This is a genomic window from Nonomuraea sp. NPDC050786 (assembly GCF_040654115.1).
In the GTDB taxonomy this organism is placed as follows: domain Bacteria; phylum Actinomycetota; class Actinomycetes; order Streptosporangiales; family Streptosporangiaceae; genus Nonomuraea.
In genome coordinates, this window is the sequence record NZ_JBFAHJ010000037.1 from 1 (window position 1) to 44,029 (window position 44,029).

General features: G+C 71.4%; 44 protein-coding genes, 1 tRNA gene and 1 pseudogene. 23 read left to right on the top strand and 23 right to left on the bottom strand.

What is annotated here, in order from left to right; translation table 11 throughout:
• The 3 genes from AB0H84_RS44555 to AB0H84_RS44565 form a co-directional block, all read right to left on the bottom strand.
• Positions 1–770: PEP/pyruvate-binding domain-containing protein (locus AB0H84_RS44555; protein ID WP_357618631.1), on the bottom strand; the 770-nt coding region annotated here is incomplete at its 3' end.
• The gene (locus tag AB0H84_RS44560) at positions 767–1,489 is read right to left on the bottom strand and encodes a TetR/AcrR family transcriptional regulator (RefSeq protein WP_357618634.1); all 723 of its coding nucleotides are present in this window, start codon (positions 1,487–1,489) and stop codon (positions 767–769) included. The genes AB0H84_RS44555 and AB0H84_RS44560, both read right to left, overlap by 4 nt.
• 69 nt (positions 1,490–1,558) lie before the next feature.
• Positions 1,559–6,511: a tetratricopeptide repeat protein gene (locus AB0H84_RS44565; RefSeq protein WP_357618637.1), complete on the bottom strand. Its 4,953-nt coding sequence runs from the start codon at positions 6,509–6,511 to the stop codon at positions 1,559–1,561.
• A 128-nt stretch (positions 6,512–6,639) separates the two neighbouring features.
• Between AB0H84_RS44565 and AB0H84_RS44570 the strand changes: the two genes are divergently transcribed.
• The 3 genes from AB0H84_RS44570 to AB0H84_RS44580 all read left to right on the top strand — a co-directional run bounded on the left by AB0H84_RS44570 (position 6,640) and on the right by AB0H84_RS44580 (position 8,356).
• Positions 6,640–7,188, top strand: a complete 549-nt coding sequence (locus AB0H84_RS44570; RefSeq protein ID WP_357618640.1) for a hypothetical protein — start codon at positions 6,640–6,642, stop codon at positions 7,186–7,188.
• Between the two features lie 33 nt (positions 7,189–7,221).
• The gene (locus tag AB0H84_RS44575; protein ID WP_357618643.1) at positions 7,222–7,605 is read left to right on the top strand and encodes a hypothetical protein; all 384 of its coding nucleotides are present in this window, start codon (positions 7,222–7,224) and stop codon (positions 7,603–7,605) included.
• Positions 7,606–7,723: 118 nt separating this feature from the next.
• Positions 7,724–8,356 (top strand): DUF6766 family protein, encoded by a 633-nt coding sequence (locus tag AB0H84_RS44580; RefSeq protein ID WP_357618646.1) that lies wholly within the window; start codon positions 7,724–7,726, stop codon positions 8,354–8,356.
• Here the strand turns inward: AB0H84_RS44580 and AB0H84_RS44585 are convergent.
• Complete coding sequence (locus AB0H84_RS44585) at positions 8,329–9,129, bottom strand: pyridoxal-phosphate dependent enzyme (protein ID WP_357618649.1); 801 nt, start codon at positions 9,127–9,129, stop codon at positions 8,329–8,331. The two genes, AB0H84_RS44580 and AB0H84_RS44585, sit on opposite strands and share 28 nt — an antisense overlap.
• A 43-nt stretch (positions 9,130–9,172) precedes the next feature.
• Here AB0H84_RS44585 and galK point away from each other — a divergent pair, with 43 nt between their 5' ends.
• The 3 genes from galK (at position 9,173) to AB0H84_RS44600 (ending at position 12,429) form a co-directional block, all read left to right on the top strand.
• Positions 9,173–10,285, top strand: coding sequence for a galactokinase (gene galK, locus AB0H84_RS44590; protein ID WP_357618652.1), 1,113 nt, complete (start codon positions 9,173–9,175; stop codon positions 10,283–10,285).
• A gap of 193 nt (positions 10,286–10,478) precedes the next feature.
• Positions 10,479–11,612, top strand: coding sequence for a nitric oxide synthase oxygenase (locus AB0H84_RS44595; RefSeq protein WP_357618655.1), 1,134 nt, complete (start codon positions 10,479–10,481; stop codon positions 11,610–11,612).
• A gap of 43 nt (positions 11,613–11,655) precedes the next feature.
• A complete protein-coding gene (locus AB0H84_RS44600; RefSeq protein ID WP_357618658.1) occupies positions 11,656–12,429 on the top strand; it encodes an enoyl-CoA hydratase-related protein in 774 nt (257 codons plus the stop codon).
• Positions 12,430–12,468: 39 nt separating this feature from the next.
• Here the strand turns inward: AB0H84_RS44600 and AB0H84_RS44605 are convergent, their stop codons facing one another.
• From AB0H84_RS44605 to AB0H84_RS44615, 3 genes are all read right to left on the bottom strand, one after another.
• Positions 12,469–12,906, bottom strand: coding sequence for a hypothetical protein (locus tag AB0H84_RS44605; RefSeq protein WP_357618661.1), 438 nt, complete (start codon positions 12,904–12,906; stop codon positions 12,469–12,471).
• 95 nt (positions 12,907–13,001) lie between these two features.
• Entirely contained in the window at positions 13,002–13,622 is a 621-nt protein-coding gene (locus AB0H84_RS44610; protein WP_357618664.1) for a response regulator transcription factor, read from the bottom strand.
• Positions 13,610–14,752, bottom strand: coding sequence for a sensor histidine kinase (locus AB0H84_RS44615; protein ID WP_357618667.1), 1,143 nt, complete (start codon positions 14,750–14,752; stop codon positions 13,610–13,612). Before AB0H84_RS44615 ends, AB0H84_RS44610 begins: the two co-directional genes overlap by 13 nt.
• Before the next feature lie 77 nt (positions 14,753–14,829).
• Here AB0H84_RS44615 and AB0H84_RS44620 point away from each other — a divergent pair, with 77 nt between their 5' ends.
• Positions 14,830–15,012 (top strand): hypothetical protein, encoded by a 183-nt coding sequence (locus AB0H84_RS44620; protein WP_357618669.1) that lies wholly within the window; start codon positions 14,830–14,832, stop codon positions 15,010–15,012.
• Between the two features lie 2 nt (positions 15,013–15,014).
• Here AB0H84_RS44620 and AB0H84_RS44625 read toward each other — a convergent pair whose 3' ends face one another.
• The 3 genes from AB0H84_RS44625 to AB0H84_RS44635 all read right to left on the bottom strand — a co-directional run bounded on the left by AB0H84_RS44625 (position 15,015) and on the right by AB0H84_RS44635 (position 16,303).
• Complete coding sequence (locus AB0H84_RS44625; RefSeq protein ID WP_357618672.1) at positions 15,015–15,347, bottom strand: hypothetical protein; 333 nt, start codon at positions 15,345–15,347, stop codon at positions 15,015–15,017.
• Positions 15,348–15,392: 45 nt separating this feature from the next.
• A complete protein-coding gene (locus tag AB0H84_RS44630) occupies positions 15,393–16,094 on the bottom strand; it encodes a M48 family metallopeptidase (protein WP_357618675.1) in 702 nt (233 codons plus the stop codon).
• Positions 16,095–16,231: 137 nt separating this feature from the next.
• Positions 16,232–16,303: transfer RNA gene (locus AB0H84_RS44635), tRNA-Asn, on the bottom strand.
• 126 nt (positions 16,304–16,429) lie between these two features.
• Here AB0H84_RS44635 and AB0H84_RS44640 point away from each other — a divergent pair.
• Positions 16,430–16,747: a YtxH domain-containing protein gene (locus AB0H84_RS44640; RefSeq protein ID WP_357618679.1), complete on the top strand. Its 318-nt coding sequence runs from the start codon at positions 16,430–16,432 to the stop codon at positions 16,745–16,747.
• 22 nt (positions 16,748–16,769) lie between these two features.
• Here the strand turns inward: AB0H84_RS44640 and AB0H84_RS44645 are convergent, their stop codons facing one another.
• The 3 genes from AB0H84_RS44645 to AB0H84_RS44655 are packed head-to-tail and all read right to left on the bottom strand — an operon-like array spanning position 16,770 to position 18,708.
• Positions 16,770–17,246: a hypothetical protein gene (locus AB0H84_RS44645; protein ID WP_357618682.1), complete on the bottom strand. Its 477-nt coding sequence runs from the start codon at positions 17,244–17,246 to the stop codon at positions 16,770–16,772.
• Complete coding sequence (locus AB0H84_RS44650; RefSeq protein WP_357618685.1) at positions 17,243–18,517, bottom strand: hypothetical protein; 1,275 nt, start codon at positions 18,515–18,517, stop codon at positions 17,243–17,245. Before AB0H84_RS44650 ends, AB0H84_RS44645 begins: the two co-directional genes overlap by 4 nt.
• 32 nt (positions 18,518–18,549) lie before the next feature.
• The gene (locus tag AB0H84_RS44655) at positions 18,550–18,708 is read right to left on the bottom strand and encodes a hypothetical protein (protein ID WP_357618688.1); all 159 of its coding nucleotides are present in this window, start codon (positions 18,706–18,708) and stop codon (positions 18,550–18,552) included.
• A 180-nt stretch (positions 18,709–18,888) separates the two neighbouring features.
• On the opposite strand from AB0H84_RS44655, the gene AB0H84_RS44660 reads away from it, so the two are divergent.
• The 7 genes from AB0H84_RS44660 to AB0H84_RS44690 are packed head-to-tail and all read left to right on the top strand — an operon-like array spanning position 18,889 to position 27,110.
• Positions 18,889–20,055, top strand: coding sequence for a hypothetical protein (locus tag AB0H84_RS44660; RefSeq protein WP_357618691.1), 1,167 nt, complete (start codon positions 18,889–18,891; stop codon positions 20,053–20,055).
• Complete coding sequence (locus tag AB0H84_RS44665; protein WP_357618694.1) at positions 20,052–22,169, top strand: tetratricopeptide repeat protein; 2,118 nt, start codon at positions 20,052–20,054, stop codon at positions 22,167–22,169. Before AB0H84_RS44660 ends, AB0H84_RS44665 begins: the two co-directional genes overlap by 4 nt.
• 17 nt (positions 22,170–22,186) lie before the next feature.
• Positions 22,187–23,008 (top strand): protein phosphatase 2C domain-containing protein, encoded by an 822-nt coding sequence (locus AB0H84_RS44670; protein ID WP_357618697.1) that lies wholly within the window; start codon positions 22,187–22,189, stop codon positions 23,006–23,008.
• The gene (locus AB0H84_RS44675) at positions 23,001–24,296 is read left to right on the top strand and encodes a VWA domain-containing protein (protein WP_357618700.1); all 1,296 of its coding nucleotides are present in this window, start codon (positions 23,001–23,003) and stop codon (positions 24,294–24,296) included. The genes AB0H84_RS44670 and AB0H84_RS44675 overlap by 8 nt, the downstream gene beginning before the upstream one ends.
• Positions 24,296–24,928, top strand: a complete 633-nt coding sequence (locus AB0H84_RS44680; protein ID WP_357618703.1) for an FHA domain-containing protein — start codon at positions 24,296–24,298, stop codon at positions 24,926–24,928. The genes AB0H84_RS44675 and AB0H84_RS44680 overlap by 1 nt, the downstream gene beginning before the upstream one ends.
• Entirely contained in the window at positions 24,925–26,307 is a 1,383-nt protein-coding gene (locus AB0H84_RS44685) for a hypothetical protein (protein ID WP_357618706.1), read from the top strand. The genes AB0H84_RS44680 and AB0H84_RS44685 overlap by 4 nt, the downstream gene beginning before the upstream one ends.
• Positions 26,304–27,110 (top strand): transporter substrate-binding domain-containing protein, encoded by an 807-nt coding sequence (locus AB0H84_RS44690; RefSeq protein ID WP_357618709.1) that lies wholly within the window; start codon positions 26,304–26,306, stop codon positions 27,108–27,110. The genes AB0H84_RS44685 and AB0H84_RS44690 overlap by 4 nt, the downstream gene beginning before the upstream one ends.
• A 66-nt stretch (positions 27,111–27,176) precedes the next feature.
• On the opposite strand, the gene rpoD is transcribed toward AB0H84_RS44690, so the two are convergent.
• From rpoD to dnaG, 3 genes are all read right to left on the bottom strand, one after another.
• Positions 27,177–28,280, bottom strand: coding sequence for an RNA polymerase sigma factor RpoD (gene rpoD / locus AB0H84_RS44695; protein ID WP_357618712.1), 1,104 nt, complete (start codon positions 28,278–28,280; stop codon positions 27,177–27,179).
• 339 nt (positions 28,281–28,619) lie between these two features.
• Positions 28,620–28,814 (bottom strand): hypothetical protein, encoded by a 195-nt coding sequence (locus AB0H84_RS44700; RefSeq protein ID WP_357618715.1) that lies wholly within the window; start codon positions 28,812–28,814, stop codon positions 28,620–28,622.
• A 300-nt stretch (positions 28,815–29,114) separates the two neighbouring features.
• Positions 29,115–30,956, bottom strand: coding sequence for a DNA primase (gene dnaG / locus AB0H84_RS44705; RefSeq protein ID WP_357618719.1), 1,842 nt, complete (start codon positions 30,954–30,956; stop codon positions 29,115–29,117).
• A 170-nt stretch (positions 30,957–31,126) separates the two neighbouring features.
• Here dnaG and AB0H84_RS44710 point away from each other — a divergent pair, with 170 nt between their 5' ends.
• A complete protein-coding gene (locus AB0H84_RS44710) occupies positions 31,127–32,029 on the top strand; it encodes a peptidoglycan DD-metalloendopeptidase family protein (protein WP_357618722.1) in 903 nt (300 codons plus the stop codon).
• Here the strand turns inward: AB0H84_RS44710 and AB0H84_RS44715 are convergent.
• Entirely contained in the window at positions 31,989–33,152 is a 1,164-nt protein-coding gene (locus tag AB0H84_RS44715) for an FAD-dependent oxidoreductase (RefSeq protein WP_357618725.1), read from the bottom strand. The two genes, AB0H84_RS44710 and AB0H84_RS44715, sit on opposite strands and share 41 nt — an antisense overlap.
• Before the next feature lie 67 nt (positions 33,153–33,219).
• Positions 33,220–34,443 carry a deoxyguanosinetriphosphate triphosphohydrolase gene (locus AB0H84_RS44720; protein ID WP_357618728.1) on the bottom strand — a complete coding sequence of 408 codons (1,224 nt, stop codon included), beginning with the start codon at positions 34,441–34,443 and terminating at the stop codon, positions 33,220–33,222.
• An 80-nt stretch (positions 34,444–34,523) separates the two neighbouring features.
• Here AB0H84_RS44720 and AB0H84_RS44725 point away from each other — a divergent pair, with 80 nt between their 5' ends.
• Complete coding sequence (locus AB0H84_RS44725) at positions 34,524–36,068, top strand: M48 family metallopeptidase (RefSeq protein WP_357618731.1); 1,545 nt, start codon at positions 34,524–34,526, stop codon at positions 36,066–36,068.
• On the opposite strand, the gene AB0H84_RS44730 is transcribed toward AB0H84_RS44725, so the two are convergent.
• Entirely contained in the window at positions 36,069–36,800 is a 732-nt protein-coding gene (locus AB0H84_RS44730) for a phosphotransferase (protein WP_357618734.1), read from the bottom strand.
• Between the two features lie 87 nt (positions 36,801–36,887).
• Between AB0H84_RS44730 and AB0H84_RS44735 the strand changes: the two genes are divergently transcribed.
• The gene (locus tag AB0H84_RS44735) at positions 36,888–37,355 is read left to right on the top strand and encodes a DUF6194 family protein (protein WP_357618738.1); all 468 of its coding nucleotides are present in this window, start codon (positions 36,888–36,890) and stop codon (positions 37,353–37,355) included.
• A gap of 2 nt (positions 37,356–37,357) precedes the next feature.
• Here AB0H84_RS44735 and AB0H84_RS44740 read toward each other — a convergent pair whose 3' ends face one another.
• Positions 37,358–37,888, bottom strand: a complete 531-nt coding sequence (locus AB0H84_RS44740) for a GNAT family protein (RefSeq protein WP_357618741.1) — start codon at positions 37,886–37,888, stop codon at positions 37,358–37,360.
• A gap of 40 nt (positions 37,889–37,928) precedes the next feature.
• On the bottom strand, positions 37,929–38,786 hold the full coding sequence (locus AB0H84_RS44745) for a methyltransferase domain-containing protein (protein WP_357618744.1): 858 nt from the start codon (positions 38,784–38,786) through the stop codon (positions 37,929–37,931).
• Between the two features lie 230 nt (positions 38,787–39,016).
• Here AB0H84_RS44745 and AB0H84_RS44750 point away from each other — a divergent pair, with 230 nt between their 5' ends.
• The 4 genes from AB0H84_RS44750 (at position 39,017) to AB0H84_RS44765 (ending at position 41,768) form a co-directional block, all read left to right on the top strand.
• A complete protein-coding gene (locus AB0H84_RS44750; RefSeq protein ID WP_357618747.1) occupies positions 39,017–39,190 on the top strand; it encodes a hypothetical protein in 174 nt (57 codons plus the stop codon).
• Between the two features lie 17 nt (positions 39,191–39,207).
• Positions 39,208–40,335, top strand: a complete 1,128-nt coding sequence (locus tag AB0H84_RS44755; RefSeq protein ID WP_357618750.1) for a histidine kinase — start codon at positions 39,208–39,210, stop codon at positions 40,333–40,335.
• On the top strand, positions 40,332–40,967 hold the full coding sequence (locus AB0H84_RS44760; protein WP_357618753.1) for a response regulator transcription factor: 636 nt from the start codon (positions 40,332–40,334) through the stop codon (positions 40,965–40,967). Before AB0H84_RS44755 ends, AB0H84_RS44760 begins: the two co-directional genes overlap by 4 nt.
• Before the next feature lie 261 nt (positions 40,968–41,228).
• Complete coding sequence (locus tag AB0H84_RS44765) at positions 41,229–41,768, top strand: DUF1062 domain-containing protein (protein ID WP_357618756.1); 540 nt, start codon at positions 41,229–41,231, stop codon at positions 41,766–41,768.
• Positions 41,769–41,853: 85 nt separating this feature from the next.
• On the opposite strand, the gene AB0H84_RS44770 is transcribed toward AB0H84_RS44765, so the two are convergent.
• Positions 41,854–42,228 (bottom strand): VOC family protein, encoded by a 375-nt coding sequence (locus AB0H84_RS44770; RefSeq protein WP_357618759.1) that lies wholly within the window; start codon positions 42,226–42,228, stop codon positions 41,854–41,856.
• Between the two features lie 72 nt (positions 42,229–42,300).
• On the opposite strand from AB0H84_RS44770, the gene AB0H84_RS44775 reads away from it, so the two are divergent.
• On the top strand, positions 42,301–43,170 hold the full coding sequence (locus tag AB0H84_RS44775) for a GNAT family N-acetyltransferase (protein WP_357618762.1): 870 nt from the start codon (positions 42,301–42,303) through the stop codon (positions 43,168–43,170).
• A gap of 63 nt (positions 43,171–43,233) precedes the next feature.
• Here AB0H84_RS44775 and AB0H84_RS44780 read toward each other — a convergent pair.
• Positions 43,234–44,029 (bottom strand): annotated as a pseudogene (locus tag AB0H84_RS44780) (hypothetical protein); the annotation flags it as partial.

Consider the following 44,029-nt stretch of genomic DNA (forward strand, 5'->3'; position numbering starts at 1 on the left):
GCGGCCAGCTCCACCGCCCGCGCCCCCTCCAGCACCGGCCTGCCACGCAGCTCCTCCGGCACAGGCTCCTCGCGCGTGCCGTCAGGGGTGCGCACCGTCATGACCGTCTTGTCGCCGACCTGCGACCGGACAACCGCGCCACCCGACACCACGACCGTGTCGGGAGTCACCTGACCGCCGACCACCGCCTCACCCAGCCCCCAGGAGGCGTTGACCACGATCTCGTCACGGTTGCCGGTGACCGGATCGGCGGTGAACATGACACCCGCTGACTCCGCCTCCACCAGCTCCTGGACCACCACCGCCAGCGCCACGCCGTCGTGCGGGACGCCGTTCTGCTCGCGGTAGGCGATGGCACGCGGGTTCCACAGCGAGGCCCAGCAGCGCTTCACCGCATCCAGCAGCGCCTCGCCCCTGACGTTCAGAAAGGTGTCCTGCTGGCCGGCGAACGACATGTCCGGCAGATCCTCGGCGGTGGCCGACGAACGCACCGCCACCGCCACGTCGTCGCCGAGCGCCTCGTACGCCCGGCGGATCTCCGCGGCGATCTCGGCCGGCATGTCATGCTCGGCGAACAGCCCCCGCGCCTCCTCCGCATGCGCGATCTCCTCACCGAACGCCGACACGAACGCCCGGTAGGCCCCCGTCGTGATGTGGAACCCACCGGGAACCGGCAGCCCCGCCCTGGCCAGCCTGGCCAGCGAGGCGCCCTTGCCGCCCACGGTCGCGAGATCGGCCGCGGCGTCGTCGAGAGGCAGCACCGTCTTCACAGCGCACGCTCCTTGAGGCCCATGGAGGCCGCCAGCTTCAGCTGGGCGACCTCCTCCGTGGCGTCGAGGAAGTCGAGGGTGGCGCGGGCGACGGCGCTCGCGTCGTCGCCGGACAGGGGGCGGCCCGTGCTCATGGTCCGCTCGATGGTATCCGCGACCATGTCCGCGATCCGGTCGTCGGACGGCCCGGGCTCGTCGGGCCGCCGGTCCGGCAGGAACAGGAACCCGTACAGGACGGCGTTGGCCACCAGGATGTGGTCCTCCACCTCCTCGCGCACCGCGCCGCGCTTGACCAGCTCCGCCACGTACGCGTCCAGGGGGCCGCCCATCTCCGGCGCCCTGCCGGCCTGCTGCTTCTGGCGGGCGAACTTGCCGAGTATCTCGGAGTCGCCCCGCATGAACGCGCTGAGCAGCGGCCGGCCGAGCAGGGCGCGGGCGAACTCGCCGTACAGCTCGCTCAGCGTGGCGGGGCCGCGGCCGCGGACGTCGGCCAGCATGCGCACCCGCTCGCGGCGCAGCAGCGCGGCGAAGAGGTCGTCACGCGTCTTCCAGTGCAGGTAGATGGTGCCCTTGGCGACACCTGCCCGCTTGGACACGTCGTCGATCGTGGTCTTGTCGTAGCCCCAGCGCAGGACCAGCTCGGCCGCGGCGTCGAGGATCCGGTGCGCCCGCTCCAGCTGGCGCGCCGGATCCTGTGGCGGCCGTCCTGTTCTGGCCATCCCGTCTCACCTCATTTGTTTGACCAAATGAGGTTAGCTGGTCATTAAATTAAAGACAATGGCCGGGGCTCAGCCGAACTTGGCCAGCAGCGACTCCGCCGACGGCGCGAACGAGGAGTCGCCGGTGGACACGGCGGTCATCAGCAGCTGCCGGGCCAGCTCCAGATCGCCCCGCTCGTACCGGATCTCGCCCAGGCGGCAGGCGGCCTCGGCCACCAGGTCGGCCTGCTCGGTCAGCCCCAGCGTCAGCTCGTAGTACCGCAGGGCACCGTCGCGGTCACCGAGCCAGTAGCAGAGCTCGCCGAGGTGCGCCGCGGCCAGCCCCGACTCCTCGTCCCCCGCGTCGATGACCCGCTGGTACCAGGTGAGCGCCTCCGGGAAGTCGCGGTTCCGCTTGGCCAGCGCGCCCAGGTACATCGCGGCGAGCGCGCTGACGTGCCCCCCACCCTCCTGGACGCCCTTCAGGTACCACTCCCGGGCCCGCTCCTCGTCCGAGTCGTGGTACGTCTGGCCGAGCGCGATCATGGCACGGGCGGCCAGGCCGGCGTCGCCCGCGTCGAGCACCCGCAGGTACGCCTCCCGCCCCTCGTCCACCCTCCCGGCCTTGACCAGCGTCTGCGCGAGCGTGGACAGCGCGATGGGCTCGCCGCCGGCGGCCGCCTCCCGGAGCGTGTCGAGGGACGCCTCCGTGTCACCGCGGTTGCCCTGCAGCATGCCGAGCAGGCTCCCGAACACCCCTCGGACGGGGCTGTCGGCGTCGGCCGCCGCCCGCTGCGCCACGTCGAAGAACGCGTCGTCGTCCCCCTCGTCGTCGAGCAGCTCCAGCAGCCTGCCGCCGGCGACGAACCGTACGTCCGGGTCGTCATGCGCGCTGAGCCGCTCGTAGATCGCCCGGGCCTCGGCCGTCTCACCCAGCGCGGCCAGCCGGTCGGCGACGTCCACCTCGGTGAACGGCCCCCGCCCCGTCAACTCGTGGTACGCCCGCACGGCCGCCGGGTCCTCGCACTGCCCGGCCAGCTCCCGTGCCACATCGCCGGCCTCGTCGCCCATCAGCCGCAGTATCTGGACGGCCAGGGCGTGCTCGCCACGGCCGGCCGCCTGGTGGGCGAGCACGCGGAGGTTCGCCGTCGCCACCTCGGACCCGGCGCCCGCGGCGGCGGCGAACGCCTGCGCCGCCCCGAGCTGGTCATCCTCCTCGTGCAGCCAGATGCCGAGCTGGACTCCGGCCCTGTCCACGGCGTCCGGCACGCCGGACTCGAGGGCCAGCCGCATCTCCCGCTCGGCCCCGGCCGCGTCGCCCAGCTCTCGCATGGCCTTGGCCAGGTCCACCCGGATGCTCGGCTCGGTCTCGGGGAAGCCGGTGTCCACGCCGCGCCCGAACATGAGGGCCGCGTTCTCCAGGTCGCCCCGGGCCTTGTACGCGTCGCCCCACGCCCAGTAGCCCATGGACACGGTCTCGGGGTCGCCGGTCCCGACGGCCCGCTCGGCCTCCTCCGCCACGGCGTCGTGGTCCTGCTCGACGAGGAGGCGGGCGAGCAGGTGGCGCAGGCTCTCGAGGTCGCCGGCCGCCGCCCCGGCGGTCAGCGCCTCGCGTACGCCCGCGCTGTCGCCCCGCGTGTCGAGCAGGTCCGCCAGCACGACGGCGGTGGCGGGCATCGCGGCACGTGCCGCCTCGATCGCCCCGTCGAGGTCGCCGCGGCGGTGGCGGACGACGGCGATGTTGCGCCAGGCGTTCGCGGCCGTCTCCGGGTGTCCGGTGGCGGGGAGGGTGGCCAGTTCGGCCTGGCAGTGGTCGTCGCGCTGCGCGTGGATCACGCCGAGATCCACCGCGGCCCGCGCGGCCAGGTCGGGCTCGCCCAGCTCGACGACCACCCGGCAGAGCGCCGCGGCAGCATGGTGGTCGTCCAGCCCGCGGGCCCGATCGAGGGTCTCGGCGAGGGCCTCCCGCCGGGCCTCCGGATCCACGGCGGCCACCAGGCGGCGTACGGCGCGGGCGTCGTCGTCGCTGAGCGCGAGGAGCACCTGCGCCATCAGCTCCGACCCGGCGAACTCGGTCAGCGCCGCGACCGCGCCCTCCCGGTCGCCGTCGTCGGCCAGCACCCATCCGCGCTCCTTGGCCGAGGCCGTGCCGAGCCGGACCCGGGCGACGGCCGTGAGCCACTCGTCGTCGTCCAGGGCGACCACCCGCTCATGAGCGGAGCGGGCGTACTCGCCGTCCCCGGCCTCCGCCAGCAGCCTGGCCGCCGTGACCAGCGTGCCGGACGCGGACGCCGGGTCGGCGGCCACGGCCCGTTCGAACGCCTCGCGCGCCCCCGCCACATCGCCGGTCCTGGCGAGCAGCTCGCCGAGCAGCTGGGCCTCCCACGCGTCCTCGGACTCCCGTGTCAGGAGGGAGAGGGCGCCCGTCAGGTCGCCGTGGTCGCGCAGCACGCGGACCAGCTGGAGCCGTCCCTCCGCGCCGAACTCCCCGACCAGCAGCTCCCCCGCCTCCTCCGCCGCCCCGCGCGCCACGAGCACCTCGGCGAGCCGCACGGTCGCGTCCTGCCTCCGCCTGCCGTCGAGCTCTTCGAGCGCCGCCCGGTAGGCCGCGGCCGCCTCGTCCAGCAGGCCGAGCTCCTGCCGCACCCGCCCGATGTCCCACCGCGTCATGGCGGCCAGGCGCTCGTCGTCGCCGTCCGCGACCTGTTCCCACGCCTCCAGCGCCCCGCGCTTGTCGCCCGCCTCGTTACGCAGCGCCCCGAGGTAGCACCCCGCTTCCTGCCGGTAGCCGGGGTACCCGGCGGCGAGCACCAGCGAGAGCGCCCCGTCGGCGGCGGCGAGCTCGCCGCGCCGCTGCCAGGCGTGCGCGCTCTCCATGGCGAGCATGCTCGCCAGGAAGGCGCTGCCCTCGTCGCCGATCTCCTCGAACGCCGCCGCCGCGGCCTCGAAGTCGCGGTCGAGCAGGGCACGGGCGAAGCGCCCCATCTCCTCGGGCTCCCCCGTGGCCCGCTCGAACGCCGCCCGCGCGGCGGAGAGGTCGTCGAGCCTGACCCGGTTCAGACCGAGCAGCCAGGCGCTGCGCGCACGGTCGTCCTCGGAGGTCTCCTCCTCGGTGCTCCTCTCATGCATCCGGCAGACGGCCAGCAGATCGCCCTGCCGCTCGTACACCGTCAGCAGCGCGCCGGCCGCCAGGGTCCGCAGCCCGCGGTTGCCGCTCGCCAGGGCCATTGTGTACGCGGCCCGCGCCTCGACCAGGTCGTGCTCCTCGACGAGCCCGCCCAGCGCGTACCCCACCCAGGGCGCCAGCACCGGATGGCCCTCCGCCCTGGCCCGGCGCAGCAGCGCGACCGCCTCGTCCGCGTCGGACAGCACCTCTTTGCAGATCACGGCCGTGTACGACAGCGCCAGCGGGTCCCCGGCGTCGGCCGCCGACTGGAAGAGCTTGGCCGCCTCCGACAGGTCGTACCCGATCGAGGCCAGCACCTGGGCGAACACGGCGGTGCCGATCGCGGCGACGGCCGGATCCGGGTGCTCCGTGGTCGCGTGGTAGCGGACCAGCCCCTCCTCCCTGCCCAGCCGCTGGTGGTCGAGGATCGCCTGCAGCACGGGATGCGACCGCTCGCCCGACTCGCGCAGCAGGTGCAGCAGGAAGGCGGTGTTGAAGCCCTGGAGCGCGTCGTCCTCCTCGGCCACGTACGCCAGCAGCTCGTCGGCCTGCTCCCGGTCGCCCTCGCCGATCTCCAGCTCGGCCAGCGTCACCATGGCCCTGAGCGACTGCGTCGGCGCGCCGGAGTCGGCGGCCTTGCGCAGCAGCCGCCTGGCCTCGGCCACGTCGCCGGCCTGCAGGCGGGCCAGCCCCGCGTCGGTGTCCTGGAGTGCCTGCTCCTCGACGGGGTCGGCCAGCGGCTGCTGCCTGGCGGCGTGCTCCAGCAGCAGCCCCGCCTTGAACGCGGTGTCCGGATCATCGTGCCCGAACGCGAACCGCGCCAGCTCCATGGCCTCGTCGTACGCCTCCGGATGCTGGTCCAGCAGCATGCCGAGCAGCGTGACGCAGATCGGGCCCCACTCGCTCTCCCCCGCCTCCAGCACGGCACGCAGCGCGGCCAGCGCCTCGGCCGGCTCTCCCGCCTCGGTGTGCATCTGGGCCAGGCACGCCTGGGCCTGCACGGCGTACTCGGGGTGGCCGCTGGCGATCACCCGGCGGAAGATGGCCTTCGTCTCCTCCTCGTCGCCGAGCGACGCCGTCACCTTGGCCAGCTCGATCAGCGACGGCAGCCGGATGTCCGGCCTGGGGTCCTCGGCGGCCACGCGGTAGGCGGCCGCGGACTCGGCGTACTCGCCCAGATCCACCAGCACCGCGGCGAGCAGCTTGTGCGCCATGGCCAGGTGGTCGGAGTGCCCGACGGCGATGGCGTGCTCGCACACCTCCCTGGCCTGCTCGAAGTCCTCCTCCTCCGCGTAGATCTGATACAGCCGGAACGCCGCCAGCGACACCACGTCCGGGTCGCCGCACGTCAGCAGCGCCCGGTAGTCGTCCTCGTCCTCCGCCTCCTCATAGAGGTCGCGGGCCGAGGCCGGGTCCTGGTGGAACTCGGGCAGCTCCAGCCGGTCGGCCAGCTCGGCCACGGCGGCGCTGTCGCACCTGCGCGCCCGCTCCAGCGCCGCCTGCGCGCCCTCCGCGTCGCCCAACTGCGTGAGCGTCAGCACCAGCGCCGTGTCGGCGAGCGCGGCCACCTCGAAGTCGGCGCCGTCCGACGCGATCGTCAGCACCCGGTGCGCCGCGGCCCACTCCTTGGCGGTGACCAGCATCATCCCCATGGCGATGGCCGAGCGCTGCCCGAACACCGGATCGCCCGACTGGATCACTGATCTGTGCGCCGCCTCGGCGCCGTCCAGGTCCCCCTGCTCGTGCAGCAGCCCGGCCAGCAGGTGAGACGCTTCCGGATCTCCCGTGGCCGCGATCTGCCTGAACAGCGCGGCGGCCGCGTCGAGATCTCCCGTTTGCCAGTAGCTCATGGCCGCGTCGAGCTGTTCTGACGCCATCGCTCACTCCAAAGTCAGCCAACAATGTGAAAAAGCTACACATGTGCCCCTTCCGTCACAGGCCATTCCCAGATCTCCGGGTCACAGCCTCCCCTGCACGGAGCGGGGGGAGGCCGTAGCGTAGTCCCATGGGCAGAGCGTTCTGGATCGATCAAGAGTTCGACAGAGACCGTGACGGGCGCTATGCCGTACACGTCCGGAAGAACCTCGAAGAGTTCGAGTGGGGCGACATCGCGCCCGTCAGGTTCGCGTGCGCGGCGTGGCGGCTGGCCACGCCGCCGTCGCTGACCCCCGGCTACGTGCGGTGGGACCGGCGCGTGCTGGACGCGACCTGCCACCGCAACACCTGGGACGGCTCGCTCTACGCGCGCGTCAGGGTGGTCTCGCCGCTGCCCGAGGAGCTGACCCGGTCGCGGGCCTGGTGGCGCGACCGCGGCTGGCTGGGCTGGCAGGAGACCTTCGGCCAGTACGTCGACCCGACCCAGCAGGACCTGGCCAGGCATCCGTTCCTGCGGGCCAGCCTGCTGCTGGAGGTGCCCGTGCCCCTGGACGACCTGCCGGCCGAGCCGGAAGGGCCGCACGACGAGGTCGAGCAGCGCGCGCACCGGGCGGTGGTGGTGCTCGTACGCGAGCTGAACGCCCTGGTGTCACCGGTGCTCGACCAGCTCGGCGGCTAGCATGCGGGGATGATCCGCGGGTAGCAGGGATCCATGAGGACCCTGTTCATCCTGGTGCCGGTGATCGCGCTGGCCGCCACCGGCTGCGCCCCGGACACGGCCGCCCCGGCTCAGGCGGCCGAGCGCTTCCACGCGGCCGTCTCCGCGCACCGTGAGGAGGCCGCGTGCGCGATGCTCACCCGCAAGACCGCCGAGAATCTCCCCAACCCCGGCCAGACCTGCGCCGAGGCGCTGCGCGAGGTGAAGCTCGGCCCGGGCGGCCGGGTCACCGCCGTCAGCGTGTGGGGCGAGGACGCACAGGTGCGGCTGGCCGGTGACACGCTGTTCCTGCATGAGTTCTCCGACGGCTGGCGGGTCAAGGCCGCCGGGTGCGAGCCCGTACCCGACCTCCCCTACAAATGCGAGGTGGAGGACTGATGCGGGTGATGTTCACGCTGACCATGTTGATCATCGTGGTCGGCCTGGCGTACTTCTTCGCGGTGGGGTGGTCGCGGCTGTGAGGTGGCTCAAGGAGAACTCTCTCACCCTCGCCTTCATGATCATGTTCTTCCTGGCGCTGGGCGGGCAGGCGCTGTCCGGGATGCTGCAGTACAACGACCGGCAGCTGGCCGAGGGCGCCGAGCCGGTCTCGTTCCTGCAGTACGTGACGTCGTCCTCGTTCGCGGTGGACGTGGCGGAGAACTGGCAGTCGGAGTACCTGCAGTTCTTCCTGTTCATCATGCTGACCGTCTGGCTCGTGCAGAAGGGGTCCCCCGAGTCCAAGGAGGTGGACGAGGCGGGGGCGGAGTCCGACGAGAAGCAGCGGATCGGGCCGTACGCAGGCCCCGACTCTCCCCCGTGGGCCAAGGTCGGCGGGCTGCGGCTCTGGCTGTTCAGCAACTCGCTGGGGATGGTGATGGGGGTCGTCTTCGTGCTGTCGTGGCTGGCGCAGTCGGTGGCGGGGCAGGCGGCGTACAACTCCGAGCGGCTCGGCGACCTGCGCGATCCGGTGGACTGGTGGTCGTACGTGACCTCGCCGGAGTTCTGGAACCGGACCCTGCAGAACTGGCAGTCCGAGCTGCTGGCCGTGCTGTCGATGGTGGCACTGGCGATCTATCTGCGGCAGCGGGGGTCACCCGAGTCGAAGCCGGTCGGGGCGCCTCACTCGGCCACGGGGGTGGAGGGCTGACCGGTGATCACGGCGACGATGCGGGCGCCTTGGGGGAAGGCGCCCTGCCGGGCGAGGTCCAGGATCCCGTAGAGCATCTTGGCCACGTAGACGCCTTCGACACGATATTTCGCGATAAAGGCGTCTAAAGCGGGCGTGGACTTGGCGTAGCCGCCGAAGTGGTAGTCCAGGTTGATCTCCCAGTTCGACCACGTGCGCCCGTACGCCTCACGCTGGAGCCTGGCCACCTCGCCGGCGAGGAACCCCGCCCCCTTCAGCACCGCGAACCCGATCGCCCGCTTCCCCTCCGGCAGCCCGGCCGAGATCCCGGCCAGCGTCCCGCCGGTGCCGACCGGGCAGCAGATGACGTCGTACTCCTCGCCGATCTCCCCTGGCAGCTCGGCACACCCCCGCACGGCCGCCGCGTTGCTCCCGCCCTCCGGCAGGATCACCACGTCGTCCCCCCACCGCGCCCGCAGCCCGGCCAGCACGGGCTCGGTGTGCTTGAGCCGGTAGGTGGCCCTGTCCAGATAGGTCAGGGTCATCCCGCAGGCCCTCGCGTGGGCGAGTGACGGGTTCAGCGGCAGATGCTCCTCACCCCGGATGACCCCGATGGTCTCGATCCCGTGCCGCCGCCCCGCCTCGGCCACGGCCCTGATGTGGTTGGAGTACGCGCCGCCGAAAGTCAGCAGCCGGGAGTGGCCCAGGTTGTACTTGAGTTTGCGCGGTTTGTTGTCGTCGCGCATCAGGAACACCCGGACCTGGCCGAGCCCTGCATCCAGGAGTTCCTTCATGGCGCTAGTCTACGGTCGGGCCTTTGTTGAGGAGTGTTCGGTTATGCGCGTTGTTGAAGCTTTTCGTGCCGCCTACGGTACGTCCCCCCAGACCGTCTGGCATGCGCCCGGCCGGGTCAACCTGATCGGCGAGCACACCGACTACAACGACGGCTTCGTCCTCCCCTTCGCCGTGCCGTGGGGCGTCACGGCCGCGATCACCCCGCGCCAGGACCGCACCATCCGGCTCCTGTCGCTCCAGGCCCCCGGCGAGCCCGTCACCCTGGCGAGCCACGACGCGTCCAAGGGCTGGACCCGCTACGTCGTCGGCGTCTTCGCCATGCTGGGCGACCGCGTGGCGGGCGCGGACATCGCCATCGACGGCGACATCCCGGCGGGGGCCGGCCTCAGCTCCAGCGCCGCCCTCGAGGTGGCCGTCGCCTCCGCACTCAACGACCTGCACGACCTGGGCATGACGCCCATGGAGATCGCCCTGCTCAGCCAGAAGGCCGAGAACGACTTCGTCGGCATGCCCTGCGGCATCATGGACCAGGCCGCCTCGGCGCTCTGCAAGGAGGGCCACGCGCTGTTCCTCGACTGCCGTTCGCTCGGCTCCAGGAACATCGCGCTCGACCTGGCCTCCCACGGGCTGAGCATGCTCATCATCGACACGCAGGCACACCACGAGCACGCGAGCGGGGAGTACGCCAAGCGCCGCGCGGAGTGCGAGTCGGCGGCCCGCAAGCTCGGCGTCCCGGCCCTGCGCGACGTCACGGACCTGGCGGCGGCCCTCGATCAGCTCCAGGGGGACGAGCGCAAGCGCACGATGCACGTGGTCACGGAGAACCACCGCGTGGAGGCCCTCATCGGCCTCCTGCGCGCCGGCGCCGTGGCCGAGATCGGCGCCATCCTGAACGCCTCGCACCTGTCGCTGCGGGACCAGTACGAGGTGTCGTCGCCGGAGCTGGACGTGGCGGTGGAGGCCGCCCTCCGGGGCGGGGCGCGCGGCGCCCGGATGACGGGCGGCGGCTTCGGCGGCTCCGCCATCGCCCTGGTGCCGGTGGACCGCTTGGCGAGTGTCGAGGAGTCGGTGTCGAACGCGTTCGCCGAGCACGGCTTCCAGGCCCCCCGTTTCCTCCACGCCACCCTCGCCCCGGGCGCCCACCGCGTGGCGTGAGACGCCGCGTGCATTTCGTGGTTTGGCGGGACAAAGGCGCGTCGGCGAGTAAAGATGAAGCTACCGGTCACACAGGGACCGATAGCCGCGGACAAGTCGTGACGGTGGCGAGGAGAGGGCGCCGCCACCAGGAACGTGTCGCCGACCCGGAATCGGCGGGGCGCTCCGATGACGGAGAAGTGTTGATTGCCGCGTGCGTACCTGGATCACGAACCTGCGTCCTTTCGATGCCCTCGCCGTACAGGCGGTGCTCGAGCGAACCACCGACCTCCGCGAGGCGGAGCGCTTCATCAGGCTCTTCCACGCCGAGAACCCCAAAGCCGGAGGCATGAACGCCCGCCTGCGCGACATCGCCAGGGAGGTGGGCCGCCACGGGACCTACACGCACACCTACGAGGAGCTGGAGTTCGGCGCCCGGGTCGCCTGGCGCAACAGCAACCGGTGCATCGGGCGGCTCTACTGGCGCTCGCTGAAGGTACGTGACCGCCGGCAGGTGACCACGGCCGAGGGGGTGGCCCTCGAGTGCGTCGCCCACCTGCGCGAGGCCACCGGGAGCGGCAAGATCAGGCCCACCGTCACCGTCCTGCCCCCTGACACGCCCGCCCGGCGGGGGCCGCGCATACTGAACGACCAGCTCATCCGGTACGCGGGCTACCGCGGCCGCGACGGGAGCGTCGTCGGCGACCCGCGCAACGTGGAGCTCACCGAGACGGCCAAGGCGCTGGGGTGGCAGGGCAGGTCGGGCCGGTTCGACGTACTGCCGCTGATCATCCAGCCGGGCCTGGGCGATCCGCTCCTGTGCAACCTGCCGGGTGACGCGGTGCTGGAGGTGCCGCTGGTTCATCCCGAATACCCGTGGTTCGAGGAGCTCGGCCTGCGCTGGCACGCCGTACCAGCTATTTCGGATATGTGCTTGGAGATCGGCGGGATCTGCTACCCGTGCGCGCCCTTCAACGGCTGGTACATGGGCACCGAGATCGGCGCCCGCAACTTCGCCGACACCGACCGGTACGACCAGCTGCAGGTGGTCGCCGACCGGCTGGGCCTGGACACCTCCACCGAGCGGACGCTCTGGCGCGACCACGCGCTGGTCGAGCTGAACGTGGCGGTGCTGTACTCGTTCGAGCAGGCGGGGGTCACGATGACCGATCACCACACCGAGTCGCGGCGCTTCCTCACCCACCTGTCCCGCGAGGAGCAGGCCGGGCGCGTCTGCCCCGCCGACTGGTCGTGGATCGTGCCACCGCTGTCGGGCGGCGTCACCCCGGTCTTCCACCGCTACTACGACACCAGCGTCCTCGCCCCCGCCTTCGTCCACCACCGTTGACCGCTCCTTGCCTTCTCCGCCTAGAACATGGTTCGGTTAGGACATGGCAGAACTCGTGCTCTCATCCGTCGACCAGGGCGTGCTCACGCTCACCTTCAACCGTCCCGACACGCTGAACGCGTGGACGGTCGCCATGGGGCGGCGCTACTTCGACCTGCTGGCGGAGGCGGAGAAGGACCCGGAGGTGCGGGCCGTGGTGGTCACGGGGGCTGGCAAGGGGTTCTGCTCGGGGGCGGACTTCAAGGCGCTGTCCGCGATCCGGAGCGGCTCCTACGACGAGGAGCCCGACCCCCGGCCGAACACGTTCCCGACGACCATCGGCAAGCCGATCATCGCCGCCGTCAACGGGGCCTGCGCGGGGCTGGGCATGGTGCACGCGCTGGTCTGCGACCTCGTCTTCACGGCCGCGGACGCCAAGTGGACCACCGCTTTCCCGCGCCGGGGGCTGATCGCGGAGTACGGGCTGTCCTGGGTGCTGCCCAGGATCATGGGGCAGCAGCGGGCCATGGACATCCTGCTGTCCGGGCGGGTGTTCACCGGGGCCGAGGCGTACGAGCTGGGGCTGGTGAACCGGGTGGTGCCGGGCGAGTCGGTCGTTCCCGAGGCTCAGGCGTACGCGCGGGAGCTCGCGGCGTACAGCTCCCCCGCGTCGATGGCGGTGATCAAGCGGCAGGTGTGGCACGACTGGGACACCACGCTGGAGTCCTCGGCCGCGGCGGCCGTCCAGGAGATGGTCGCCTCCTTCGGCCGCCCGGACTTCGCGGAGGGCGTCGCGAGCTTCCTGGAGCGCCGCCCGCCGAACTTCCCGCCCCTCTGACGCCCCTGGGAGCTGTCCCAGGGGCGCGGCGGCGAGGGGCTACCGGCTCAAGCGGTCGTCCCACACGCACGTGAGGTGGACGAGGTGGTGCCGGCGCTTGCCGACCGTGACCTTGCGCGGCAGTTCCCTGGCCGGGACGCTGATGGACAGCCGGTCCTCGGGCACGGTCGTCACGCCGTCGACGGTGACGGGCTCGGCGAGCTGAGGATCGATGAGCTCCTCGTCGATGAGCTCGGTCACCCTCGCCCTGGAGAACGTGACGACCTTGCCGTCACTCAGCCAGCAGGTCAGCCTGCCACCGCGGAAGCCCGGCCCGTCGTGCACCTGGACCCGCCCTTCGTCGCGCACCTTGACCGGGCCGTCGTCGCGCACCTTGAGCGAGCCGTCGTCGGCCAGCGCGGTTCCGGCCGTTCCGGCCAGTCCTGCGAGCCCGAGCACGGCGGCCGTGACGACCACGGCGGCGCGTCGCTTGAACATGGGGTCTCCTTCCCCGAGTCGATGAGACAGCCCGAGAGTGGCCCGCCGCACCTGAAGCGGGGCTTAAGAGAGCCGAAGCGATCTTCAGGTACGTTTCAGCCGCGCCGCCGTACCAGGCCCAGGTCCAGGGCGGCCAGGACGGCCGAGGTGCGGTCGGAGACGCCCAGCTTGCCGAAGACCCGCAGCAGGTACGTCTTGACCGTGGCCTCCCCGATGTACAGCCGCCTGCCGATCTCCGCGTTCGTGAGCCCCTCCGCGACCAGCTCCAGGACCTCCCGCTCGCGAGCCGACAGCACGGGCGGCCCGGGCGCGGCCCGCCGGTCGGCCAGCCGCGCGGCGACCGAGGGTGAGAGCACCGTCTCGCCGCGGGCCGCCGCCCGCACGGAGCGCGCGAGGTCGGCCCGTGACACGTCCTTGAGCAGGTATCCGGCCGCCCCGGCCGCCACCGCCCGCAGGATCTCCCCGTCGTCCTCGTACGTCGTCAGCACGACCACCCGCTGACCTGCGCCGAGCCGCCCGATGGCGTCGACGCCGTCGCCGCCCGGCATGCGCAGATCCATGAGGATCACGTCGGGCCGCAACCGGGGCACGACCGCCACGGCCTCGTCCCCCGACCCGGCCTCGCCGACCACCTCGATGTCCGGCTCGGCCTGGAGCATCCCGCGCAGGCCCTCGCGCACGACGGGGTGGTCGTCGACGATCATCACCCTGAGCACGGCAGCTCCACCGCGACCGTGGTGCCCGCGCCGGGGCAGCCGGTGACCTGTACGGTGCCGCCGAGCCGCGCCACCCGGTTGCGCATGGCGCGCAGGCCATACCCGTCCCGGACCGCCGAGGGGTCGAAGCCGCGGCCGTCGTCGCTGATCGACATACGCACGGCCGAGCCGGGGACCTGGGCGAGCTCCAGCCGCACGGTACGGGCGCGGGCGTGCTTGCGCACGTTGGCCAGCCCTTCCTGGGCGGCCCGCACCAGCGCCTCCTCCACGGGGCGCGGCACGTCGACGTCCCCCGTGACGGTCATCTCCACCGGCAGCTCGAACCCCCTGGCCAGCCGCCCCAGCGCCTCCTCCAGCGAGGCGCCCTCCAGCGCGGGCGGCGCCAGGGCGGCGATGAGCGCGCGGGTCTCGGCGAGGTTCTCCTTGGCGGTCCGCGCGGCCCGCGCCACGTGCGGGTCGTGCCCGTCCTCCGCGGCTTGCAGCAGCATGAGGATGCTGGCGAACCCCTGCGCCAGCGTGTCGTGGATGTCCCCGGCCAGCCGCTCGCGTTCGGCCAGGATCCCGGCCTCCTTGCTCACCTCGGCCAGCTCCTCCCGGGTGCGGTCGAGCTCCTGGATCAGCCGGGCCCGCTCGGTGTTCTGCCGCGAGAGCCGGTCGATGAAGATCCCCAGCAGCGAGTTGGCCGACACGCCGACGACGATCGCCACCGTGATCAGCAGCGGGTGCGACCCGTACTCCGCCATCAGCTGGATCGCGGGACCGGCGAACATGGCGACCAGCACGGCCACCGCCCGCGCCGCCCGCAACGCCATGAACGTCATGGGGATCAGCGCCGACAGCGCGACGGCGGACTGCGGCGCGATCAGGTCGGCCGCGGTGAACAGGACGAGCGTCGCGGCGACGTGCCACCAGCCCTCCTTGATGGGCGCGACGCGCGCCCGCACCGCCTTGTGGCCCCACACCACGTATGAGGCCGTGATCAGGAGCAGCAGGACGATGGCGACGGGCGCGCCGCCGTCCACCACGATGGCGACGATGGTCGCCACCAGCACGATCGCGAAGTACGCGTCCCAGAAGGGGTAGGAGCGTAACCAGGCGTTCTCCGCCCGCGCGTCCACGGGGCCACCCATGCCTCGGATGTTACCGGGGGGACGTGTCCACCGATCAGTGGATACAACCGGAGCCCCATCCGCGTGATCGTGTCGGTATGAACCAGAAGACCTATCTGCGCCTGATGCTCATCCTCACCATCGCCTACGGCGTCCTGATCGCCGCGCTCGCGATGCTCGGCATCGGCAACGTCGCCCTCGTGGCCATCGTCGGCGGCCTCGTCGTGGGCCTCGGGTGGGCACTCACCGCCGTCGTCGCCAAGCGCGGACCCACCCCCTGACGTCAGCGCAGCGCTGCTTCGACCGCGCCCACCGTGGACCTGACGCGCTGAACGATCTCCTGCTTCTCGCCCACGGGCGCCGCGTACTCGATCGCGGCCCGGGCGGCGGCCTCGCCGGCGGTGTGGAGCAGCGTCCACGCCGCCAGATGGACGGACGCCAGGCACCCGCCCGCGGTCGCGATCGCGCCCTCCGCGTGGAACGGCGCGTCCAGCACCGTCACCCCGCGCTGCTCGAGCCAGGGCCGCGTGACGGTGTCGGTGCAGGCCGGCCGGCCGCCAAGGAGACCGAGGTGCGCGAGCACCAGGGCTCCGGAGCACTGCGTTACAAGCTTCACAGCCGCCGGCCCAGGCGTACTCCATGATGACGGGATCTGATCGGGTCAGTGGTAGAGGGCTGATCGGGCGGCATCTCTGATGGTCCCGGCCACGCGGCAGGCGGCCTGCTCCAGCTCAGGCTCTACCTTCTCCACCTCGGCCGCCCCTACCTCTCCCTCCACGTACGGCAGGAGCCGCGCTCGCTCCATGCGCAGGTACGTCGGCGGATGCGTGCCGTCCACGCGGGCCTTCTCCTCGCGGGCGGCCTGGCGACGACGTTCGAGCTCCTCGTCCGGGACCGCGGCCACACTTGCCCGCAGCTTGTCCCACAGATCCGATGCCCCCACGACGACCGCGCTCGGTTCCAGGAAGGTCTCGGCCGAGGGCAGGCGGGTGGTCAACGCATCGAGCATCGAGACCATGGCCGGCCCGCCTGCCACCCGCGCGCCGAGTTCGTCCGCCCGCAGTTCCCTGAGGGAGTGCAGCGCGCTGCCCACGAAGAGCCCGTGCCTGGCGTCGTTGTTGCTGGAGTGGGCCATCTCATGCGCGAGAAGCGCGATGCGCTCCTGCGGGGTGAGGATCAGCCAGAGGGGATAACCGATCATGACCAGGCGCCGGCGCCGCCACCCATAGGTACCGAACGCCGCGTTCACCATGCCGCCGAGGGCCACGGCGTCGGTTCTCGGCGCTCCCACCCCGGTGCCGATCCGGTCGAGGAGAGCGTACAGATTCGGGGCTTCCTCGCGCGTCAGGGGCTGGCCGTGCACCAGTCAGGATGGCGTCTCGCAGCGACCCGTCTTCGGCAACGGTGATCAAACCGGGTAGTGGCTCCCGGAACGACTCAGGCCCTCCCACCTGTTGCCGGTGAGAGGGCCTGAACTGCCAACCTCTTGGTTGACCGAAGCTCCCGCGATAGGACTCGAACCTATAACCTGCCGGTTAACAGCCGGCTGCTCTGCCGTTGAGCTACGCGGGATCGTGCATCTGCGCACTTCGCCGGGGCTTTGGGGCCTCTTCGCTGTGCGCAGGAATAGATTAGCGCACTCCTGGAGTGCGTGTCGCATCGTAAGCGGGGTAGGGCCGGAGACAGCGGAGGTGCAAGATGCGTTATCGGATGACATTCGCTGCTGGTATGGCGATCGGCTACGTGCTGGGCAGCCGGGCGGGTCGCGAACGGTACGAGCAGATCAAGCGGACGGCGCAGCGTGTTGCCGACAACCCGAGGGTCCAGGAGGTCGCCGGTGTGATGGGCGCGCAGGCGTCGAAGCTGGCGGGCATGGCCCGTTCCAGGGTGGGCGACACGCTGCAGAACCGCGTCCCGTTCCTCAGTTCCGACCGGCACAAGCCCGACTCGGGCACCGGCTGGCCGGATGAGGACGCTGTGGACCGGAAGGCCCGCGAGAGCGGCATACCGTACTGATCATGCGCGCAGCATGGGCGCCTCAGACGCCCATGCTGCGCCGCAACCCCTCAAGGGCCTGCTCGGCCTGCGCGCGCAGGCCGGGGTCCTCGGGGTCGAGGCCGTCGTCGAAGACGAAGGTCCAGCCGAGCACCTCGCCGCCGGGCCGGCGCCTGGCCACCAGCCGCACGCCGCCCCTTCCGGGCAGCTTGACGTGCTTGTTGACCACGATCGTGGAATTGACGCGCTCGCGCACGGTCTCGGGCACCAGCCGTGGCTCCGAGACCTGTTCGGCGTGCCACGCGCCGTCCATGGTGAGCACCCGCACCCCCTGCTCGTCCCACGACGCCTTGTCGATCTCCTCGTACGGCAGCCGCGTCCCGTCCGTCAGGTAGAGGGCGAGGTTCGTGGCCACCACGTAGCCGGAGGCCGCGCCGGCGGCGTAGGTCAGCACCCGCTCCCCCGGCTCGGTGTCCAGGGACTTGCGCACATCGGCGGGCAGGCGGCGGAAAAAGCTCATTCCACCACGGTATCGGCGAGCAGATCGAGGGTGAGCGCCGCACTCCACGAGAAGTCCCTACACCCGCGCCCGCTGCCGTCGAAGGGGTCGAAGCACTCGCGGAAGCCGGCCTGCCGCACCAGGCGCAGCGTGCAGTTGGTGAGCTGCTGGCCGAGCTGGTGGAGCGAGTGCACCGCCGCGGCCCTGCGCAGCAGCCAGTTGGTGTTCACCCAGGAAGGGCCGCGCCAGTAGCGCGTACGGTCGAACTGGGTGGCGCGGATCTCGCAGCTCGGCACCGGATAGCCGGTGGCCCCCATGAACCTGGCCGACTCCAGCACCTCCACGGCCGCGCGCAGGCGGTCGCTGGGCAGCCCCGGGTCCAGCAGCGGGCCGAAGGCGCCCACCGTGCAGACCCGGATCAGCCGGTCGGCCCGCAGGTCGCGGGCGTAGAAGCAGCCGTCCCAGAGGCGGTCGAGCATGGCCTGCCTGATGCGGTCGGCCTGCTCGGCGTGGGGTGCCGGGTCGGCGCCCGCGAGGGGCGCCAGCTCGGCCAGGGCCAGGCAGGAGGCCAGCCAGATCCCGTTGAACATCGGGTCCTCGATCGCGAACGGGTGCTCGTCCCGCAGGTACTCGGCCCGGTATCCGGCGTCCCGGTAGTGCATGGCCAGCCAGACGTACCGGTCGTGGTCGCTGTCCGGGTGGCGCTCGTCCAGCTCGACGTTGCGGTAGCCGTACCTGATCGCGGGCAGGGCGGCCAGCGCGTCGTCCCAGGCCGGACTGTCGTCCATGCCCGACTCCCACGGGTGCACGATCGCGGCCAGCCCCGCGCCACCGAGGTCGCGGGCCGAGGAGAGGTAGGCGTGCTGGGCTACCAGCGCCGGGAAGGCCCTCCTGACGAACGCGACGTCGCCGGTGTGCCGGTAGAGCCACCACAGGGCCAGCGCGTGCATCGGCGGCGAGGTGAGCCCCGAGGTCAGCACGTGTGGCGCGGCAGCGTGCTCCTGCGAGCGCCACACGGAAGGACCGGGGAAGTACGCCTCTCGCGTGTGGAAGACGATGTGCGGCACCATGCCGGTGGCCCACTGCCCGCGCAGCAGGCTGAGCAGCTCGTCGCGGGCCCGGTCGGGCCGGTGCCTGGCCAGGCCGATGACGACGAACGCGGAGTCCCAGCTCCATTGGTGCGGATAGAGACCTGGCGCGGGCACGGTGCCAGTGCCTGTCCAGTTCGCCTCGAGCACGGCCAGCGCCTCACGCCCGAGCGCGGCATCGTCGACCGCGGGCCGCGCCTCCATCACCCAACTATGCCCGCGGATGCCGCAGGAAGCTACGTTCTCTTGACCCACTTCGTGAGGAGCATGGCGCCGAGCGCGACGGCGCCGATGATGAGGCCCCACTTGAGCAACGTGAAGGCGAGGCCCACGAGGGGGCCGAGGAGCACGAGCGCGGCCACGATCGCCGCGGCGAACAACAGAATTCGTCCCATGTCCGCAACGTTAAGAGATCCTTTAAGCAGATTGCAGGCAAGACAGGGTTGAATCAGGGACAAGTCAGGGGTCTCCCCGACTCTTGGAACCAACCGGCTGAATCCCCCGTTTAGCCGATAGGACCAAGGGGGCATCGGGGGCCCGCTTCACCGGGGAGCGTGATGAGCCTGGGACCACCCATGAGCAGGGAGGGCGTCGAGCACGCACTGCGCGCTCGCGCCGACGAACGTGACCGTATCTCCGGTGACCTGCTCGATCTCGAATCCCATACCACCTATCAGTTGCTCAAGGGAGCCTCCTTACGCGGGGCGACCCAGCGGAGATGGGCCACGGCGCAGGAGTCGCTGGCCACGCTGTGGTCGCTGAACGACGCGTACCGGGCCGTGTTACGCGACGCCGAGCAGATCAGGGCCGCCCGCACCAAGGTGGGCGCCGAGCAGCTGGCGGAGCTGAGCGAGCTGCTCTCCGGCGGCTCCGTGGTGCTGCGGGCCGCGGCCAAGCCGGTCGAGCAGCGCTCGCTCATCCCCCAGCAGGACGAGCGGCTGACCCTCGACCAGACCGTGGCGCGGATGGACGCCGCCTTCCGCGAGGTCACGTCCGCACTCAACGACATCGACGCGGTGTGGAACACCGTGCTGCCCCGGCTCGACGGAGCCGACAGCGACCTGCGCCACATCCGCGACCTCGAACGCGAGCTCGGCGAGAGCGCCGACCTGACGGCGCACGAGGCCGAGCTGAGACGGCTACGCGCCTCGGTCCTCGAAGACCCCCTCGGCGCGCCCGTCGAGCAGGACCTCGACCGGCTGGCCCGGCTGCTGGCCGGCTCCCGCGCGGAGCTGGAGCTGGCGCTCACGGTCAAGGCCGAGTACGCCAGGCGCAGGGAGGACCTCGTGGCCGCCCTCGACCGGGTCCGGGCGGCCGAGAGCGAGGCCAGGCTGGCCCACGGCGCGGTCGTCGTCAAGATCGCCCTGCCGCCGCAGGCCCAGCCGCGCAGCCGGGCCGAGTCGCTGGCCGCCGAGCTGGACGCGCTCGACGTCTCGGCCGACACCTGGGTGCTGCGGGCCAAGCGGCTGGCGGGGCTGGAGGACGAGGCCCGCAAGGCCGCCGACCAGTCGCTGGCCACGGCCAAGGCGCTCTATGGCCTGGTCGGCAGGCGTGACGAGCTGCGCGGGCGGCTCGGCGCCTGCCAGGTGATGGCCGTGCGCAAGGGCCTGGCGGAGGACCCCGCGGCCTCCGAACTGTTCGAACGGGCGCGCGTGCTGCTGTGGAGCGCGCCCTGCGACCTGACGAAGGCGGCCGCGGCCGTCGAGACGTACCAGCGCGCGATACACGGAGGTAAGGGATGACCCGCTGCACCCAGCCCGGCTGCACGGGCACGATCGAGGACGGCTACTGCGACCTGTGCGGCAACGCGGCCGGCGCGCCCGTACCTCCCGCCCCATCTTCGGTCCCGCTCCAGACCCAGCCGGTGAGCAGGTCGGTCACCTCGCCGGTGAGCAGCGGCCGGTCGCGGGCGGGCAGGCTGGCCACCATCGCCGACCTGCCGTCGGTGCCCTACCGCGACCCGACCACGGCAGTCATGAGCGACCCCGTGGTGCCCGAGGACAAGCGGTTCTGCGCCAACCCGGCGTGCGGGAAGAAGGTCGGCCGGTCCAGGGAGGGGCGGCCCGGGCTGACGGACGGGTTCTGCCCGCACTGCCGTACCCAGTTCTCCTTCACCCCCAAGCTGGGCAAGGACGACCTGGTGGCGGGCCAGTACCGGGTGCTGGGCTGCCTGGCGCACGGCGGCCTGGGCTGGATCTACCTGGCCTCCGACGAGAACCTCGACGGCATGTGGGTGGTGCTCAAGGGCCTGCTCAACACCAACGACGCCGAGGCGCTGGCGGCGGCGGAGGCGGAGCGGAAGTTCCTCACCACGGTCGACCACCCCAACATCGTCAAGATCCTCAACTTCCAGCGCTCCGGCGGCTTCGGCTACATCGTCATGGAGTACGTGGGCGGCCAGTCGCTCCACGAGCTGCGCCGCCAGGGCCCGCTGCCGCTGCGCGAGACCCTCATGTACGGCAGGGAGATCCTGCAGGCGTTCGCCTACCTGCACGAGCACGGCATCGTCTACTGCGATCTCAAGCCGGCCAACGTGATCAGGGTCGGCAAGCGGCTCAAGCTCATCGACCTGGGCGCGGTGCTGCCCATCGGCTCGCCGCCGGGCTCGGGGTGGGCCACGCCCGGCTACCACGCCCCGGAGGTCGAGACCGCTCCCGCGGCGGCCACCGCCGACCTCTACACCGTGGCCAGGACGCTGGCGGTGCTGGCCGTCCCGGGCTTCGTCCCGTACGCGAATGGCGTGGCCACGCCGCTGCCCGACGACTGCGGGCACCCGTCCTTCACCCGGCTGCTGCGCAAGGCGACCGCCGTCGATCCCGCCGACAGGTTCCAGAGCGCGGAGGAGATGGAGGAGCAGCTCATCGGGGTGCTGCGGGAGGTAAGCGCGCTCGAGGACGGCGTGCCGTACCCGGCGCCCTCGCCGATGTTCGGGCCCGAGCGGACCGCGGTGGGCACGGCGCTGTCGGAGGACGGCGACAAGGTGTTCGGGCCGCTCGACCCAGCGGCGGTCGCGGCCGCCCTGCCGGTGCCGCTGGTCGATCCGGCCGACCCGGCGGCGGGCGCGCTGGCCGGGCTGCTCGGCCGCGACGGCAAGGAGCTGATCGACCAGCTCGCCGCGATGCCGCAGACGCCCGAGACGAAGCTGATGCGGGCCAGGCTGCTGGCGGAGGAGGGCGCGGCGGAGGCTCCGGCCGCGCTGGGCGAGCTGGACCGGGAGCTGCCGCGCGACTGGCGCGTGAGCTGGTACCGAGGGGTGCTCTCGCTGACCACGGGCCAGCCGGACCAGGCGGTGTCGATGTTCGACTGGTGCCTGTCGGCGCTGCCGGGCGAGCTGGCGCCGAAGCTGGCGCTCGCGTTCGCGCTGGAGTGCGCCGGCAAGCCGGCGGCCGGCTGGTACGAGGGCGTCTGGCGGACCGATCACTCCTACGTGAGCGCGGCGTTCGGGCTGGCCAGGTCGGGCCGGATGAGCGTGCTGGACGAGGTCTCGTCCCACTCGATCTACCGGGTGCCGGCACAGGTGGCACAGGCGATCTCCGTCGTACGGCGGCCCGACCTGGACCTGCTCACCACGACCGATTTCGTGGGCGCGGCCGACCGGCTCGACAGGCAGTCCGACCTCGACCCGCGCCGCCGTGACCTGCTCACCGCCGAGCTGCTCACCGCCGCGCTGGCCTGGCTCGATGGCCATGCCCCGTCGTCCGGCACGCAACTGGCCGGTGCTCCGTTCACCGAGACGGGGCTGCGCAGGCGGCTCGAGTCGATCTACCGCAGGCTGGCGGTCGCGGCCGAGTCACGCCAGGAGCGCCACGCGCTCATCGACCAGGCGAACGCCGTACGACCTAGGACGTGGTTGTGATGCCCATGATGTGTCCCGTGTGTGAGGCGTCCGTGCTGGAGGGCGAGGCCTACTGCGAGGCGTGCGGCCACCTGCTGGGCGCGCCGGCCTGCGCGTCGTGCGGTGCGCAGGCCGTCGACGCGGAGGGCTACTGCGAGCGGTGCGGCGCACGCCAGCCCACCGGAAGGGACCACGCGGAGACCGTGCTCGACGGCGGCGCGGCGGCGGCCGTGACGGACAAGGGACTGCGCCGCAGCCGCAACGAGGACGCGGTCGCCCTGCTCGCGTCCGGGGCGGCGATCGTGACCGTGGTCTGCGACGGCGTGGGCAGCTCGCCCAGGGCCGACGAGGCGTCCGCGGTGGCCGTCGAGACCGCCTCCGCCGCGCTGGTCAGGGGGCTGCCGCACGAGGAGGCGTTCGACCTGGCCGGGCGGGCGGTGGCCAAGCTGGCCACGTCCGTGCATGACGCGCCCGCCAGCACGTACATCGCCGCCGTCGTCGAGGGGGGCCGGATCACGCTCGGCTGGGCCGGCGACACCCGGGCCTACTGGCTGCCGGACCGCGACAACCGCGGCGTGCTGCTGACCGAGGACGACGCGGTGGAGACCGGCGAGATCACCGCCTGGCTCGGCGCCGACGCCGTCGACGTCGCGCTCCACGTACGCACCCTCGCCCCGCAAGAGCCCGGCCTGCTGCTCGTCTGCAGCGACGGCCTGTGGCGCTATCTGGACGGCTATGCCTTCCCCACCACCGGGACCCCCATCGAGATGGCCCGCGAGATGCTGCGCCACGCGCTCGACTCCGGGGGCCAGGACAACGTGACCATCGCCTTGATCCCCTTAGGAGTGACGCATGGGTGACCTGCCCACTTTCACCCTGACCATCGACCAGAACAAGTACCTCCCGACCGACGGCCGCGAGGTGCACGCGATCCTCACGGTCGCCTCCACCGGCGGCGCCGGCGGCGCGGTCACGCAGTCCGTGACCGCGGAGGCCGCCGAAGTGATCATCATCGACACGTCCGGCTCGATGAGCGGCAGCAAGATCCGTGAGGCCAGGCAGGCGGCCGCGACCGCCGTGCACACCCTGCGTGACGGGGTCAACTTCGCCGTGATCGCGGGCACTGAGCGGGCCAGGGTGATCTACCCCGGCAACCACGCCGGCCTGGTCAAGGCCGGTCCGGCCACCAGGGCAGAGGCCGAGCGGGCGATCAGCCGGTTGTTGGCGCACGGCGGCACCGCCATGGGTGAGTGGCTGAAGCTGGCGGGCCACCTGCTGTCGGCGCACCCGTCGGCGATCAGGCATGCGCTGCTGATGACCGACGGCCAGAACAACGAGCGCCCCGAGGTGTTCGCGTCGGTGCTGGCGGGCTGGAGCGGCAAGTTCGTGTGCGACTCGCTGGGGATCGGCGAGGACTGGGTGCCCGCGGAGCTGCGGAAGGTCTCCGAGGCGATGCTCGGCACGTTTGACTTCGTACGGAACCAGGGGGATCTGTCCGAGTTCTTCCGGAGGCTGACGCAGGCGTCGATGAGCAAGACCGTGGCCGAGCTGTCGCTGCGGGTGTGGGTGCCGCAGACCGCCACGCTGAAGTTCGTCAAGCAGGTCTCCCCCACGCTGCTCGACCTGACCGGCAAGCGCACCGACGTGAACCCGCTGACCGGCGACTACCCGACCGGCTCGTGGGGCACCGAGGAGCGCGAGTACCACATCTGCGTGGAGGTGCCGCCGGGCCAGATCGGCCAGGAGATCAGGGCCGGCTGGGTCAAGCTCGTACGCCCCGACACCCAGGAGGTCCTGGCCAGCGGGAACGTGCTCGCCCAGTGGACCGACGACCTGGCGGCCTCCACCCGGATCAACAACAAGGTCGCCCACTACACCGGCCAGGCCGAGCTGCACGAGCTCATCCAGGACGGCCTGAGCGCCCGGGCGATGGGCGACGTCGACACCGCGACCGCCCGTCTGGCCAAGGCCAAGGAGCTGGCCGCCGAGTCGGGACGCGAGGACACCGCCAGGCTGCTGGAGAAGGTGGTCGAGGTGGATCCGGCCACCGGCACGGCCAGACTGCGCAGGAACGTGGACAAGGCCGACGAGCTCGAGCTCGACACGGGCTCCGTCCGTACCAGCCGGCTGCGCAAGGAAGGAAGCTGATGGCCACCTGCCCGCAGGGCCACGCGTCGGGCGACGACGAATACTGCGACGTCTGCGGCGCCCAGATGGCCGGCGCCCCAGCTCCCCAGCCACAGGCCCAGGCCGCGGCGCCGGCGGCCGAGTCGTGCCCGGTCTGCCAGACGCCGCGCGCCGGGCAGTTCTGCGAGGTGTGCGGCCACGACTACACCGGCGGCGGCGCCCCTGTCTCCGTCCCCGTGGGCGGCGGGGCCCGCTGGGAGGCTGTGACCGCCGCTGACCGCACGTACTACGAGAAGATCATCGCCGAGGGCGGTCCTGACGCGGCCGCGATGGCGTTCCCGCCGTACTGCCCGGAGCGCTCGTTCGCGCTCGTCGGCGAGCAGGTACGCATCGGGCGGCGCAGCCGGGCGAGGAACGTGGCCCCCGAGATCGACCTGACCGGGCCGCCCGAGGACCCGGGCGTCTCCCACCTGCACGCCGTGCTGCTGGCCCAGCCGGACGGCTCGTGGACGCTGGTCGACCCCGGCTCCTCCAACGGCACCCAGGTGAACGGCAAGCCCGTCAAGGTCAACGTGCCGGTCAGGATCGGCCCCGGCGACAGGATCCACGTGGGGGCGTGGACCGTCATCACCATCAGGGAGGGCACGCCGTGACCATGGTGCAGCCCCAGCCTCAGGCGCCCGTGGCGCGGGCCCAGGCCGCCCCGGCGCCGGTGCGCCGGAGCGTGCCCGGCAGGATCCGGGTCGTCACCGGCGTCACCGTCGCCTCGCTCGCCCTGCTCTTCGCGGCGCTCGCGGTCGGCAGCATGAGCGCCCGCGACGGCCTGCGGGTCATCGGGCGCGACGCGGGACCGCAGGTGGTCGCCACCGCCGATCTCTACCTCGGGCTGAGCGACATGGACGCGCAGGTGGCGAACGTGCTGGTGATGGGCGACCAGTACGCGCCCCAGCGCAAGGAGGCGCTCGACCGCTACGACCAGCAGCGCTCCAAGGCCAACGAGGCGCTGATGCAGGCGCTCTCGCTCGCCGACACCAGGGCCGAGCGGGAGACCGTGCGCTCGGTGCTCGACAGGCTGGGCCGCTACGAACGGCTGGCCGGCCAGGCGCTGCTGCTCGACGAGCGGTCCAAGCACGCGCCCGGCCCGCCGCCCCAGGAGGTGGTGCTGACCTACCGCGAGGCCACCAAGCTGATGCGGGTCGAGCTGCTGCCCCAGGCGTACAACCTGACCTTGGAGAGCGGCACGATCGTGCGCGCCACCTATGACGAGAAGACCGTCATGGTGCCGCTCCTGCGGATCGCGGTGGTGCTGGCCGGGCTGCTGGCGCTGAGCTGCCTGATCTGGCTCCAGGTCTACCTGGCGCGCCGCTTCCGCCGGGTCTTCGGGCCGGCGCTGCTGGTCGCCACCGTGACGACCGCGATCGCGCTGATCGCCGGGATGAACGTGCTCGGGACGGACGAGGCCGCGCTGCGCGAGGCCAAGTCGTCCGGGTTCGACTCGGTGCTGACGCTGGCCAAGGCGCGTTCGATCAGCAACAGCATGCAGGGCGACGAGAGCCGCTACCTGCTGGACAAGGAGTGGGCCGACACCTACGAGCACACGTTCCTGGACAAGGCGATGTCGGTCGTCTACTTCAAGGCGGGCAACCTGCGGACGTACCACAACCAGGTCGCCACGGGCTCCAGGGACTTCCTCGGCATGCTGGGGCCCGAGCTCATCGGCAAGGAGGGCGCCGACGCGCTGGGGGCTTACCAGAGCTTCCAGGCCTCCGACACGAAGTTCCGTGAGCTGGTGGCGAACGGCAGGACCAACGAGGCGGTCGCCGAGCGGCTCGGCCCGGTGACCACGGCGTTCGACGCGTACGACCGTGCGCTCCTGGCGCTGTCAGCCAAGCATCAGACCCAGTTCACGCGCGCGATCAAGCACGGGGAGAGCGCGCTGGACAACCTGTGGCGGCTGCTGCCGTTCGCCATCGGCGGGATCGGCCTGCTGGTGATCGCGGGCGTGTGGCCACGACTCAAGGAGTACCGGTGAAGCGGGCGCTGGTGGTGGTGCTGGCCCTGGTCGCGACGGCGGTCGCGGGCTGCGGGACGGACGGGCAGGAATCGGTCCTGGACAAGGAGCGGATCGTCATCGCGGTACGCCCCGACCTGCCGTCGATCGGCTTCCGCCGGCCCGACGGCACGTTCGAGGGCTTCGACGTGGACGTGGCCGCCTACATCGCCCGCAAGCTGCACAAGGAGGCCACCTACATCGGGGTGCTGGCCGCCGACCGGCAGAAGGCGATCACCAGCGGCCGGGCCGACCTGGTGCTGGCCACCTTCACGATCGACCAGGAGCGCAAGAAGGACGTGCTCTTCGCGGGGCCGTACCACATCTCCTACCAGGACATCCTCCAGCGGCCCGACGAGACGATCACGAACGTGCGCGACCTCAAGGGGCGCAGGATCTGCGCGGTCCAGGGGTCGAACGCGGCCCAGCGGGTCGTGGAGGAGCGGGAGGTGGCGGCGCAGCTCGTGCCGTTCGCCGACTACAAGGCGTGCCTGGCGGCGCTCAAGAGCAACCAGGTGGACGCGGTCACCACCAACGACGTCATCCTGGCGGGGCTGGCCAACCAGGACGGCACGGGGCTGAAGCTGGCCAACGCGCAGTTCAACGAGCAGCGCACGGGAGTGGGCATGCGCAAGAGCGACGTGCCGGGGTGCGAGGCGGTCAACCGGGCGATCACCGAGATGTACCAGGACGGGACGGCGAGCAGGTTGCTGCACCGGTGGTTCGGCAAGTCGGGGCTGGACCTGTCGACGATCGCAGTGCCGCAGTTCGAGGGCTGCTCCTGAGCACGGGACAGGTTCCCGGACATGGGACGGGCCCGGACGGCACTCGTCCGGGCCCGTTCCCTGGGATCAGTCCAGATAGTCCCGCAGCATCTGCGCGCGCGTCGGGTGGCGGAGCTTGGCCAAGGTCTTCGACTCGATCTGCCGGATGCGCTCCCGCGTGACGCCGAACTCCCTGCCCACCTCCTCCAGCGTGCGCGGATGCCCGTCGGCCAGGCCGAAGCGGAGCTGGATGATGCGCTGCTCGCGGTCGGACAGCGTGGCCAGGATGTCGTCGAGCTGGTCCTGCAGCATGATGAAGGCCGCGGCCTCCATGGGCACGACAGCGTCGGCGTCCTCGATGAAGTCGCCGAGGTCGGAGTCCTCCTCGCCGATCGGCGACTGCAGCGACACGGGTTCCTGGGCGATGCGCTGGATCTCCACCACGCGATCGACAGGGAGGTCCATCTCCTTGGCGATCTCCTCGGGAATCGGCTCGCGGCCGAGGTCCTGGTGGAGCTGACGCTGCACGCGTACGAGCTTGTTGATGGTCTCCACCATGTGCACGGGGATGCGGATCGTCCGCGCCTGGTCGGCGATGGCACGGGTGATCGCCTGCCTGATCCACCAGGTCGCGTAGGTGGAGAACTTGTAACCCTTGGTGTAGTCGAACTTCTCGACCGCCCGGATGAGCCCGAGGTTGCCCTCCTGGATCAGGTCCAGGAAGAGCATGCCGCGGCCGACGTACCGCTTGGCGATCGACACCACGAGCCTGAGGTTGGCCTCGATGAGCCGCTGTTTGGCTCTGGTGCCCTGCCAGACGAGCTCCCTGAACTCCGGGAAGGCCAGACGCGAGGCCCCGTTGGCCAGCTTGTCCTCGGCGAACAGGCCGGCTTCGATCGACTTGGCGAGCTCCACCTCCTCCTCAGCGGTCAGCAGGGGCACGCGGCCGATCTCCCGTAGATATATACGGACCAGATCACTGGTCGGCGCCCGCTTGCCAACGTCTTCCTCATCGGCGCGGGTGGACTCCTCGTCGCCCTGGGGCTCGAGGACCTCCACGCCGTTCTCGGCGAGCATCCGCACGACGCGTTCCAGCGCGTCGGACGGCAACTCGGACCGGTCAAGCGCGGCTGCGACGTCATCGACGGTTACGCTCCCGCGCTCCCTTCCCTTCGCGACGAGATCCGCCACCTGATCTACCGATGGCGGACTGCTTGGCAGCACCGATGCACCCACGGGAGACAGTCTGCAGTATTGGTTCCATCAAATGGCAGACCCATTTTTGTCACTGAAGGTAAGGCGGTCGTCCTTACCGAATTGAGATCGCTTATAGGTTTGGCCGGAGTTTGATCAGGAAATCAAAGTCAATTACGCAGTCTGGTTTCAGGCGCCCGGCGACACCCCTCGGCCGGACGCGACTCTTTTGCTGCCCTGACATCGTTGTCCAGCGCCTCTCTAAGCTATTGGACCGCGCCAGGTTCCCCGGTCAACCGCCCTGATATGCCGCCTGTCACCGCGGCCAAACTGTTATCAACCTGCGGCGCGACAGGCCCGGTTCTTGGGGGTCCGGTAGGCGTCCACGACCTCTATCGCGCCGGTGTCCACGTCGATTCTGAGGCGCTGTGTCCTGCGCCCGTCGGCCGCCGGCGCCGCGACCTTGCCGTCACCGTCGTACTCGGGCAGGTTGCGGCCCACGATCTGCGGCGGCGTGTCGCGGCGCGGCACCCGGCGCAGCTTCCTGTCCTTGAGCGGTACGGCGTACCGGATCGGGTCGCTCTGGGCCTGGGCGGCGGGAACGACCGCGAACGGCAGCAGCAGCCGGTGTGGCCGCCGGCCGCCGGCGCGAGGCCGGCGTCGTCGGAGACCACCGGCTGCGGCGCCGTGCCGTCGGCCGCGTCCACCACCAGCCCCGGCCGCTTCTTGGCCGCCTCGGGGTCGCGGAGGTGGAGGTACCAGGGAGCGCCCTTGCAGGGGATGAAGTAGTCGCCGCCCCCGCGAAGGTTGATCAGGAACGCGTCACGACGGTCAGCTGCCGGCGGCGCGGTCGCGGAGCACGCGGCGCTGCTGCTCCAGGGCCACCAGCTCCCCGAACAGCTTGTTGTACTCCTGCTGCTCCTCCACCGGATTGAGCCGCTGGATCCGCGACTTCACCTGCGTGATCGCCCGGTCCACCGCGATGGCCTCGATGGCCGCCAGCATGGCCCCGGCATAGCGCTCCTCGGCGTGCGCGTCGGCCTGGATCGGCTCCACCGCGAAGCGGGTCACCAGCGCCCGGGCGCCCTCCTCGTGCGCGTGCTCCAGCAGCAGGTCGACCCACTCGCGACCGCCGTAGGCACCCGCGGCCACGCCCCCGGAGGCCACGATGACCTTGTGCAGCAGCACGTGGTCGGGAGCCGTGAACGCCTGCGGGTCGAGCGCGTCGAAGCGCGGCCCGAGCAGCGCCGGGCGCTGCACGGCCAGCTTGAGCAGCTCGCCCTCCACCCGGACGCTCGGATCGACGGGCGCCGCCTGGGGAGCGCGCCGCGGGCGGCCCTGCTGCGCGCCCGCCGCCTCGGCGATGCGCTGCATGACGAACCGCTCGTCCATGAACCCCAGCCACCGGTCGAGGTCGATGGCGTACCGCTTGCGCAGCCCCACGTCCTTGATCCCGGCCACGATCGGCGCGGCGGCGTCCAGCGCGGCGATCTTGCCTTCGTTGCTGCGCAGGTCGTAACGGGAGATCGTGCTCCTGATCGCGAACTGGAAGAGCGGCTCCCTGCTCGCGATCAGATCCCGCACGGCCGCGTCGCCCTGCTTGACGCGCAGGTCGCACGGGTCGAGCCCGTCGGGCTGCACCGCGACGTAGGTCTGCGTGACGAACTTCTGCTCGTCGGCGAACGCCCGCAGCGCCGCCTTCTGCCCCGCCGCGTCACCGTCGAAGGTGAAGATCACCTCACCCCGGAACTCGGCCTGGTCGAGCAGGAACCGGCGCAGGATCTTGATGTGCTCCTCGCCGAACGACGTGCCGCAGGTGGCCACCGCCGTCGGCACCCCGGCCAGGTGGCACGCCATCACATCGGTGTAGCCCTCGACGATCACCGCCTGGGCCCGCTTGGAGATCTCCCGTTTGGCGAGGTCGATCCCATAAAGCACCTGGCTCTTCTTGTAAAGCGGGGAGTCAGGCGTATTCAGATATTTCGGGCCTTCATCGGAATCGAGCAGCTTTCGCGCTCCGAATCCGATCACATCCCCGGTGGCGTCCCTGATCGGCCAGATCAGCCGCCCCCTGAAACGGTCCATGGGGCCCCGCCGCCCCTCCTTGGCCAGCCCGCCCTTGACCAGCTCCTCGGCGGTGAACCCGCGCCCCAGGAGATGGCGCGTGAGCGCCTCCCACTCGGCGGGCGCGTACCCCACCCCGAACAGCTCGGCGTCGGCCCGCTCGAACCCCCGCTCCGACAGGAACCGGCGCCCGGCCGCCGCGTCGGGACCGAACAGCTTGTCGGCGTAGAACTCCGCCGCCGCCTTGTGCGCCTCGATCAGCCTGGCCCGCTCGCCGTGGTCGCGCCGCGGCACATAGCCGCCCTGCTCGTACTGCAGCTGGATCCCGGCCCGCTGCGCCAGCCGCTCGACCGCCTCACCGAACGACAGATGCTCGATCTTCTCGACGAACGTGATCACGTCGCCGCCCTCGGAGCAGCCGAAGCAGAAGTACATCCCGCGCTCGGGGGTGACGTTGAAGGAGGGGCTCTTCTCGTCGTGGAAGGGGCACAGGCCCTTGAGATTGCCGCCCCCCGCGTTGCGCAACTGGATGTGTTCGCCGATCACGTCGGCGATGGGTGAACGCTCGCGTACGAGCGCGATGTCGACATCACGGATCCGGCCAGCCACGCCGGTGAGTCTATTCCGCCCCACCGACGCTTCCGCCCGGTACGGGTGCGGTACGGGATAGGCGGGCATCACCTGTTGGGTTGCTAAAGGGGGAAAGCGGCTCTGTGAGGTCTCCCGGTCGGCTACAAAGGTAAAGGTTGTCGGTGGAAACGGTGACACAGGTGGAGATCATGCGATCGGGGCATCTCGGACGATGGGCGGCCGTCACGGGCGCCGTGCTGCTGGCTGCCGGCTGCTCGCAGGCCACCGGGCTGGCCGGGGTGAGCGCCCAGTCGCCCGCCACCATCCGGCCCTCCGCCACCCCGTCCCCGGCCACCGTGGCCTCGACGGACCCGGCGACCTCGGCGACGCCCGGCCCGTCGGCCGAGCACCAGGCGGCCGAGGAGCCGCCCAAGGGGGACGACCCGGTCAGGGTCCCGCCGCCGAAGCTGTCGAAGTACGAGTACGCGTTCCCGGTCAAGGGCTGCAGAACGACCTATCAGCGCAAGCTCCTCGTGCTGCCCAAGACGACGATCTGGGCCCAGCAGGGGTGCGCGTTCGTGGCGCCCATCGGCGGCGTCGTGGACGAGGTGAACGTCCAGAACAAGTGGCGCCCGGCCACGGACGCCGGGGCCGACCGCGAGGGCAGGTTCGTCACGATCATCGGGGACGACGGCGTGCGTTACCTCGGCGGCCACCTCGACTCGGTCGCGAACGGCATCAAGCCGGGCGTCCGCGTCAACGCGGGCCAGTTGCTCGGGCGGGTGGGCAAGTCGGGCAACGCCCGCGACACCGGGGCCAATCTCTACTTCGCGATCTCGTGGAAGACGGGCCCGGCCTTCTGGTGGGTACGCAGGGGCATGGTCGAGCCGTGGGACTACCTCGACGCCTGGCAGTCCGGCAACCGCACGTACTCGCCCAGGGACGAGACGCTGGCCCTGCGCGGCAAGCTGGGCGAGACGCCGCGCTGCGCCGTGCAGTGCTCGTCGAAGAAGACCCCGCAGGCCCAGACGACGAAGAAGCCGAAGCGGCCGACGCGGGACGACGGCACGGTCACGGTGAACCCGTCGATAGCTCCTTTTGGTCAACAATGACGCCTGACCTGATGAGCTCCTGGATCTCGTCCACGACGTCCCAGACGTTGACGTTCATGCCGGCGATCACCCGGCCGCCGCGCAGCCAGTACGCGACGAACTCCAGGCTCTCGGGCTCGCCTCTGAAGACGATCTCGTCGTAGCCCTCGATGTCGCCGGAGAACTCCATGCTCAGCTCGTACTGGTCGGTGTAGAAGTACGGGATCCGGTCGTAGACCACGTCCTGGCCGAGCATGGACCTGGCGGCGGCCGGGCCGCCGTGCAGGGCGTTGGCCCAGTGCTCGACGCGCAGGCGGCGCCCGTACAGCGGGTGGTGGGGCTCGGCCACGTCGCCGGCGGCGAACACGTCGGGGTGCGAGGTGCGCAGGGCGGCGTCGGTGAGCACGCCCTGGCCGACGTCGAGCCCGGCCTCGCGGGCGAGGCCGACCTCGGGCACGGCGCCGATGCCGGCCACCACCATGTCGGCGGCGAGCCGCTCGCCCGAGCTGAGCCGCACGCCGGTGTCGGTGATCTCGGCGGCGGCGGTGCCGAAGCGCAGGTCCACACCCTTGCCGGCGTGCAGGCGGGCGAACAGGTCGCCGAGTTCGGGGCCGAGCGCCCGGTTGAGCGCGGTGGGCTCGGGCTCGACGACGGTCACCTCGCAGCCCGCCGCGCGGGCGGCCGCCGCGCACTCCAGCCCGATCCAGGACGCGCCGACGATGAGCACGCTACCGACGGCGGCGAAGCGCTCCTTGAGCGCCTCGCTGTCCTGGACGGTACGCAGGTAGTAGGCGGGCCCCGGCAGCCGTCTCGGCGTGGCTCCGGTGGCGATGAGCAGTTTGCCGTACGGCTGGCGTGACCCGTCGCCGAGCCGGACCAGGTGGTTGTCGAGCTCTATGCGGGTGACGCGGGTGCCGAGCCTCAGGTCCACACCGTTGTCGGCGTACCACTCCGGGCGGTGGATGAAGATCTTCTCGCGTTCGCTCCTGCCCTGGAGAAACTCCTTGGACAGGGGCGGTCGTTCATAGGGCCGTTCGGACTCGGCGCCGATCAGCACGATCTCGCCGTCGAAGCCCTCTTCGCGCAGCGTCTCCGCGGCCTTGGCCCCCGCAAGCCCGGCGCCGACGATCACATATGTGGCCATGGCCGCAGTATCCGCCCGCTCGGGTCAGGGGAAAAGGCTGGTGACCAGGCTCATGGAGAAAGCTTGATCAGCGGGAGAGCCTGCGGTGCCAGGCCACGGCCGAAGTGTCAGTGAGCGAGGCGATCTGGTCGATGACGACGCGGACGCGGGCCGCGTCGTCGGGGGCCTCCAGGTACGCGGGCCTGAACGCGGGCTCCAGCGTGCCCGGCGCGCCCAGCGTGATCATCGCGGCCAGTTCGGTGATGAGCTCGCGCTGCCTGGCCTGTTTGGCGTTGTGGTCCCTGGTGGTCATGACGTAGTGGGCGGTCACGCCTTTCAGCAGGGCGCACTCCAGGCGGGTGGCGTGGGGGACGACGAGGTCGGCGCGGTGGCGGGAGCCGTGCGCCTCCTCCTTGGTGGCCGCCTGGGCGGAGCGGCAGAAGCGGCCGATGAGCCCGCTCGTGAGGGCCTTGAGCCCGGCCAGGTCGGCGAGCGTGGCCTCGAAGCGGCGCGGCCAGAGCGGGTCGGTGATCAGCCTGGCGAAGATCTCCTCCAGCTCGTTGAGGTCGGCGTACGGGGCGTACCACGTGCGGGTGGTCTCGCACACCTGCGTGCGTTCGACGGGCGACCGGAGCACCTCGGGGGTGGCGTGGCCGGAGTGGAGGGCGTCTTCGAGGTCGTGCACGGAGTAGGCGACGTCGTCGGCCCAGTCCATGATCTGGGCCTCGAAGCTCACCCGCCCGTCCGGCGCGCCGTCCCTGATCCACCGGAAGACGGGCAGATCATCGTCGTACACCCCGAATTTCAGGGATTTTTCGCATGTCCAGGGATATTTGATGGAAGCGTCGAGGACGGCCCTGGTCAGGTTGAGCCCGGCGCTGCGGCCGTCCTCCGTGAGGACCTTGGCCTCCAGCCTGGTCAGCAGGCGCAGGCTCTGCGCGTTGCCCTCGAAGCCGCCGCACGAGGCCGCAAGCGCGTTGAGCGCCACCTCCCCGTTGTGCCCGAACGGCGGGTGCCCCAGGTCGTGCGCCAGGCAGGCCGTCTCCACCAGATCGGGATCGACGCCCAGTGTGGCGCCCATCTCCCTGCCGACCTGGGCGCATTCGAGGGAGTGCGTGAGCCTGGTGCGCGGGATGTGCTGGCCGCCGCCGAGCGTCTCGCCAGGGCCCACGACCTGCGTCTTCGCGGCCAGCCTGCGGAGCGCGGCGCTGTGCAGCACCCGGGCCCGGTCGCGCTCGAACGCGGACCGTTCAGGATTGCCGGGAGGTTCCGGAACCCAACGGTCCTGGTCGTGCTGGTCGTAGTACGGCATTGCTTCGGTGATTTTATCCAGTTTCCCGTCTCCGCTAAGGTCAAGCCTCGCGAGAACCCCTTCCCCGGGAGCCCTCCCCCATGACGACAGCGTTCCGAGCGGTGCTGGCCTTCACACTGCTCGCCGGTTTCTACGTTCTGGTCGGCCTCATCCTGGCGGCGGCCGTCTTCTTCGACGTCCTGCTCCTCGTCGACTTCCACGCCAACGCACTCAAGATCGCGATCATCCTCACCCTGGCCGCGGCCGCGCTCGTACGGGCGCTGTTCATGGTGAGCCGCCGCCAGAGCGGCGAGCAGCCCGGCGTGCCCGTCGGGCGCGAGCACGAGCCGATGCTCTGGCAGACGGTCGAGGAGCTGGCGCAGCGCGTACGCACGGCTCCGCCGGACGAGATCCGGCTGGTCGCGGAGGTGAACGCGGCCGTCTCCGAGGACACGCGCTGGCTGGGGATGAAGGCGACGCGGCGGCGGATGTTCGTCGGCCTGCCGCTGCTGCAGACGCTCACGGTGGACGAGATGCGCGCGGTGCTCGGGCACGAGCTGGGCCACTACAGCGGCGCCCACACGCGCCTAGGCGCGCCGGTCTACCGGGGGCGGGTCTCGCTCCTCGCCACCATCCAGGGGCTGGGCAACCACCCGTTCATCCAGCGCCTGTTCACCTGGTACGCCAAGCTCTACTTCCGGGTCTCGCAGGCCGTCTCGCGCAGGCAGGAGCTGGAGGCCGACCAGTTCGCGGTCGCGATCAGCGGCCGGCAGGCCATGGCGGGCGCCCTGCGCAAGATCCACGCCACCGCGACAGGCTGGAACCTGTACGTCAACGACTACCTCTCACTCACCGGCGCGGGCGGCACCAGGCCGTCCTCGGTGTTCGGGGGCTTCCACGCGCTCATGAGCGACCCCGACCGCCAGGCCGAGATCGCCAAGCTGGGCGCGGAGCCGGAGGAGGTCTCGCCGTACGACTCCCATCCCAGCCTGGCCGAGCGCCTGGCCGCCATCGAGCACCTGCCGGAGCCGCCGCACGTACCCGATCCCCGCTCCGCGCTGACGCTGCTGCATGACGCGAACGTGGCGGTGCAGGCGGTGGAGCAGGCCATGTGGACGCCGGAGGCGCTCACGGAGCTGCGGCCGGTGGCGTGGGAGGAGCTGGTGGCGCACGGCATGTACGCGGGCCGCAACGCCGACGCCCTGCGCGACCTGGCGCTGGCCGGGCAGCGGGTGATGGGGGCGGCGCGGCCGTACCTGGACGCCGCCTTCGAGGCGATCGCGCGGGGGCGGCAGGCGGAGCTGGAGGCCGCGCTGCGCGAGCTCGGCTGGAACCCCTCCGACACCCTGCTGGCCGGTGTGCTGGGGCAGGCGCTGGAGGCGGTGCTGATCCAGCTCGGGCAGGCCAGGTGGACCCTGTCCTGGTCGGGGCCGGCGCGGCTGCTGTACGACGACGGGGAGGAGGTGGCGCTGTCGGAGTACGCCGCGCAGGTGGCGGCCAACCCGGCGGCCGTGCCGGGGCTCCGGCAGTGGCTGGGCGACCACGGCATGCGCCACGACTACGTCCCCGTCGATGAGCCCGCCCCCGGAGCCCCGGCCGCGCCGGTCTCCCCGGTCTCCCCGGTCTCCCCGGTCTCCTCCGTCTAGCTAGCGCAGCGCCCGCTCCAGCATGGGGCGGCGCTCGGCGACCCAGTCGTGGCAGGCGCGTACCTGCGCCACCACCCCGCCTTCGCGCAGCCTGACCGCGTACGGCATCCCGGCGGCCGCGTCGGCCTCGATGCCGCGCCGGCACCTGTCCTGCCACCACAGGATCGTCTCGACCACCTCGCCGCGCTCCCGCAGCCCGTAGGCGTCGCAGATCAGGCGTACCCGCCGGGCCGCGTCGGCCGGGTCCTCGACGGCGGGTCCGAGGCCCGCGTACTGCCAGCAGACGTGTGCCACGTCGTGGACCCGCCGGCCCGGCCCGGCCAGGTCCCAGTCGATGAACGCCACCGGCCGCAGCTCCTCGCCCCGGTAGACGGTGTTCTTGGGCGACAGGTCGTTGTGGCAGACGACCTCCTCGTCCCCGGCCGGCCCCGTGCCGGCGGTCAGGTCGTGGAACTCCCGCACCAGCTCGGCGACCCGCGCCAGGCTCTCGTCCGAGGCGACGCCGTCCGGCTGGGCCTCCTCCCAGGCCACGTGGCCGTCCACGAAGCTCAGGATCTCGCGGCCCTGATCGTCGAGGCCCAGGAACCGGGGCGCGCCCGCCCACCCGTTCCGCTCGAAGAGGCGCAGCAGCTCGTGAACGTACGCGGCCCGCTGCCCGGGCGTTCTGCGGACGGTGTCGCCGACGCGGACGACGGCGTTGACGAATCCCCCGGGGAGGTGGGTCTCGGACATGGTCCTCCGGTTTGAGAGTTTTATGCGGTCAGCCGCTGGAATCGGATGGAAAGTCTCACAGGGTACGTCAATGAAAGACTTGAAGCCATGACCGAGAACGAGATCATCGAATTCGTGTCCGGCTTTGCCGGAGTCGTGGCCATGACCGTCAGCGAGGACAGCGGCGCGCCCGAGATCGCCTGGGGAGACACGTTCTTCTACTACGACCCCGAGGGCACGCTGGAGGCGCGGCCGCGTCAGCCGTTCGCGACCATCGTCACGAAGGACTACGACGGGTTCGACACCGCCTCCGACCTCAACAGGCCGGGCGTGTTCCGGCTGAACATCGCCGTCGGGAGCAGTGAGTTCGAGCGGCTCGTCGGCTATCCGCCGAAGGAGCACGCCGAGCACCACGCCGACACCGACTACACGGCCGCGGACCGCGTCATCCCGCACCCCGTCTACTCGCGTCAGGGCTGGATCTCGATCGTGAACCCGGGCGAGCAGGCCCGTCCCCTCCTGGCCGAGGCCCACGCCCGCGCCGTGGCCCACCACCGCCCCCTCAGGGCCTCATAGGGTCACTCGTCGTCCCAGTCGGGCGGCGTGACGGTGCCGGAGAGCCAGTCGCGCCGGAGGATCGCGTAGCCGACGGAGTCGTGGAGCTTGCCGTCCGGGTCCGGCCACGCCTCCCGGTAGTGCGACTCCTTGGCATAACCGCTCTTGCGGAAGACCGCTCTCATCGCCTGGTTGTCCCGGCGGGTGTTGCCCTCGATCCGGTTGATGTGCGGCAGCTCGGCGAACAGGTAGCCGGTCAGCCAGGCGACCGCCTTGGTGCCGAGGCCCTGACCCCGCCGCTCCTGCGCTATCCGCAGGTCGAACATGGGTGTCCCGTCGGTGAGATCCATCAGCTTGATCAGGCCGGCGTGCTCCCCGTCGGCGAGCACCCAGAACGTCCTGAACTCCTCGTTGTCGTAGAGGCCGTCGGCGACGCGGCTCTTCACGGCATCGGGGTCCTGGGTGCCCGCGTGGAAGGGCCACTCCTGCCGGGTCAGGAAGTCGACGAGAAGGTCGGTGTCGTCAGGGGAGAATCTCGGGAACTCGATCCGCATCCCCGCATCCTCCGCGCCGGCTCCGCTCCCGGCAAACGAATTAATCCTTGGCGATCACGTGCGCGGGCCTGTCCAGCCAGACCCGCTGATCCTTGGGCGTGATCGTCATGCCGAACCGCTCCGGCCCGGGCTCGGCCCATATCGTCCACATCCGCTGGGCCGCACCCCGCCCGCCGAGCACCTCCGTGACGAGGGCCATGCCCGGCGGGTCGTCCTGCGGCGCGCACATCGTCGTGAGCGCCGAGAAGCGGCCGCTCGCCGTGCCGTCAGGCCCGACCACCAGCCGCAGGGCGTGACCGTCACCGAACGCGCAGACGATCACCGCCCCGGGCCGGGCCTGCGCGACCCAGGCGTACGGCACGATGCGGACGGCGTACGTCACATGCACCCCGTCATACGGCGCCCGCTCGGGGCAGCCGGCCGCGCCGTCGCCCACGACCAGATGCGGCATGGCGCCGGCGGCCGCCAGGTTCTTGGCGGCCTGCTCGGCCACGGCGGCGTCCGGCTCGACCGAGGTGACGCTCCCCGTCTGGCCGACCAGGCGGCCGAGCAGCGCGGCGGTCCACCCCGTGCCCGTGCCCACCTCCAGCACCCGCTGCCCGGAGACGGGCTCCAGCAGCTCCAGCAGGTCGGCGACCGCGCTCGGCGCGGGACACCGGCACTGGCCCGCCATGATCGGCCGGCCTCCGTAGACGGCGTCCCACCAGGCCGACGGGTCGGTGTCGCGGTCGATCGGCACGCGCGCCCCGTCGCGCTCGACCGACTCGCCGGCGAGCGGCACGAACCAGTGGCGGGGAACCGCCCGCAACGCCTGCTCGATCGGCCGGGTCAAGGGGGCGCGGTGCTCGGTGACGGCCGCGACCATGGCGTCCAGCCGCCAAGCGATGTGCGGCAACATCAAGTCTGTCCGTTCGTGCGAGGATGTCCGCACCCATGCCAGCCCACAGCATCCACCTCCACATCCGCCGGGAAACGCTATCCGTGACGGTACGGCTACGATCCGAATGCGGCAAGGGATTCCATGGAAGTGACAGGAGCATCCGGTATCCGGCTCGTCCCGCCTCTCCACCCCCGCCTCCACCGTCCGGTGGTGCCGCTCCACCCGCCTTCGTCCCTAGCGTCATGGACATGACGGAGAACGACCTGCTCAAGCTCCTGCTCGGCAAGGCGACGGAATCGGTTCGGGGAGGCAAGATGAACGGCAAGGGCTGGATCGCGCTGGTGGTGCTGGGGGTCATCGTGGTGGTGGGCTTCATCGCGTACCGGCTCGTCCTCATCGAACTCATCACCCGCATGCACTGATCCGGGGAGATCAGCACATGTCCGAGACCCGGCGCAGGTGGTCGCTGCCGGACACCATCGCGCCCAGCTGGCTGGTCGTGCAGGTGTTCGGCACCGTGATCGTGGCCGCCACCCTCCTCACCGCGCGCGAGGGGGCGCCGCCGGTCTGGACCCTGTACGGGGTCGCGGCCGGCTGCTGGCTGGCCTTCGTGGCGCTCGATCCGCGGCGCCCGATGCCGGCGGCGGCGTGCCTCGCGGCCGCCACGCTGGCGTCGGCGGCGGCCCTCGGACCCGCCGCCGACAGTTCCGCGACCATCCTGACCGCGATCTTCCTCGGCCGGTTCGCCGCGCTGGCGGCCCCGTCCGTGACCGCGATCATGACGACGAGCGCGGCCGTCATCGCACTGGCCTGGCTCCTCGACCGCGGCTCCGCGGCCGACGCGTTCGGACTGGCGGCGCTGCTGCTGGCGGTGACGCTCATCGGGATCAACCATCGCCAGCACGTCGTGCAGGCGCGGCAGGCGGAGCTGCTGCTCGAGCAGACGCGCCGGGTGGCGGCCGAGCGGGCCCGCGCGGCCGCGCTGGACGAGCGCACCAGGATCGCCCGCGAGATCCACGACGTGCTGGCCCACTCGCTCGGCGCGCTGGGCGTCCAGCTGGAGCTGGCACAGGCCGTGCTGGAGGAGCGCCACGACGTCCCGGGGGCGCTGGCCACGATCGCCCGCGCCCGCAAGCTGGCCGGCGAGGGGCTGGCCGAGGCCCGCAACGCGGTCGCGGCGCTGCGCCAGGACGTCCCCACCCTGACCGACGCCCTCACCGGGCTCGCGGAGTCTCACATGAGCGACCACCGCTCCCCCGTACGCTTCGAGCGGAGCGGCCCGCCCCGCCCCCTGTCGTCGGCCGCGACCGTCTCGCTGCTCGCGACCGCGCGCGAGGCGCTCACCAACGCGGCCAAACACGCGCCGGGCGCACCCGTCTCGCTGACGCTGGCTTTCACCGGCGACCGCGTACGGCTCCGCGTGGCCAACCCGCTGACCGGCGGCTCCGCCGACCGCCCCGGGTTCGGCCTGACCGGGATGCGCGAACGCCTGGCGCTGGCGGGTGGCACACTGACCTGCGGGCCGGACGGGGAGCGCTGGCAGGTGACGGCGGAGGTGCCGGAGTGATCGCGGTGGCGGTGGTGGACGACCAGCAGCTGATCCGCGAAGGGCTGGCGGCCCTGCTCGGGCTGCTCGACGACGTGGAGGTGGTGGGCACCGCGGCGGACGGCCAGGAGGCGCTCGACCTGCTCGCCGCCCGGCCTGCGGACGTCGTCCTGATGGACCTGCGCATGCCCGTCCTGGACGGGGTCGAGGCCACCCGCAGGATCACTCGGGATCATCCCGGCACGGCGGTCGTGGTGCTGACCACGTACACCGATGACGAGTCCATCGTGCGGGCGCTGAAGGCGGGCGCCCGCGGCTATCTCACCAAGGACGCCGGGCGGGCCGAGATAGCGGCGGCGCTCCGCTCGGCGGCCGCGGGGCAGTCCACGTTCGACGCCAAGGTGTCCGGCCGCCTGGTGGCCGCCCTGGACGAGCTGCCGCTGCGCCGCCCCGCGGTGCTGCCCGACGGTTTGACGGCCCGGGAGGCCGAGGTGCTGGGCCTGATCGCCCGCGGTCTGAGCAACCAGGAGATCGCCCGGACCCTGTTCATCGGGGAGGCCACGGTGAAGACGCACATCAACAACGCGTTCGCCAAGATCGACGTCCGCAACCGCGTCGAGGCCGCCCGCTACGCCGGCGAACACGGCCTCTGACCGGCCGCCGGAAAACCGTTTGAGCCTTCCTCACGCGTTCCCGTAGGGTGCCTGCTGCCCCGTCGCCGTGAGGACAGAGGACAGTACCGCGTGACCCCGCCTGCTCTTTAGACCTGACACCTTCTTCCGCTCACCTTCAAGCCGACCCTCTCGTCGGCTCTGCCGGGCTGCCCGTGTGCGCCCGGTCATACAGCGTTTGAGGCCGCGCGCAATCGGCCTCGTGTCAGGTCTAGAGAGATCATGTCTTCACAACCTCATACTGTGCTGCCCTGGGTCGTCCGCCGGACCAGGCTGCCGCTGCTGTCGCGGCGGTGCGTGAACTGCCGGTCGGAGTCGGCCACCGCCGGCGAGGGCAGATTCCGCGTCAACGCCAACGGCAAGCTGCTGGACGTGTGGCTGCTGGTCCGCTGCGTGTCCTGCGATTGGACGAGCAAGCTCACCGTGCACGAGCGAGCGCCGGTCAGGTCCTTCGATCCGGCCGAGCTCGACGGCTATCTCGCCAACGATCCGGAGCTGGTGGCGTCCACGCTGCTGGATCCGCTGCTCGCCCGGCGCAACCGCGTCACCCTGGACTGGACGGGGGCCTGGCGGCTGGACACCCCGTCGCCATGGGTCGACGAGGCGTGGCCGGTCAAGGTGGAGATCGTCTTCGAGGATCCGGTGCCGGTGCGCCCGGAGCGGCTCATCGCGCACGGCCTCGGCCTCAGCAGGAACGAGGTGCTGCGCCGGATCAAGTGCGACATTCCGCTGCGCCGTACGACGCGTGCCGGGTTCACGTTCACTGTGATGGCCGGGGACTAGCGGGGAGGTAGCCGCGGCGCCCCGGGGTCGACGACGACGAACGCGTTGCGTAGGCCCTGGGGCGTTTGCCGGTGCGGGCCGACGCTCAGCTCAGGCGGGCTCGCAGGAGGCAGAATTCGTTGCCTTCGGGGTCGGCCAGGACGTGCCAGGACTCCTCGCCGGTCTGGCCGACGTCTGCCGGGCGCGCCCCGAGCTTCAGGAGGCGTTCGAGCTCGGCGTCCTGATCGCGGTCGGTGGCGTTGACGTCGAAGTGCATCCGGAGCGGGCCCTCCTTGGGCTCGGTGGTGGGGCTGAAGAGCAGAGTCGGCTGCAAGCCGCCGAACCCTTCCTCTGGTCCGATCTCCACCGCGCCGTCGTCCTCGGTGCCGAGCACGGTGAAGCCCAGCACCTCGCACCAGAACGCCGCCAGCCGCTGCGGATCCTGACATGGGATGATCAATTCGGAAATGCGACAAGCCATGGTCGGCACATTACAGGGCAGCAACGGGAAATCCGGGTGCGGAGGATCAGTGGGGTGGTGTGTGATCGGGGGATGACGATCGAGGTGGGCCGGCCGGGGGTGGACGGGCTCGGCGACGTGGTGCGGGTGCTGGCGGAGTGGCAGCACGACGGAGGGCCCGTGCAGTTGCATCCCGGGGATGTGGGGTGGTTCTGGCGGTTCGGTGCGGAGCGGACGGCGGAGGCCACGCGGACCTGGAGCCGGGCCGGGGAGGTCCTGGCGGTCGGACTGCTGGACGGTGCGGACCTGCTGCGATTGGCGTTCGCGCCGGAGGCGTGGCGGGACGAGGAGTTGGCGCAGCAGGTGACCGAGGACGTGGCGGCGCCCGAGCGCGGTGTGCTGCCCGCGGGCAAGGTGTACGTCGAGGCGCCGACCGGTGCGCTGGTCCAGGAGCTGCTCGTCAAGGACGGCTGGGAGGCCGGCGAGCCGTGGACGCCACTCCGGCATGACCTCGGCGCGCCCGTGCCGGATCCCGGCGTTCGCGTCGAGGCGATCGGGCCGGAACACGCGCACGAGTGGGCCGCGGTCATGCGGGCGTCGTTCGACAGGTCGACGTTCACCGACGAGCGCTGGCACGCGATGGCGGCGGGTGCGCCGTATGCCGACGCGCGGTGCCTGGTCGTCCGCGATGAGCAGGGCGAGGCGGTGGCGGTCGTGGCGGTCTGGTCGGCGGGCGCGGGCAGGCCTGGGCTGATCGAGCCGATGGGGGTGCACCGGGCACACCGCGGTCACGGTTACGGCCGAGCGATCACGGTCGCCGCGGCGCGCGCACTCCAGGAGTCGGGTTCGTCCAGCGTGGTCGTGTGCACGCCGAGCTCCAACGTCGGCGCCGTCGCCACCTACCGGTCGGCCGGTCTCGAGCGGTTGCCCGAGAGGCGGGACCTGCACCGCGACGCTTCCTGAGGCTCGCGGAGCGGACGCCCGCGCCCGCAGCATCACCGACGGTGTCACTCGACGAGGCAGCCGCTAACCGGCTCGCCTGCGACAGACCGCCCGGGCGATCAGGAACGCCACCACCGGCAGCACGAACACGGCCACCCGCAGCCCGGCCACGACCATCGTGTACGTGTCGTGCGGCACGGTCAGCAGCGCCCCGGGGGCCTGCGCGGGCTGCGGGAAGCCGGGCGCGGAGTGCATCCGCGGCGGCGCCTCCGACACCCACATCCCGGCCCACAGCACCACGAAGAACGCGATGACGGCGACCCCCAGCGCCGTGCGGACCGGGGCCTGCGACGGCCGGTCCAGCAGGTGGTGATGGTCGCCGTCGCCAGTGAAGCGCCGCTCGATGAAGGGGTAGAGGAGCAGGACGCCGAAGAAGACCGTGAGGACGAGCGGCGGGATCCAGAGGCCGGGCTGTAACACGTACCCGCCGATCGTGACCTCCCACGGCGGGACGAGCCGCTGCGCGCCGTTCAGCACCCCGAAGTACCAGAACGGCTGCGCCGACGGCACATATCCGCCCGCCCGGTACGGCCCGTGCTCCCATACCGGGTTGACCCGCACGAACGTGGCCAGCGCCGCGATGGCTCCTATCGTGAACAGCGCCGTGGCGCCGTTCTTGACCGCGAAGTACGGGAAGAACGGCCCGCCCGTCACGCGGTGCGCGCCGGCGGCCGTGGCCCGTAGCCCGTGTTCATGGCCGCGACCGCTTCGCTCCTCGTTGGCTCGTCGCGAGCTCCTTCGCTCGTGTTCATGGTCGCGACCGCTTCGCTCCTCGTTGGCTCGTTCCTCGCTCTCTCGTCGCGAGCTCCTTCGCTCGGTG

What these genes read in the sequence shown, in the direction of transcription:
- AB0H84_RS44740 (WP_357618741.1), bottom strand. Translation starts at nt 37,888, where the DNA reads ATGCGGATCGAGTTCCCGAGATTCTCCCCTGACGACACCGACCTTCTC.
- AB0H84_RS44665 (WP_357618694.1), top strand. Translation starts at nt 20,052, where the DNA reads ATGACCCGCTGCACCCAGCCCGGCTGCACGGGCACGATCGAGGACGGC.
- AB0H84_RS44570 (WP_357618640.1), top strand. Translation starts at nt 6,640, where the DNA reads ATGGGCAGAGCGTTCTGGATCGATCAAGAGTTCGACAGAGACCGTGAC.
- AB0H84_RS44675 (WP_357618700.1), top strand. Translation starts at nt 23,001, where the DNA reads ATGGGTGACCTGCCCACTTTCACCCTGACCATCGACCAGAACAAGTAC.
- AB0H84_RS44775 (WP_357618762.1), top strand. Translation starts at nt 42,301, where the DNA reads ATGACGATCGAGGTGGGCCGGCCGGGGGTGGACGGGCTCGGCGACGTG.
- AB0H84_RS44565 (WP_357618637.1), bottom strand. Translation starts at nt 6,511, where the DNA reads ATGGCGTCAGAACAGCTCGACGCGGCCATGAGCTACTGGCAAACGGGA.
- AB0H84_RS44645 (WP_357618682.1), bottom strand. Translation starts at nt 17,246, where the DNA reads ATGAGCTTTTTCCGCCGCCTGCCCGCCGATGTGCGCAAGTCCCTGGAC.
- AB0H84_RS44715 (WP_357618725.1), bottom strand. Translation starts at nt 33,152, where the DNA reads ATGGCCACATATGTGATCGTCGGCGCCGGGCTTGCGGGGGCCAAGGCC.
- AB0H84_RS44720 (WP_357618728.1), bottom strand. Translation starts at nt 34,443, where the DNA reads ATGCCGTACTACGACCAGCACGACCAGGACCGTTGGGTTCCGGAACCT.
- AB0H84_RS44745 (WP_357618744.1), bottom strand. Translation starts at nt 38,786, where the DNA reads ATGTTGCCGCACATCGCTTGGCGGCTGGACGCCATGGTCGCGGCCGTC.
- AB0H84_RS44680 (WP_357618703.1), top strand. Translation starts at nt 24,296, where the DNA reads ATGGCCACCTGCCCGCAGGGCCACGCGTCGGGCGACGACGAATACTGC.
- AB0H84_RS44710 (WP_357618722.1), top strand. Translation starts at nt 31,127, where the DNA reads ATGCGATCGGGGCATCTCGGACGATGGGCGGCCGTCACGGGCGCCGTG.
- AB0H84_RS44655 (WP_357618688.1), bottom strand. Translation starts at nt 18,708, where the DNA reads ATGGGACGAATTCTGTTGTTCGCCGCGGCGATCGTGGCCGCGCTCGTG.
- AB0H84_RS44660 (WP_357618691.1), top strand. Translation starts at nt 18,889, where the DNA reads ATGAGCAGGGAGGGCGTCGAGCACGCACTGCGCGCTCGCGCCGACGAA.
- AB0H84_RS44585 (WP_357618649.1), bottom strand. Translation starts at nt 9,129, where the DNA reads ATGAAGGAACTCCTGGATGCAGGGCTCGGCCAGGTCCGGGTGTTCCTG.
- galK (WP_357618652.1), top strand. Translation starts at nt 9,173, where the DNA reads ATGCGCGTTGTTGAAGCTTTTCGTGCCGCCTACGGTACGTCCCCCCAG.
- AB0H84_RS44725 (WP_357618731.1), top strand. Translation starts at nt 34,524, where the DNA reads ATGACGACAGCGTTCCGAGCGGTGCTGGCCTTCACACTGCTCGCCGGT.
- AB0H84_RS44560 (WP_357618634.1), bottom strand. Translation starts at nt 1,489, where the DNA reads ATGGCCAGAACAGGACGGCCGCCACAGGATCCGGCGCGCCAGCTGGAG.
- AB0H84_RS44640 (WP_357618679.1), top strand. Translation starts at nt 16,430, where the DNA reads ATGCGTTATCGGATGACATTCGCTGCTGGTATGGCGATCGGCTACGTG.
- AB0H84_RS44580 (WP_357618646.1), top strand. Translation starts at nt 7,724, where the DNA reads ATGATCATGTTCTTCCTGGCGCTGGGCGGGCAGGCGCTGTCCGGGATG.
- AB0H84_RS44650 (WP_357618685.1), bottom strand. Translation starts at nt 18,517, where the DNA reads ATGGAGGCGCGGCCCGCGGTCGACGATGCCGCGCTCGGGCGTGAGGCG.
- AB0H84_RS44770 (WP_357618759.1), bottom strand. Translation starts at nt 42,228, where the DNA reads ATGGCTTGTCGCATTTCCGAATTGATCATCCCATGTCAGGATCCGCAG.
- AB0H84_RS44615 (WP_357618667.1), bottom strand. Translation starts at nt 14,752, where the DNA reads ATGGGTGGCCCCGTGGACGCGCGGGCGGAGAACGCCTGGTTACGCTCC.
- AB0H84_RS44605 (WP_357618661.1), bottom strand. Translation starts at nt 12,906, where the DNA reads ATGTTCAAGCGACGCGCCGCCGTGGTCGTCACGGCCGCCGTGCTCGGG.
- AB0H84_RS44750 (WP_357618747.1), top strand. Translation starts at nt 39,017, where the DNA reads ATGACGGAGAACGACCTGCTCAAGCTCCTGCTCGGCAAGGCGACGGAA.
- AB0H84_RS44730 (WP_357618734.1), bottom strand. Translation starts at nt 36,800, where the DNA reads ATGTCCGAGACCCACCTCCCCGGGGGATTCGTCAACGCCGTCGTCCGC.
- AB0H84_RS44620 (WP_357618669.1), top strand. Translation starts at nt 14,830, where the DNA reads ATGAACCAGAAGACCTATCTGCGCCTGATGCTCATCCTCACCATCGCC.
- AB0H84_RS44600 (WP_357618658.1), top strand. Translation starts at nt 11,656, where the DNA reads ATGGCAGAACTCGTGCTCTCATCCGTCGACCAGGGCGTGCTCACGCTC.
- AB0H84_RS44575 (WP_357618643.1), top strand. Translation starts at nt 7,222, where the DNA reads ATGAGGACCCTGTTCATCCTGGTGCCGGTGATCGCGCTGGCCGCCACC.
- AB0H84_RS44735 (WP_357618738.1), top strand. Translation starts at nt 36,888, where the DNA reads ATGACCGAGAACGAGATCATCGAATTCGTGTCCGGCTTTGCCGGAGTC.
- AB0H84_RS44755 (WP_357618750.1), top strand. Translation starts at nt 39,208, where the DNA reads ATGTCCGAGACCCGGCGCAGGTGGTCGCTGCCGGACACCATCGCGCCC.